54 protein-coding genes (1 of these 54 running past the window's edge) are annotated in these 57671 nt (G+C 43.8%); 21 read left to right on the top strand and 33 right to left on the bottom strand.

Annotated features, from left to right (window positions below; translation table 11 throughout):
- From E7588_00270 to E7588_00185, 18 genes are all read right to left on the bottom strand, one after another.
- On the bottom strand, nt 1-553 hold the 5' portion of the coding sequence (locus E7588_00270; protein ID MBE6687695.1) for an HD domain-containing protein. It extends 89 nt beyond the left edge of the window; only the first 553 of its 642 coding nucleotides appear in the window; its start codon is at nt 551-553; its stop codon lies off the left edge, out of view.
- 4 nt (nt 554-557) lie between these two features.
- On the bottom strand, nt 558-1178 hold the full coding sequence (nadD, locus tag E7588_00265) for a nicotinate (nicotinamide) nucleotide adenylyltransferase (protein ID MBE6687694.1): 621 nt from the start codon (nt 1176-1178) through the stop codon (nt 558-560).
- Between the two features lie 18 nt (nt 1179-1196).
- Nucleotides 1197-1484: a ribosome assembly RNA-binding protein YhbY gene (gene yhbY / locus E7588_00260; GenBank protein ID MBE6687693.1), complete on the bottom strand. Its 288-nt coding sequence runs from the start codon at nt 1482-1484 to the stop codon at nt 1197-1199.
- Entirely contained in the window at nt 1478-2086 is a 609-nt protein-coding gene (locus E7588_00255) for an XTP/dITP diphosphatase (GenBank protein MBE6687692.1), read from the bottom strand. Before E7588_00255 ends, yhbY begins: the two co-directional genes overlap by 7 nt.
- Before the next feature lie 6 nt (nt 2087-2092).
- Nucleotides 2093-3010 carry a signal recognition particle-docking protein FtsY gene (ftsY, locus tag E7588_00250; protein ID MBE6687691.1) on the bottom strand — a complete coding sequence of 306 codons (918 nt, stop codon included), beginning with the start codon at nt 3008-3010 and terminating at the stop codon, nt 2093-2095.
- Nucleotides 3010-6594: a chromosome segregation protein SMC gene (smc, locus tag E7588_00245; protein ID MBE6687690.1), complete on the bottom strand. Its 3585-nt coding sequence runs from the start codon at nt 6592-6594 to the stop codon at nt 3010-3012. Before smc ends, ftsY begins: the two co-directional genes overlap by 1 nt.
- 15 nt (nt 6595-6609) lie before the next feature.
- Nucleotides 6610-7701: a radical SAM protein gene (locus E7588_00240; protein MBE6687689.1), complete on the bottom strand. Its 1092-nt coding sequence runs from the start codon at nt 7699-7701 to the stop codon at nt 6610-6612.
- A complete protein-coding gene (rnc, locus tag E7588_00235) occupies nt 7604-8332 on the bottom strand; it encodes a ribonuclease III (protein ID MBE6687688.1) in 729 nt (242 codons plus the stop codon). The genes E7588_00240 and rnc overlap by 98 nt, the downstream gene beginning before the upstream one ends.
- A 17-nt stretch (nt 8333-8349) precedes the next feature.
- A complete protein-coding gene (gene plsX / locus E7588_00230; GenBank protein ID MBE6687687.1) occupies nt 8350-9339 on the bottom strand; it encodes a phosphate acyltransferase PlsX in 990 nt (329 codons plus the stop codon).
- Entirely contained in the window at nt 9323-10633 is a 1311-nt protein-coding gene (locus E7588_00225; GenBank protein MBE6687686.1) for a methylenetetrahydrofolate--tRNA-(uracil(54)-C(5))-methyltransferase (FADH(2)-oxidizing) TrmFO, read from the bottom strand. The genes plsX and E7588_00225 overlap by 17 nt, the downstream gene beginning before the upstream one ends.
- 7 nt (nt 10634-10640) lie before the next feature.
- On the bottom strand, nt 10641-12902 hold the full coding sequence (gene topA / locus E7588_00220; GenBank protein ID MBE6687685.1) for a type I DNA topoisomerase: 2262 nt from the start codon (nt 12900-12902) through the stop codon (nt 10641-10643).
- 14 nt (nt 12903-12916) lie between these two features.
- Entirely contained in the window at nt 12917-13990 is a 1074-nt protein-coding gene (gene dprA / locus E7588_00215; protein ID MBE6687684.1) for a DNA-protecting protein DprA, read from the bottom strand.
- 157 nt (nt 13991-14147) lie between these two features.
- On the bottom strand, nt 14148-14963 hold the full coding sequence (locus E7588_00210) for an RNA methyltransferase (GenBank protein ID MBE6687683.1): 816 nt from the start codon (nt 14961-14963) through the stop codon (nt 14148-14150).
- On the bottom strand, nt 14963-15616 hold the full coding sequence (locus E7588_00205) for a TrkA family potassium uptake protein (GenBank protein ID MBE6687682.1): 654 nt from the start codon (nt 15614-15616) through the stop codon (nt 14963-14965). Before E7588_00205 ends, E7588_00210 begins: the two co-directional genes overlap by 1 nt.
- Before the next feature lie 11 nt (nt 15617-15627).
- Nucleotides 15628-16986, bottom strand: a complete 1359-nt coding sequence (locus E7588_00200) for a Trk family potassium uptake protein (protein MBE6687681.1) — start codon at nt 16984-16986, stop codon at nt 15628-15630.
- A gap of 135 nt (nt 16987-17121) precedes the next feature.
- Entirely contained in the window at nt 17122-17475 is a 354-nt protein-coding gene (rplT, locus tag E7588_00195; protein ID MBE6687680.1) for a 50S ribosomal protein L20, read from the bottom strand.
- A 39-nt stretch (nt 17476-17514) separates the two neighbouring features.
- Nucleotides 17515-17715: a 50S ribosomal protein L35 gene (gene rpmI / locus E7588_00190; GenBank protein ID MBE6687679.1), complete on the bottom strand. Its 201-nt coding sequence runs from the start codon at nt 17713-17715 to the stop codon at nt 17515-17517.
- A 19-nt stretch (nt 17716-17734) separates the two neighbouring features.
- Nucleotides 17735-18283 carry a translation initiation factor IF-3 gene (locus E7588_00185; protein ID MBE6687678.1) on the bottom strand — a complete coding sequence of 183 codons (549 nt, stop codon included), beginning with the start codon at nt 18281-18283 and terminating at the stop codon, nt 17735-17737.
- 367 nt (nt 18284-18650) lie between these two features.
- Here E7588_00185 and nuoE point away from each other — a divergent pair, with 367 nt between their 5' ends.
- The 8 genes from nuoE to E7588_00145 all read left to right on the top strand — a co-directional run bounded on the left by nuoE (nt 18651) and on the right by E7588_00145 (nt 28101).
- On the top strand, nt 18651-19160 hold the full coding sequence (nuoE, locus tag E7588_00180; protein MBE6687677.1) for an NADH-quinone oxidoreductase subunit NuoE: 510 nt from the start codon (nt 18651-18653) through the stop codon (nt 19158-19160).
- Entirely contained in the window at nt 19157-20908 is a 1752-nt protein-coding gene (locus E7588_00175; protein MBE6687676.1) for an NADH-quinone oxidoreductase subunit NuoF, read from the top strand. Before nuoE ends, E7588_00175 begins: the two co-directional genes overlap by 4 nt.
- A 9-nt stretch (nt 20909-20917) precedes the next feature.
- Nucleotides 20918-22951 carry an FAD-binding protein gene (locus tag E7588_00170; GenBank protein MBE6687675.1) on the top strand — a complete coding sequence of 678 codons (2034 nt, stop codon included), beginning with the start codon at nt 20918-20920 and terminating at the stop codon, nt 22949-22951.
- A 196-nt stretch (nt 22952-23147) separates the two neighbouring features.
- Nucleotides 23148-23435, top strand: a complete 288-nt coding sequence (locus E7588_00165; protein ID MBE6687674.1) for a 30S ribosomal protein S6 — start codon at nt 23148-23150, stop codon at nt 23433-23435.
- Nucleotides 23436-23449: 14 nt separating this feature from the next.
- The gene (locus tag E7588_00160; protein MBE6687673.1) at nt 23450-23893 is read left to right on the top strand and encodes a single-stranded DNA-binding protein; all 444 of its coding nucleotides are present in this window, start codon (nt 23450-23452) and stop codon (nt 23891-23893) included.
- A 30-nt stretch (nt 23894-23923) separates the two neighbouring features.
- Complete coding sequence (gene rpsR, locus E7588_00155) at nt 23924-24169, top strand: 30S ribosomal protein S18 (GenBank protein ID MBE6687672.1); 246 nt, start codon at nt 23924-23926, stop codon at nt 24167-24169.
- Nucleotides 24170-24207: 38 nt separating this feature from the next.
- Nucleotides 24208-24699: a preprotein translocase subunit SecG gene (gene secG, locus E7588_00150; protein ID MBE6687671.1), complete on the top strand. Its 492-nt coding sequence runs from the start codon at nt 24208-24210 to the stop codon at nt 24697-24699.
- A 207-nt stretch (nt 24700-24906) separates the two neighbouring features.
- The gene (locus E7588_00145; GenBank protein ID MBE6687670.1) at nt 24907-28101 is read left to right on the top strand and encodes a hypothetical protein; all 3195 of its coding nucleotides are present in this window, start codon (nt 24907-24909) and stop codon (nt 28099-28101) included.
- Between the two features lie 529 nt (nt 28102-28630).
- On the opposite strand, the gene E7588_00140 is transcribed toward E7588_00145, so the two are convergent.
- From E7588_00140 to E7588_00095, 10 genes are all read right to left on the bottom strand, one after another.
- A complete protein-coding gene (locus E7588_00140) occupies nt 28631-29902 on the bottom strand; it encodes an MFS transporter (GenBank protein MBE6687669.1) in 1272 nt (423 codons plus the stop codon).
- Nucleotides 29903-29908: 6 nt separating this feature from the next.
- Nucleotides 29909-30550, bottom strand: a complete 642-nt coding sequence (locus tag E7588_00135; protein MBE6687668.1) for a histidine phosphatase family protein — start codon at nt 30548-30550, stop codon at nt 29909-29911.
- Nucleotides 30547-31803 carry a glutamate-5-semialdehyde dehydrogenase gene (locus E7588_00130; GenBank protein MBE6687667.1) on the bottom strand — a complete coding sequence of 419 codons (1257 nt, stop codon included), beginning with the start codon at nt 31801-31803 and terminating at the stop codon, nt 30547-30549. Before E7588_00130 ends, E7588_00135 begins: the two co-directional genes overlap by 4 nt.
- A 9-nt stretch (nt 31804-31812) precedes the next feature.
- Nucleotides 31813-32658, bottom strand: a complete 846-nt coding sequence (locus E7588_00125; GenBank protein ID MBE6687666.1) for a hypothetical protein — start codon at nt 32656-32658, stop codon at nt 31813-31815.
- A gap of 11 nt (nt 32659-32669) precedes the next feature.
- Nucleotides 32670-33089 (bottom strand): hypothetical protein, encoded by a 420-nt coding sequence (locus tag E7588_00120; protein MBE6687665.1) that lies wholly within the window; start codon nt 33087-33089, stop codon nt 32670-32672.
- Between the two features lie 58 nt (nt 33090-33147).
- Nucleotides 33148-34419, bottom strand: coding sequence for a serine--tRNA ligase (serS, locus tag E7588_00115; GenBank protein ID MBE6687664.1), 1272 nt, complete (start codon nt 34417-34419; stop codon nt 33148-33150).
- Between the two features lie 21 nt (nt 34420-34440).
- Nucleotides 34441-35331, bottom strand: a complete 891-nt coding sequence (locus E7588_00110; GenBank protein MBE6687663.1) for a ParB/RepB/Spo0J family partition protein — start codon at nt 35329-35331, stop codon at nt 34441-34443.
- 38 nt (nt 35332-35369) lie between these two features.
- The gene (locus E7588_00105; protein MBE6687662.1) at nt 35370-36152 is read right to left on the bottom strand and encodes a ParA family protein; all 783 of its coding nucleotides are present in this window, start codon (nt 36150-36152) and stop codon (nt 35370-35372) included.
- A gap of 119 nt (nt 36153-36271) precedes the next feature.
- Nucleotides 36272-37222 carry a ParB/RepB/Spo0J family partition protein gene (locus E7588_00100; protein ID MBE6687661.1) on the bottom strand — a complete coding sequence of 317 codons (951 nt, stop codon included), beginning with the start codon at nt 37220-37222 and terminating at the stop codon, nt 36272-36274.
- Nucleotides 37223-37338: 116 nt separating this feature from the next.
- Entirely contained in the window at nt 37339-37593 is a 255-nt protein-coding gene (locus E7588_00095) for an AbrB family transcriptional regulator (protein ID MBE6687660.1), read from the bottom strand.
- Between the two features lie 181 nt (nt 37594-37774).
- Here E7588_00095 and E7588_00090 point away from each other — a divergent pair, with 181 nt between their 5' ends.
- Nucleotides 37775-38353 carry a hypothetical protein gene (locus E7588_00090; GenBank protein MBE6687659.1) on the top strand — a complete coding sequence of 193 codons (579 nt, stop codon included), beginning with the start codon at nt 37775-37777 and terminating at the stop codon, nt 38351-38353.
- Nucleotides 38353-38874: a spore maturation protein gene (locus tag E7588_00085; GenBank protein MBE6687658.1), complete on the top strand. Its 522-nt coding sequence runs from the start codon at nt 38353-38355 to the stop codon at nt 38872-38874. The genes E7588_00090 and E7588_00085 overlap by 1 nt, the downstream gene beginning before the upstream one ends.
- 214 nt (nt 38875-39088) lie before the next feature.
- Here the strand turns inward: E7588_00085 and E7588_00080 are convergent, their stop codons facing one another.
- Both E7588_00080 and E7588_00075 read right to left on the bottom strand, forming a co-directional pair.
- A complete protein-coding gene (locus E7588_00080; protein ID MBE6687657.1) occupies nt 39089-39376 on the bottom strand; it encodes a DUF1294 domain-containing protein in 288 nt (95 codons plus the stop codon).
- A 29-nt stretch (nt 39377-39405) separates the two neighbouring features.
- The gene (locus E7588_00075; GenBank protein MBE6687656.1) at nt 39406-41274 is read right to left on the bottom strand and encodes a hypothetical protein; all 1869 of its coding nucleotides are present in this window, start codon (nt 41272-41274) and stop codon (nt 39406-39408) included.
- Here E7588_00075 and E7588_00070 point away from each other — a divergent pair.
- The 8 genes from E7588_00070 (at nt 41218) to E7588_00035 (ending at nt 49864) form a co-directional block, all read left to right on the top strand.
- On the top strand, nt 41218-41799 hold the full coding sequence (locus E7588_00070; protein MBE6687655.1) for a hypothetical protein: 582 nt from the start codon (nt 41218-41220) through the stop codon (nt 41797-41799). The two genes, E7588_00075 and E7588_00070, sit on opposite strands and share 57 nt — an antisense overlap.
- A 75-nt stretch (nt 41800-41874) precedes the next feature.
- Nucleotides 41875-43131, top strand: a complete 1257-nt coding sequence (locus E7588_00065) for an L-sorbose 1-phosphate reductase (GenBank protein ID MBE6687654.1) — start codon at nt 41875-41877, stop codon at nt 43129-43131.
- A gap of 63 nt (nt 43132-43194) precedes the next feature.
- Nucleotides 43195-45147, top strand: a complete 1953-nt coding sequence (locus tag E7588_00060; protein MBE6687653.1) for an SDR family NAD(P)-dependent oxidoreductase — start codon at nt 43195-43197, stop codon at nt 45145-45147.
- A 99-nt stretch (nt 45148-45246) separates the two neighbouring features.
- A complete protein-coding gene (locus tag E7588_00055; GenBank protein ID MBE6687652.1) occupies nt 45247-46524 on the top strand; it encodes a PHP domain-containing protein in 1278 nt (425 codons plus the stop codon).
- A complete protein-coding gene (locus E7588_00050; GenBank protein MBE6687651.1) occupies nt 46524-47366 on the top strand; it encodes a pyridoxamine kinase in 843 nt (280 codons plus the stop codon). The genes E7588_00055 and E7588_00050 overlap by 1 nt, the downstream gene beginning before the upstream one ends.
- A 2-nt stretch (nt 47367-47368) precedes the next feature.
- A complete protein-coding gene (locus E7588_00045; protein MBE6687650.1) occupies nt 47369-47872 on the top strand; it encodes a TIGR04002 family protein in 504 nt (167 codons plus the stop codon).
- A 9-nt stretch (nt 47873-47881) separates the two neighbouring features.
- A complete protein-coding gene (locus E7588_00040) occupies nt 47882-49270 on the top strand; it encodes a sulfatase (GenBank protein MBE6687649.1) in 1389 nt (462 codons plus the stop codon).
- Between the two features lie 12 nt (nt 49271-49282).
- Nucleotides 49283-49864: a histidine phosphatase family protein gene (locus tag E7588_00035; protein ID MBE6687648.1), complete on the top strand. Its 582-nt coding sequence runs from the start codon at nt 49283-49285 to the stop codon at nt 49862-49864.
- A 43-nt stretch (nt 49865-49907) separates the two neighbouring features.
- On the opposite strand, the gene E7588_00030 is transcribed toward E7588_00035, so the two are convergent.
- The gene (locus tag E7588_00030) at nt 49908-50795 is read right to left on the bottom strand and encodes a helix-turn-helix transcriptional regulator (protein ID MBE6687647.1); all 888 of its coding nucleotides are present in this window, start codon (nt 50793-50795) and stop codon (nt 49908-49910) included.
- Nucleotides 50796-50927: 132 nt separating this feature from the next.
- On the opposite strand from E7588_00030, the gene E7588_00025 reads away from it, so the two are divergent.
- The gene (locus E7588_00025) at nt 50928-52244 is read left to right on the top strand and encodes a hypothetical protein (protein MBE6687646.1); all 1317 of its coding nucleotides are present in this window, start codon (nt 50928-50930) and stop codon (nt 52242-52244) included.
- Nucleotides 52245-52284: 40 nt separating this feature from the next.
- Here the strand turns inward: E7588_00025 and E7588_00020 are convergent, their stop codons facing one another.
- Nucleotides 52285-54966 carry a hypothetical protein gene (locus E7588_00020; protein MBE6687645.1) on the bottom strand — a complete coding sequence of 894 codons (2682 nt, stop codon included), beginning with the start codon at nt 54964-54966 and terminating at the stop codon, nt 52285-52287.
- Nucleotides 54967-55131: 165 nt separating this feature from the next.
- Here E7588_00020 and E7588_00015 point away from each other — a divergent pair, with 165 nt between their 5' ends.
- Together E7588_00015 and E7588_00010 are read left to right on the top strand one after the other, a co-directional pair.
- A complete protein-coding gene (locus E7588_00015; protein MBE6687644.1) occupies nt 55132-55707 on the top strand; it encodes a hydrolase in 576 nt (191 codons plus the stop codon).
- A 12-nt stretch (nt 55708-55719) separates the two neighbouring features.
- Nucleotides 55720-56280, top strand: coding sequence for a DUF4358 domain-containing protein (locus tag E7588_00010; GenBank protein MBE6687643.1), 561 nt, complete (start codon nt 55720-55722; stop codon nt 56278-56280).
- A 56-nt stretch (nt 56281-56336) separates the two neighbouring features.
- On the opposite strand, the gene E7588_00005 is transcribed toward E7588_00010, so the two are convergent.
- Nucleotides 56337-57539 carry a hypothetical protein gene (locus tag E7588_00005; GenBank protein MBE6687642.1) on the bottom strand — a complete coding sequence of 401 codons (1203 nt, stop codon included), beginning with the start codon at nt 57537-57539 and terminating at the stop codon, nt 56337-56339.
- Between the last annotated feature and the right edge of the window lie 132 nt (nt 57540-57671).

Here is a 57671-nt window from a genome sequence, read left to right as displayed (position 1 = left end):
AATTCTTTTCAGCAAGGTATTTTATTGTCTGGCTCAACGACAAAAGTACAACTCTGTCAAGTGCCACATATCTACTTTTTATATCATCCACACAAGCCACTTCGTTGTAAAATTGCTCGCGCGCCATGCGACATGCGCTTTCCTCGCGGGTCTTCTCAATATAATCCGCAATGAAAATTATTTTTTCAAACAAATTCATTTCCTGGTGACCCGTGGTGTGGCGACGGATAGCGGAACATATATTGGACTTCATTCCGTATTCATTCTTTGCAACCGCAGCAGCCGTTATGGCATGTATGGTTTTTGGAGACAGACGCTGCTCATCCGAAAGTATTATATCGTATTTATCACATAATTTCAACTGTTCTTGATAATTCTTCTCTTTTGTTATGTCATGAAGAAGTGCGGCATAGCTCAGATCTTCATAATATTCAGTACAATCAAGAACTTTACACAAAGCCTGAGCCTCCTCCTCAACCGCAAAAACGTGACGCACACGCTCCGGAGAAAGTTCTGCTTTTATCCGTTCTCTGATTTTGCCTGCTAAAAACATCTTTTTATCCTTTCAAGTAAAGCTTTTCTTTTTGTAAGTACAAAAGTACATCCTCCGGCAGATTTTCGTTCAAAAAAAGCTTGTCATTTTCTTTGACGGCTCTGCGCAGTTGAGTGGAGGATATTTCGTAAAACGGTCCGTCGATAAAAACTATTTCAGCATTATATTCTTTTCGGTATTGCTCCGCCTTTTGTTCAAGCAATACCCGGTCGTCAAAACGCGGCATAACATACAGCCTGCACAGACGGAACAATTCCTCAGCCTTGTGCCAGGTATCAAAGCTCATAAGCATATCGCTTCCAACGTACAACGCGATATCACACTCGGGGTATTTGCCGAGTATTTCCTGCACGGTGTACAGTGTATAGCTTTTTCCGCCGCGTGTTATTTCGCAATCGGAAATTTCGACACAGCCGTAAACACCGCTGAACGCAAGTCGCGCCATTTCAAGTCGCTTATCGGCTCCCACCTCGTCCAGCACTTTATGCGGTGGCATAAATGAAGGAATTACCATAAGAACATCCGGCTGTGCAGCATCGCAAAAGCTTTTCGCCGCGCGTACATGTCCCAGATGCGGCGGATTAAAGCTGCCGCCGAAAATCCCCACACAAAATCTTTTCTTCATAATCCACCATAAACGCAATTAAATCTCTATTTTCGGTTTTTCTTTATTTTGACGGTAAAGGACAAATTTTGTTCCTATTACCTGCACCACCTCAGCGCCAACAAGAGGAGCTATTTCTTCTGCCGCCTCCCGTGCGCTGTACATGGATGCTTCCAGTATTCTAAGCTTTATAAGCTCGCGTGCCGTAAGGGCATCGTCCACCTGCTTTATAAAATTATCACATACTCCGCCTTTTCCGAGCTGGAAAATTGTATCCATTCCGTTTGCCATACTGCGGAGAGTTGCTCTTTGCTTACTCGTCAGCATTGTTCTTCCGTTTCCTTTTTTATTTTTTGTGTAAACTTATCCATCGCCACAGCTCGATGGCTGATTTTATTCTTCAAATCCGCATCTATCTGTGCAAAGGTCTTTTTATATTCTTCAAGGTAAAATATAGGGTCATATCCAAAACCGTTTTCACCCATGCGCGTATCAATTATTGTACCATGGCACTCGCCGCGGAAAATATGCTGTTTTCCGTTTTTGTCAATGTAAGCAACCACGCACACAAAATACCCGCTTTTATCGGATTTATCGGTAAGCTTTTCAATAAGCTTATCAATATTCTTTTCGTCATTCTTGTCTTCGCCCGCATATCTTGCTGAGTATATACCGGGTTCTCCGTTTAATGCATTGGCACATATTCCGCTGTCGTCCGCAAACACAGGCAGACCGCAGAAATCATATATCGCCTTTGCCTTTATCATGGCATTTTCTTCAAAGGTTGTGCCGTTTTCCTCAACATCACCCTCAAAGCCTATATCATCCAGTGAAAGAAGCTCGGGAGTGTTTTCGGGAATGCTGTCGGCAAATATTTTTCTGAGTTCCTTGATTTTTTTCTGATTTCTTGATGAAATAACCAATTTCATAATTCTCTATTCCTCGTCGTCAAAAAGTGCTTTAACAAAATCTGTGGCAACAAAAGGCTGAAGGTCTTCCATTTTTTCACCTACGCCGATATATTTTACGGGGATATCAAGTTCTTTCTTTATTGAAAAAACAATACCGCCCTTGGCTGTTCCGTCCAGCTTGGTGAGTACAATACCGGTTATATCAGCCGCATTTTTAAATTCCTTAGCCTGATTTACAGCATTCTGACCCGTTGTAGCATCCAGAACTAAAAGTACCTCTCTGGAGCACCCCGGAAGCTCACGATCAATCACGCGATTTATCTTGTTAAGCTCATCCATCAGGTTCTTTTTATTATGCAGACGTCCCGCAGTATCTATAACAAGAACATCCGTACCGTTATGCTTTGCTGAGGAAATTGCATCAAACACCACCGCTGCGGGATCACTGCCCTCACTTTGCTTAACAATGTCCACACCGGCACGGTTTGCCCATACCTCAAGCTGTTCAATAGCTGCCGCGCGGAAGGTATCCGCCGCAGCAAGCTGAACCTTTTTACCGCTTTGCCTGAGGCAATTAGCGATTTTTGCAATTGAAGTAGTCTTACCTACTCCGTTTACACCTATTACGAGAACAGTGGAAGGCTTGGTATCCAGTTTAAGAGAATTATCCTCCGCGCTTATGCTTTCAACGAGTATCTCTTTGAGTGCAGATTTTACCTGCTCGCTGTCTTCCAGTCTTTCGTCCTTGATTTTTTCACGAAGCTTATCAATTATTTCGCTCGCCACACCCACACCGAGATCCGCGAGTATGAGAAGCTCCTCAAGTTCTTCAAGAAAATCCTCGTCTACCTTAACAAAAGCCTTGAAAAGGTTATCCACCTGTTTGACAATGCTTTCCTTTGTTTTGGTAAGTCCCTGCTTTAATTTTTCAAAAAAACCCATTATTCAGCCTTGAATCCTTTCAGTTCGATTTGGTTAAAGTCAATTTTGAGGAAGTCGGTTACACCCTTTTCCTGCATAGTGACACCGTAAAGTATATCTGCGGCTTCCATTGTGCCACGACGGTGAGTGATAACGATAAACTGAGTATTATCAATATATTTTTTCATATATTCGCCAAAACGATACACGTTTGTATCATCCAGTGCCGCCTCGATTTCGTCAAACACGCAGAATGGTGCAGGGGTAACATTGAGTATTGCAAAATACAGCGCTATGGCAACGAATGACTGCTCGCCGCCCGAAAGAAGCGAAAGGCTCTTGATTACCTTTCCCGGCGGCTGAATATTGATATCGATACCGCAATCCAATATATCGCCGTTGTCAACCAGCTTAATTTCGCCGTAACCGCCGCCGAAAAGCTCGGCAAAGGTCTGCTTGAAGTTTTCACGTATCTGTTCAAAGGTACGCATAAACATTTCACGCATAATGGCTTCAATGGAGCTTATAAGCTTTTCAAGCTCCTTCTTGGCGTTGTCTATATCGTCATATTGAGCCTTTACAAAGGCATAATTCTTCTTTTCCTCTTCAAACTGCTCAACAGCTTCCATATTTACCGCACCAAGCTGTTTTATCTGCATCTTCACTTCGCCCAGCGCACGGTTCTTTTCTTTTCTGTCACCTTCTGTCGGATTTTCGGCAACGTACTTTTCCGCATCGGTATATGTGAATTCATACTCCTCCCACAGCATGGAAATAAGATTGTCATTTTCGGCATTATTGGCATCCAGCTTGGATTTAAGGGTTGTGTAAAGACTGAGCACAGATTCCTTTTCTATACTTTGGGATTTTTGAGAAGCACGCAAGTCAAACAGTTCTTTTTGTGCGTTATCTGCCTGCTCCATGAGGCTCTTATGGTCATTCTTTATGACCTCCTCACCCTTTTTAAGCGCTTCCAATGCGGTTTCCAGTTCGGATTTTTCCTTATCTGCATTGCTGATGGCAACTTTTGCGGCTTCCAAACCCTTTTTAGCGCTTTCCAAAGTCTGATTTACATTGTTTATCAGCACAGAAAGAGAAGTGAGCTTATCACGCATACGTGCCGTTTCTCCGTTAAAGGATTCACGCTCGATATAAAATGCAGTTTTATCGTTTTTGTTCTTTTCAAGCTCCGACTGCACTTTATTATACTGCCGGTCAAGCTTTTCATATTCTGATTTTTCGCCGTCGAGAACAGTTTTAAGAGAAGAAATTTTGCCGCGGATATCCGCTATTTCCTCGTCCACGGTCTTTGAACCGCCCGTTATTTCTTTTCTTTCATTTTCCAGCGCCGCAATACTGTCGCGTATATTCTGCTGACGTTCCGTATCAAGCTTCAATTCGTTCTCGATACCCATTATGCGCTCGTTGACAACCGACAATTCGCGTTGAGCCTGGCGAAGATTATTCTCACATGCTTTAACCGCATCTTCCTTTTCGGCATACTGTTTCGATACGTCGTTAAATTGAGCCTCTGTGATCTTAAGCTCTTCGGAAAGCTGAAGTATGTCTCGGTTACGTGACAAAATACCCGATTTTGCAACTGTCTGACCTCCGGTAAAGGAACCTCCGGCATTTATTATCTGACCGTCAAGGGTTACTATCCTCACCCTGAAATCCAATTTTTTTGCAATGGAAGCAGCATTATCGATATTATCCGCAACAATAGTCCTACCCAGAAGGTTTTCGATTACATTTTCATATATTTTGTCATAAGTACAAACACTGCTTGCGGTGCCGATATAACCCGGCATTTTTTCGACACCGTTTACCGGAACAAAGCTTGAACCGCTGACAGTGTTGAGAGGCATAAATGTGGCTCTTCCCGAATTGGTGCGCTTAAGAAAAGCTATTGCCGCCTTGGCAGATTCGTCGTTTTCACACACGATATTCTGCATTTTTCCGCCCAGAACAGTTTCAATGGCAACTACATATTTTTCATCCGAACGGATTATTTTTGAAACAGGATTGTGAATTCCGACCAGGATTTTATCCTGAGCCGCCCTCATAATTTCCTTCACGCTGCCTGCATAGCCCTCCAAAAGCCTCTCCATGCGCTTTAAGGTTTCGTTGCGCTGATTAAGCTCCATAAGCTTCAGGCGTTTATTCTGTTGTAAAGTGCTCAGGTCTTCAAGCTCGCCGCGGAGAGTATCAAGTGCCTGTGTCTCATCATCAACCACTTTTTCAAATTCGGCAGCATTTTCCAAAATTTCTTTTTTGCGTTGCTCTTTTTCTGCATTTTCCGCACTCAGAACATCAAGCTGAACCGAAACCAGCTTGATTTTTTCATCTATCTTGGTTATGCGCTGCTTACGTGCACTTTCAAAGCCCTCGCGGGATTTTATAAGAAGTTCATGAGAGGTGATTTTTTCGTCTGTCTGATCTATTTTTGCCTGCTTTTCCGTTTTCAGACGGGACAATTCTTCAAGCTCTGACGACAATTCTTCACCATGAGCTTCAAGAGCTTTTTCACGCTGTTCAAAGGTCTTTGAGCTTTCGATTTTATCGTTATACTCTTTCAACAAACTCTCGCGCTGAGGTACAAGCTCATCAAGGCTATTCTGCGCGGTGTCGATACTGGCACTCTGCTCATCAAGAGTCTTTGAAAAGTGTTCCGCGTCATTCATATGAACGGAGATTTTCGCACTTATTTCACCTTGTTCGCGTGTTATATCCTTAAGCTTTTCCTGTATTTCTGATGCTTCGGCATTGAGCTTCTGGGTAAGGATATATTTTTTGTCTATTTCATTTTCAGTAACTTCAAGCTTTTCTGTAAGTTTATCAAGAAGTACCTTCTGCGCGTTGCAGTTCTCTTCATTCACTGCGCGTTCCTCGCGCAGTGTCTTTATCCTTTCATACCACAGAGAAATTTCAAGATTCTTCTTTACACCGATATATTCACGGTACTTTGTGGCTTTTTCCGCCTGGCGTTCCAACACAGGCAGGCGCTTTTCGGTTTCCGAAAGAATATCAAATATCCTGAGTTGATTTTCAGAAGTCACCGCCAGCTTTTTGATAGCTTCATTTTTACGGTATTTATATTTTGAAATGCCTGCCGCTTCTTCAAAAATACCGCGGCGTTCATCGCTTTTCTGCGAAATGATTTCGGCAATTCTTCCCTGTCCTATTACCGAATAGCCTTCTTTTCCTATACCGGTGTTGAGGAAAAGCTCCACAATGTCCTTAAGTCGTGTGGACTTTTTATTTATCATATATTCGCTCTCACCCGAGCGATACAGACGTCGCGTGACAAACACAGTGTCCTCATCGCACGCAAGCTTGCGGTCGGTGTTGTCAAGCTCCATGGTTACCTCTGCAAAGCTTGCCTGTCGGCGGGTAGAGGTACCGTTGAAAATAACGTCCTCCATTTTTCCGCCGCGCATTGACTTCGGGGACATTTCGCCCAAAACCCATCTTATGGCATCGGAAATATTGCTCTTTCCGCTTCCGTTGGGACCGACTATCGCGGTTATGCCTTTGTCAAACGCAATTTTCACTTTGTCCGGGAAGGACTTGAAACCTTGTATTTCAAGCTGTTTTAAGTACAACCGCTTTCAACCCTTTCAATTAATTTTGACCTCAAATCCCGAAAGCTCACTGCTTTCGGTTATTGTCATTTTCTTAATGCCGTAATTTTCATACAGCTTTATTTTGTTCTCTTTTTTGTGACCGACGGCACGGGAGGTCATTCCCCGTGCGACGACAATGGAAATTTCATTGGTTAATTCAGCAGTAAGCTTTTCTGTTATCTTGTCGTAAAATATGCGCGACTCCACAAGCTCGCCCAGCGCTTCGTGGTATCCGCCGGAGTAAACGGTATCCTCTTCAAAAAGATTATCCGCCGCACAAAGTCCGCAACGTATTACATCTACACCGTTTTGCATAAACACCTTATATACGTTATATGCCGACTCAACCGACTGCTCTATCGACATGGGTGTATAGACATTATTCTTAGCCATATCGCACAACTCGGTATCATAAAACACTACCGTGGGGTAAATTCGTGCTGCATCAGCGCCCATGCGACATATTTCGGATGCGGTGAAAATCTCTTTTTCGTAAGATGACCCGGGAAGACCTGTCATCATCTGTCCCACAAGCTCAAATCCGTAAGCTTTGATAAGCTCCGCTGCACGGTAGCTTTGCTGTGCGGTGTGACCACGCCTGGAAGCGCGCAGTACCTCGTCATCCATACTCTGAAAGCCTATTTCAATGGTTTTAACATGGTGTTTTTGAAGTATATCCAGTACTTTTTCATCTATAAAATCGGGGCGTGTGGAAAGTCTTACCGAATGCACGGCACCACTTTTCACATAATCGGACGCAATTTTCAGAAGCCTTAGCATTAATTCAGGCTCTATACCCGTAAAGCTTCCGCCAAAATATGCTATCTGAACACTGCATTCCTCGGGAATGGTCCTTAAAGCCCTTTCAATTTCGGGCACTACGGTATCTGCATCAAACTCGGTTTTACCTGATATTTTTCTCTGATTACAAAACACGCAGTCGTTTGGACATCCCACATGCGGGACAAATATCGGTATATTCTTATGCTTAATCATTGGTCGCCTGCCCGAACAGTTCAAGTGCAGCTCTTGCCGCAGACTGCTCTGCCTCGCGTTTGGAAGAACCCTTGCCCTTGCCGATAACATTATTATTCACGCTGACCTCCACCTCAAAAACCTTGTTGTGGTCGGGACCGCTTTCGCCTATCGGACGGTACTCCAGAATGTCGCCTTTATTCTGCTGAACAAACTGTTGAAGAAGTGTCTTATAGTCTCTGAGGTTGCCGTTTGAAATTATACGGTTAACGCTTTTTTTGATATAAGGCAGTAGAAATTCACGTGCCGGCTCGATACCGCCATCCATAAAAACAGCCGCCAAAAAAGCCTCGAACGCATCGGCAAGAATGGATTTGCGCTCTCTGCCGCCCGCGTTTTCCTCGCCTTTTCCCAAAAGCATATATTTTCCGAGCTCAAACTTTTTTGCATATTCAAAACAAGCATCCTCACATACTGCCGCAGAGCGTATTTTGGTAAGGTCGCCCTCCTGGTATCTGCCAATGCCGTTGAAAATATAATCCGATACCACAAAGGACAGCACCGAATCCCCCAAAAACTCCAGACGTTCATTACAAGGGTAATCCTTATGACGGCTCTTTTGCTCATTCGAAAACGATGAGTGAGTCAGCGCCTCATACATATATACGGGATTTTTGAACGTGTACCCTACTGCATTCTGCAATTCCTGTGTTTTTTGTGTAAAGCTTACGGGATATTCCATTTAACTCTTATCTTCCCTTATTTTTTCGCCATAGCGTTTATTATTTCCTGAGTTATGCCTGTTTCGGCAAATATTTTTGCCTGCTTCACGGCGTTTTTGAACGCCTTTGCATTTGATGAGCCGTGAGCCTTTATGACGGGTGCCGACACGCCCAGAAGCGGTGCTCCGCCGTATTCGGTGTGATCCAATTTCTTTTTAAGAGCTTTCACCTGAGGCAGAACCATAAATGCCCCCAGCTTTGTAATAACGCTCTCTTTGAAAATACCCTTGAGAGTACGGGACATATACGAACCGAAGCCCTCGCAAAGCTTAAGTATGATGTTACCCGTAAAACCGTCTGCCACAATAACGTCGCATACACCTGACGGGATATCTCTGCCCTCTATGTTTCCGATGAAATTGATACCCTCAGTTTCCTTGAGCAGTTCATGAGCCTTTACATACGCTTCGGTACCTTTGGTTTCCTCGGTACCATTATTGATAAGCCCTACGCGTGGAGCTTCAAGTCCGAAAATGTTCTTCATGTAGATATATCCCATCACGGCAAACTGCTGAAGATATTCAGGCTGATTGTCCGTATTTGCACCGCTGTCCAAAAGCAGCATGGGATTGTCAAGCGGAATTATTGTTCCGATGGCGGCACGCTTTATGCCTTTAATCTTTTTAAGAATAAGGCTTGCGCCTGTAAGTATCGCACCGGTATTACCGGCGGACACCACCGCATCACCCGCACCGTCGCGAAGCAGAGTAAATGCTTTTGCCATGGAAGATTCTTTTTTACTTTTTATAACACATATAGGGTTATCCTCCATAGTGATAACACCTTCAGAATGACAGATTTCAATGCCGTCGTAGGAAAGGGAATTTTCCGACATTACTCTATTTACGGTATCTGTGTCTCCAACAAGAATAATATTAACCCCCAGCTCGGCATGAGCCTGAACTGCGCCTTTGATTATTTCAACAGGAGCGTTATCTCCGCTCATTGCATCAACAATTATTTTCATCTGCATAGCTCCTTATAATATTCAGTGCCCGTTCGGCAAGATAAGCATTTTTGGCTTTTTTGCCGCCGCGTATTTTGGTTTCCGGCAATGCCATTATACCGAAATTCACGTTCATGGGCTGGAATTCTCTTACACTCTCATCGCAAATGTATTCGGCAAGCGCACCTATTGCAGTCATGTTACCGAACGCTGTCTGAGGCTGTCCGTTTTCGAGGCAAGCGGCATTTATACCCGCCATAAGCCCGGACGAGGCGGATTCGACATATCCTTCCACACCTGTCATCTGACCTGCAAAAAACAGACGTGGGTTATTCTTCAATGAATAGAAATGAGACATAAGCTTTGGTGAATTTATGAATGTATTGCGGTGCATTACTCCGTAACGCAGGAAATTGGCGTTTTCGAGGCCGGGTATCATAGAGAAAACCCTCTTTTGCTCACCAAAGGTCAAATGTGTCTGGAAGCCCACAATATTGTACATTGTCTTTGCTTTATTGTCACATCTGAGCTGCACGGTGGCATATGCTTCTTTTCCGGTTTTGGGATCGATAAGTCCCACCGGCTTCAGCGGTCCGAAGAGAAGAGTTTCTATTCCCCGTTTTGCCATGACCTCAACAGGCATGCATCCCTCGAACACTTTATTGTCAAAATCCTTGAGCTGTGCCGTCTGAGCGTTTATAAGCTCGTTGTAAAAAGCCTCATACTGCTCCTTGGTCATGGGGCAGTTTATATAGTCCGCATCCCCCTTATCGTATCGGGAGGCAAAAAATGCTTTTTCGGTATCGATGCTGGAAAACTCCACTATGGGTGCCGCCGCATCAAAAAAAGAAAGATATTCAAGACCGAGAAGCTGTTTGAGATTATCAAAAAGTGCATCGGATGTCAACGGTCCGGTAGCAACAACGGTAATTTCATCCGAAAACTCGCCAAGGTCGGTTATTTCCCGCTGTTCAACATGTATCAGCGGATGATTCTTAATCTTTTCGGTGATGTACTCTGAAAAAGCTGTTCTGTCCACCGCTAATGCACTGCCTGCCGGGACAATATTGGCATAAGCAGATTCTATTATCAGAGAGCCCAGAAGGCGCATTTCTTCTTTAAGAAGTCCCACTGCATTTTCAAGCTGGTTTGACCTTAGTGAATTTGAACAGACAAGCTCAGCAAATCCTTCACTGTGGTGAGCGGGAGTGAACTTATGCGGCTTCATTTCTATAAGGCGAACCTCGCATCCGCGCTTTGCCGCCTGCCATGCTGCCTCACAGCCCGCAAGACCTGCTCCTATAACATTAATCATAATTTCCTCAGCTGTTAACAGCGGCATCTTCTTTATGTCCGCACTCTGTGTTTATGCAAACAAGTTTGTCGCCGGCTTTATACTTGTGAAGCGCCATAATGCTTCCGCATTCGGGACATTTTTTGTCGGTAGGCATATTCCATGTGGAAAAATCACAATTAGGATAATTGTCACAACCGTAGAATATTTTCTTTTTGCCTCGCTTTTCAACAATGTCACCGCCGCATTTGGGACATTTGACTCCTATTTTTTTCTGAATCTGCTTTGTGTATTTACATTCGGGGTATTTTGCACAGGCATAATATTCGCCGTATGCACCGCTTCTGAGGAATACGTCAGAACCGCATTCGGGGCATTTCATGCCCTCTACCGGCTTTGGAGGCTCCTGAGCAACAATATTGCCCGTTTTGTCAAGCGGCTTGGTGTTACGGCACTGAGGATAGTTGGCACAAGCGGCAAAACGACCGAAGCGACCGCGCTTTATAACCATATCCCCACCGCATTTTTCACATTTGACATCAAGCTTTTCAACCGGAACGTCGATTTCTTCTTTCTGAAGCGTAGATTCTGCTTTTTTCAGAAGTGTGTTGAATTCGCCGTAAAACTCATCAACTATTTTCTTGTAATCCTTCTCACCGTTTTCTATGGCATCCAGGTCATCTTCCATATTTGCGGTGAATTTATAATCCACAACAGTGGCAAAATTATCGCGCATAATATCAGTGGTAACGGTACCCAACGGCTTGGGCTTAAGGAACTTACCCTCACGTTCGGCATATCCTCTGGAAATTATTGTGGAAAGCGTGGGAGAATAAGTGCTGGGACGTCCTATCCCCTTTTCCTCCATCGCCTTTATGAGGGTTGCTTCTGTATACCTCTGAGGTGGTTGAGTAAAGTTCTGTGCCGGCTCAAAGGCTTCCAGTGTTACAGGCTCTCCGTCGGAAAGTGCGGGAATTTTTGATGCTTTTTCCTGCTTTGGCTCATCGTTGTCGGTAGATTCCTTATATATAGTGGTAAAGCCGGCAAATTTCAGTGTGTCTCCCGACGCGCGGAATACATATTCATCCTTGGTATCGGAAACTATATCAACACTGAGTGTGTCATACAGCGCAGGTGACATCTGGCTGGCTATAAAGCGTTCCCAGATAAGCTTATACAGCTTGTACTGCTCATTGGTAAGAAAAGGCTTTATATCGTCGGGGCGGAGATTTACATCTGCCGGACGGATAGCTTCGTGAGCATCCTGAACCTTCTTTTTGCTCTTGTACTCATTGGGAACAGAAGGATAGTAATTCTCACCATAGTTAGAAACTATATAGCTTTTTGCCGCCGCCTGCGCCTCGTCGGAGATGCGCGTGGAGTCGGTTCTCATATAGGTAATAAGACCTTGTTCGCCCTTATTTCCGATAACAATACCTTCGTAAAGTTCCTGGGCAATACGCATAGTGCGTATACTCTGGAAATTAAGACGGCGGTATGCATCCTGCTGAAGCTGTGATGTGATAAACGGTGCGGGAGGATTTTTTGTTTTTTTGCTCTTCTTGATATGATCCACATGGAAAGCCGCACCATCAAGCGCATTCAGAACTTTATCTGCCGCCTGTTTGTCGGCAAGCTCTGTTTTTCCCGCACGGTTGCCGTAAAAATAAGCCTTGAAAGATTTCTGTGAAGACGAAAGGAATTTTGCATCAATGGTCCAATACTCTTCCCTCACGAAAGCGGCTATTTCTTCCTCACGCTCAACAATCATTTTTGTAGCAACGGACTGAACACGTCCTGCAGAAAGCCCGTTTCTGACCTTTTTCCACAAAAGTGGACTGAGTTTATAGCCCACAATTCTGTCCACAATTCGGCGCGCCTGCTGTGAATTTACTTTATCCATGTTTATTGCCTGGGGAGATGCTATTGCAGAACGCACGGCATTTTTTGTAATTTCATTAAAGGTTACTCTGTTGGGCTTTTCGATATCAAGTCCCAGCATCTGCGCAAGATGCCAGGAAATAGCCTCTCCCTCGCGGTCAGGGTCAGTTGCAAGGAAAACCTGCTGAGAGGTCTTTGCTTCCTTTTTCAATTCATTAATCAACGAACCTTTTCCGCGGATATTTATATACTTGGGCTCATAATTATTCTCTATATCTATGCCAAATGTGCTTTTTGGCAGGTCGCGCAAATGTCCTTTGGAGGCAACGACCTTATAGCCGGAGCCGAGATAGTTTTTAATTGTATTTGCTTTAGCGGGAGACTCCACGATTACCAGTGTTTTTTTCATAATGAAATAACGATTTATATCCTTTCAGCTAAGTTTTTTACATATTTTCCGCCTGCGACGGAAATAACCATACCCTTTATTTCAAGAATGGTGAGAGTTCTGAGAAGCTGAGAAACGTCAAATCCGCTTTCAGCCATCTGGTCAATATCCATGGGCTTTATTTCCAACAGCTTCAATACAGCTTTTTCCTGCTCATCAAGTACATCAGTCGTCGGTTGTATGATTTCTGTTTTTCTCTCGGGAACAGGGTCAGAAATGATATTTTCTTTTATTATGACGTCGGATTTCTTTTTAGGCGACGGTTTAAATGGGTTTAGCGGTGAAACGGTTACCACTACCTCATCCGGCAAAAGCTTTTCAAGCTTCGGAAGCTCGCTTATCGGCTTAAGTTGTGGATAACGCTCGCGCAAACGGCATGTTATGTCATCCGAATTGGTAACGCTCACAGCACCCTTGCCCTTGAGATATCCCAATGCGTCACCGCACAAAGCATCATGCATACAGACCGGTATATTATGTTCAAATGCGTGGTCAGCGGTGATTATGGTTCCACTTTTAAGTGTACACTCCGCCACAAAAACCACATCCGAAAGTGCACTTATTATTCTGTTACGCGCGGGGAAGTTCCAGGCAAGCGGTCTTGTACCGGGCGCAAACTCAGTTATTACCAAAGCGTTTTCATACATTCTTAATGTAAGTTCACGGTTTTCGGGAGGATATATCACATCTATACCACATCCGAGAACAGCAACGGTTTTGGATTTATTGTAAAGTGCCGCTTTATGTGCAAAGGAATCTATTCCCCTTGCAAGACCGCTGACAATGGTGAAACCGCTTCGCGAAAGGTCGTAGGAAATACGCTTTGTAATTCGTTCGCCCTGCGCGCTGTATCTTCGCGTACCTACAACACCTACCGACGGTAATTCATCAAGACATCCGAGGTCTCCCTTGCAGTAAAGAACAATCGGACAGTTATCAATTCTTTTAAGTCTTTTCGGATATCTGACATCATTATAGGTAATAACAGTTACACCGTTTTGTTCGGTGTATTTAACAATATCTGTGGCAATATCCAAATTTTTATCCATCAAAGGTTCAGGCTTACGCGTGAGCGATTTATATTCCTCATCTGAGGCCTCAAACGCATTTTGCGGTGAACCGAAATGCTCTATAAGCTTTTTGGGAATATTACTGCTCGAAGAATAACACAGCGAAAGCCAGACCCAGTATACAAGCTCGTTAATGTTAATGCCTCCTCATATGATCCATGAAAACGGCTGCCGCAATTCCTGCGTTAAGCGACTCGGATTTGTCGCTTATAGGTATTATTACCCGACTGTCACAAACAGATAATGCTTCGGCGGTAAGCCCGTTGCCCTCATTACCTATCATGACGGCACGTGGCTGTGAGAAATCGGCTTTATCAATCGAAATGCTGGTTTTATCAAGTGCCGCCGCATATATGGCTGATGTACTTTTACGTGCAAAATTAACAGCCTGAAAAATATCACGGCAAATAACTGTTTTCATTCCGAAAAGTGCCCCCATCGCCGCACGCATGGTTTTGGGATTATACACATCCGCCCCATCTACACACAGCACCGCATCGATACCGAAAGCAAGTGCGGTGCGGATAATTGTTCCAACGTTTCCGGGGTCTTGCACATTCTCTATTATAATGTAGCCATTTGTTGCAGATTTGAATACTTCATTAATTTTATTAAAACTTTCGTTTTCCGATATGTCATCATTGCATCTTATTATATTTTCGCCGTACGGAAATACACCCATTATACCCTGGGGAGATTTTTCTGTGGTTATTTTTTCATATACCTGGCGAGTTAGTGAAAATGTTCGGCAATTATCAAAGCAAACCTCAACTTCTTCCGACGCATCATCGCAAAGAAAAACATATTTTGGGACAAGTCCCGCTTTCACCGCCTCCGAAAAAAGCTTTTTGCCTTCAACTATGAAAAGCGCTTTTTCGTCACGGTATTTTTTCATTTTCAGTTTTGAAATTTCCAAAATTAGCGGATTTTTTCTTGAAGTGATACTCTCCATCAGCCGTTCACCTTATCCAAATCGGAATTCAGTCCCACCATTGCAAGAGTATCATCTGCCTCAAAGGGTGCATCCGGGTCGGGGTTGATTTCTATTTTCCTGTATGGATGATCCTTTATAACGGCAATGATGTTTATTTTGTATTTACGGCGTATATCCAACTCACGCAACGATTTACCAACCCATCTCACAGGCACCTTTGCTTCGACAAGAGAATAATCCTCGCTGAATTCGATGTAATCAAGTACATTGTTTTTATCAAGCTTATACGCCAGCTTTTCGCCCATATCACGTTCGGGGAATACAACGATATCGGCACCGACGCGCTGTAAAACCTTAGCATGATTGTCGCTTACGGCGCGTGCCACCACCTGACTTATCCCCATATCTTCAAGAAGAAGTGTAGTTAGAATACTGCACTCCATATTATTTGAAATTGCCACCACAGCACAGTCGTAATCAGTAATTCCCGCGGTCTCAAGAACTGCGCGGTCAGTGGAATCGCCTATAACGGCATTTGTAACGTAATCGCTTATTTCTTCCACCTTTTCGGCATCTTCGTCGATAACAAGAACCTGATGCTGATTCTGCGCCAGTGTAAGAGCTAAAGTTGTACCAAAATTTCCAAGACCTATTATTGCGAAGGATTTCATATTCTTCTCCTTTAACCTATTATGATGTTTCCGCAGGGATATTTGACGGCTGATTCACGGCGTGCACGGCGCAACGAAGCTGAATAAGTCATCGTCAATATACCAACCCTCCCGCAAAACATGAGAAGCATAAGAATTAACTTTGACACCGTATGCCCGTTTCCCGCGACGCCTATGCTCATGCCGACAGTATTGAGTGCGCTTGCACATTCAAAGAAGGAATCAGTAAAGCTTATGCCATCAATAGAGCAAATTGCGAAAGTTGATAATGTCACCAGAATCAACGCAATTACAGCAACTGACAAAGCAGTGGCTATAACACCTGTGTCGATATTTCTTTTAAAAACCGTAACTTCTTTTTTGCCTCCGGAAATCTGAAAAGCTGTTATAACAAGAAGTGCCACGGTAGCTGTTTTTACGCCGCCTGCCGTAGAACCTGCGGATCCGCCTATAAACATAAGAATCGAGCTGAACATTTTTGTTATATCGGAAAGTGCGGTAAGTTCAACAGTATTAAATCCCGCCGTTCTTGTAGACACCGATTGAAAAAAGGATGCAAGCACTCTGTCTGTCATATCGGAAAAATCGGGATTTCCGGATTCTGCAAAAAACGTAAATACAGCGCCAGAAAATACAAGCACAAAAGACGTAATCAGCACCAGCTTGGTATAGCAGCTCAGTCCCTTGGCACGGCTGTATGAAAGGACATCCTCCCACACAATAAATCCGATTCCTCCGATTATTACAAGAAGCATTATTGTTATGTTGACAGTAGGATCATCGGTAAAAGCCGTAAGACTTGAGAATTTTCCACTGAAATTCCCCATAAGATCGAAGCCTGCGTTACAGAACGCAGATACGGAATGGAAAATACCGAAATATATTCCCTTTGCCGCTCCGAAAATCGGGATAAATCTTGCACTGAGTATCACGGCACCAACGAATTCAAACACGAACGTTCCGCCCACAATACGCAAAGCAATTTTACGAAATCCGCCATAGGAATCAAAGCCCAGCGATTGAGCCATTATTATGCTTTCTCTCGGAGTAACGCGACGCTTTATAAGCATAGACAGTATCAGCAAAACGGACATAAAGCCCAAGCCGCCTGTCTGTATCATTATCAATATTATTATCTGACCGAAAAGGCTCCAGTATGTAGCGGTATCCACCATCACAAGACCTGTTACACAGCTTGCACTCACAGAAGTAAAGCATGCAGTGAGAGGATCGGTCCATTGCCCGGTACTTGATGAAACCGGAAGCATAAGAAGAAGTGTGCCCACTGCGACCAAAGCAAGAAAACCAAAAAGTATTATTTGTGTGGGCATGAGCTTTATACGGATATTAGGTGTGTTTTTATTATTCATAACAATATTATGTATTTACTTTCGGAATATAACATTACGGACAACCGATAAAGGTTGTCCCGATTATATTTATCTCTAATTACGGCAATAGGCTGCAACGGGGAATTTCTTCCCTGTTACAGCCAATTATAATTCTTATAATGCAGCCTTTGCCTGCTCAACGAGCTTTGCAAATGCCTCTTTGTCGCTTACTGCGAGTTCAGCCAGCATCTTTCTGTTGAGGTCGATGCCCGCCTTCTTCAGACCGCACATAAAGCGGGAATAGTTGATACCGTTAACCTTAGCCTGAGCGGAAATACGGGTAATCCAAAGAGAACGGAAGTCTCTCTTCTTCATCTTTCTGCCGGTGAAAGCATAGTTACCGCTCTTCATTACGGCCTGTTTAGCCATCTTGAAGTGTTTGCTCTTTGCACCCCAGTAGCCCTTAGCCAGCTTTAATACTTTTTTTCTTCTTTTGCGCGTCATCATAGCGCCTTTAACTCTTGCCATTTATAATTCCTCCTAAATTCGTAAAACGTAAGTTAAATATTAACCGTTGTAAGGAACGATTCTCTTGATGATTGGTGCAAAGGACTCGCTGATGTAAGCTGCCTTTCTGAGCATTCTCTTACGCTTGGTGGTCTTCTGACCCAGCTTATGTCTTCTTCCCTGATGATTCATCTTTACAAGACCGCTCTTGGTCACTGTAAATCTCTTGGCAGACGCCTTGTGTGTCTTGAATTTTCCCATTTTATTATCTCTCCTTTTATTAATTTGCTTTGTTATTTGCGGGTGCCTTGGGAACAATGAACATTGTCATATATCTTCCCTCAACAGATGGCTTCTTATCTACCGCGCCAAACTCTTCACAAGCCTGTGCCACCTGCTCCATAAGCTCATAACCCATGCTCTGGCGGTTCATTTCACGACCGGAAAAGGTAATGGTTATCTTCACCTTGTTTCCGCTCTGCAGAAATCTGTGGGCGTGGTTAATCTTGGTTTCAAAATCATGCTTATCAATACGGCAGGAAAACTTGATTTCTTTGATTTCGACAACCGTTTGTTTCTTGCGTGATTCCTTTTCTTTCTTTTCGCGCTCGAAACGATACTTGCCGTAGTCCATTATGCGGCATACCGGAGGCTTTGCACCGGGTGCCATTTCAACAAGGTCAAGACCCTTGTTATATGCAAGGCTGAGTGCTTCGGAAAAATTAAAAATTCCCATCTGTTCTCCGTCCGTGCCTACCAAACGAACCTGAGCGGCTTTTATCTCTTCGTTGATAAGAAGTTCTTTCGTGCTGATACTAAGCACCTCCAAAAAATAAAAAATACCGCGAGAATCACCCACGGCAACAGACACAGACCCGCCAAAAAGCAGTCCGAAGCTATTGACCGCTGCTGTATCTGAGTACGCAGGGTGGGAGTAATCCTCTTCTTTGTTTCGTTATTATAACACAGATATCAAATTTTGTCAATAGTTTTTTGCAATTTTTTGTTTTTTTCATTTTTTGCAAGCAACTTCAATGCAATATGATAATTTTTCTGTAATTTTTACAGTTTTTTTGTTTTTTTAGGCTTTTCAACAAAATGGCATGTTATCTTGAAATTACTATTGATTTATGCGTGATTTTATAGTATAATTATGTGGTGTTAAATTAAATGCAACATAGAAAGAGGAACAGAAAATGTGCAACTGTAACTGTAACTGCAACAAAAGCGATCTGTCGCTGATGGATAACGTTCTTGCAGAATATGCAGATATAAGCGGAAGTCTTATCACTATTCTGCAGAAAGCGCAAGATATTTACGGATATCTTCCGACAGATGTGATTTATCATATTGCCGAAAGAACCGGCAGCACTCCGGCAAAAGTAATGGGGGTGGCAACATTTTACACCCAGTTCCGCATGAAGCCGGTAGGAAAATATCTTATCATGCTGTGCCAGGGAACAGCATGCCATGTGAACGGCTCCGAAAGGATACTTTCGGCAATAACCGAAGAATTAGGTATAGGTGACGGTGACACAACAGATGACGGACTTTTCACATTGAAAAATGTGGCTTGTCTGGGATGCTGCAGTCTCTCGCCCGTTATGATGATAAATGAAGAGACATACGGTTCTCTTACTCCCGAAAAAACCGTAAGCATACTGCGTGCTCTTCGTGAACAGACGCAAAAGGGGGATGAACAATGAAAAGAGTAGTAGTCGGTCAGGGCAGCTGCGGAATTGCCGCAGGTGCAGGCAAGGTCTACAATGCGATAAAAAAACATCTTGATACTTCAAAAGCCGTTCTCGGAATCACAGGATGTATCGGTATGTGCTACCTTGAGCCGATTGTAGACATATACGAAGATGACACCCTTATAACACGGCTTGTAAAAGTGTCGGAAAGCGATGCCGCTGACATAGCGAATGCAATTCAAACTGATGATTTTTCAATTACAGAAAAATTGAAAATATCCGATGAAGACAAATCATTTCTTGACAAACAAACACGTATTGCTCTGCGCAACTGTGGTGTAATAGACCCAACGAACATAGATGAGTACATAGCCGCAGACGGTTATTCGGCACTCAGAAAAGCGCTTACACAAATGACACCCGAAGAGGTAATAGAAGAAATAAAAGTATCGGGGCTTGCAGGGCGAGGAGGTGCGGGCTTCCCCACCTGGTTCAAGTGGAACGCTGCAAGAGCTTCCCAATCCGAGCCAAAGTATTTGATATGTAATGCAGACGAGGGCGACCCGGGTGCATTTATGGACCGAGCTGTAATTGAAAGTGACCCGCACAATCTTATTGAAGGTATGATGATAGCAGCATACGCGATAGGTGCACAGCATGCGGTTGTATATGTGCGTGCGGAATATCCGCTTGCCATTATCAGACTCGAAAATGCCATAAAGCAGGCACGTGAAAAAGGTATGTTGGGCGACAATATCATGGGTACGGGCTTTTCCTGCGATATGCGTATAAAAGCAGGTGCAGGTGCATTTGTGTGCGGTGAAGAAACCGCTCTTATCGAATCGTTGGAGGGAAACAGAGGTATGCCCAGACTTAAACCTCCCTTCCCCGCGCAGTGCGGATATAACAATCAGCCTTCCAATATTAATAACGTAGAAACTTTTGCAAATGTGGCATGGATACTTCTCAACGGCGGGCAAAAGTTCTCCGCGATGGGTACCGAAAACAGCAAGGGTACAAAGGTTTTTGCTCTTACAGGCAAAATCAAGCGCGGCGGTCTGGTTGAAGTTCCCATGGGAATGACGCTGAACGATGTTATTTTCGGCATCGGAGGCGGCATTAAAAATGACAAAAAATGCAAAGCCGTACAGATGGGAGGTCCCTCCGGCGGATGTATCCCGATCGATAAATTCGACACCGTAATCGATTACAAAGCTCTGGCGGCGACAGGTGCTATCATGGGCTCGGGCGGCATGGTTGTAATGGATGAATCCACATGTATGGTAGGTATGGCCAAATTCTTTTTAGACTTTACTGCCAAAGAATCCTGCGGCAAATGCGTACACTGCCGTATAGGCACAAAACGCATGCTGGAAATACTCACCCGCATTGTGGACGGCAACGGCAAAGAGGGAGACACCGAGCTTCTTGAAGAGCTTTGCCACGGTATTAAAGACGGAGCGCTGTGCGGTCTTGGACAAACTGCACCCAACCCCGTGCTTACAACTATTAAATATTTCAAGAATGAATATGATGCGCACATCAATAACAAAAAATGTCCCGCAAAGGAATGTACAGCTCTTCTTTCATACACCATCGCTCCGGAGAAGTGTCGCGGATGTACACTTTGTGCGAAAAAATGTCCCGTTTCAGCCATCTCCGGAGAAAAGGGAAAGGCATTCAGCATAGACGGAGAAAAATGCATAAAATGCGGACAATGCATCACACTGTGTAAATTCGGTGCAATATCTGCAGATTGAGGTTTTGAAATGAGTACAATAAACATAACAATAGACGGAAAGAAGGTCTCCGGGAACAGTGGAGACACCATACTTAAAATTGCTTTTGCCAACAAAATAGAAATACCCACCCTGTGCTATCACGAAAAAGTCAAGCTTTACGGTGCGTGCGGTGTATGCGTTGTTGAAGCCGAAGGAATGCCCAAGCTTCTCCGCGCCTGTGCCACAGTTGCAAGCGACGGCATGGTAATACATACGGACAGTCCGCGTGTAAAGCAGGCACGAAAAATAGCACTGGAGCTTCTCATGTCTGACCACAAGGGCGACTGCGTCGGTCCATGCAAGCTTAATTGCCCCGCAGGAACCTCCTGTCAGGAATATGTGAAGCAAATAGCTCTCGGAAATGAAAAAGAAGCGGTAAAAATAATAAAGGAAAAGCTTCCTCTCCCCTCTTCCATCGGCAGAATATGCCCCCATCCGTGCGAAACAGCCTGCCGCAGAAAAATGGTTGAGGAACCCATTTCCATTGCGCATCTTAAGTATTATGCTTCGGATGCAGATTTATTTTCGAATGACAAATATATGCCCGAAGTATCACCCGACACAGGAAAAAAGGTCGCAATAATAGGCGGAGGTCCGGGCGGTCTTACGGCGGCGTATTTCCTGCGCAAAGCAGGTCACGAGGTAACGGTGTATGACGCCATGCCTAAAATGGGCGGTATGCTTCGTTACGGTATTCCCGAGTACCGTCTCCCCAAAGCGATTCTTGATGCAGAAATCGAATCCATTGCTAAGATGGGTGTAAAAATGTTGTGTGACTGCAAAATAGGCAAGGATATTTCATTCGAGGAAATAAAAGCCTCAAACGATGCCACAGTCATAGCTATCGGTGCCTGGAAATCCTCAAAAGTCGGATGCGACGGAGAAAATACCGACGGAGTGTTCGGCGGTATAGATTTCTTACGTGAGGTAGCTCTCGGCAACAAACCCGATATAGGTAAAAATGTTGTTGTTGTAGGCGGCGGAAACACTGCCATGGACGCATGCAGAACAGCAGTACGACTTGGCGCTGAAAACGTCTATGTCATTTACAGAAGAACCCGCAACGAAATGCCCGCCGAAGAAATAGAGTACATTGAAGCGTGCGAGGAAGGTGTAAACTTCAAATTCCTGTGCAACCCTGCCGAAATAATTAGCGAAAACGGAAAGGTAAGTGCCGTAAAGCTTCAGATAATGGAATTGGGTGAACCGGATGCCAGCGGCAGACGCAGTCCCGTTCCGGTTGAAGGAAAATTTGAAATCCTGCAAGCCGACAGTGTTATAGCCGCTATCGGTCAGAAGGTCAACGTAAACGGATTTGACGGTATTGAGCTTAATCAGCGCGGTATAATTTCTGCAGATACAGCCACTTTCCGCACATCATGTGACGGTGTATTTGCTATCGGTGATGCTACAAACCGCGGTGCGGACATCGCTATCAGTGCGATAGGCGAAGCAAACAAAGCAGCAGAGGTCATAAACAGCTATCTTAACGGAAATCAAGTGCCTTACAAAGCTCCCTATCTTTCAAAAACGGAGCCTGCTCCCGACTTCTTTGCAGACCGTCAAAAAATGCCCCGTGTTAAAATGCCTCATCGTCCGGCAGAGGAAAGAAAGCATGACTTCAAAGAAGTTAATCTTGGGCTCACTCGCGAAGCGGCAATGAAAGAAGCATCAAGATGCCTTGAATGCGGATGTCACGACTACGCTGACTGCCGACTCATAAAATACGCCAACATGGTTGAAGGAATAGACCCGGGACGTTTATGCGGTGAACTTCACAGCAGTTTCAAGGAAACGCGTCTTGCTTCCATCGAACGCGACCAGGGCAAGTGTATTCTTTGCAATCTGTGTGTACGTATATGCGAAGAGGATGTCAAAAAAGGTATTCTGGGACTTGTGGACCGCGGATTTAAAACGGTTATTAAGCCCGAATTCAGGGACGACAGTGTTACGGCATTCTGCAGAGATTGTCAAAAGTGCGCCAAGGTATGTCCTACCGGTGCTCTGAAAATAATTAAATAGTTTTATGTATGCAGAGGCGTTTTTAACCGTCTCTGCATATATTTATAAAATGTAAATTTTTTCAAAAAAGGTATTGACAAAATTAAGTGAATATTGTATAATTACTTGTATTGCGGACATATCCGTCCGTATTCCTTGCCTTTCGCATAAGCGTCAGGCCTTTAGTCTATAAGGAGGTGTAAAAGAAGTGGAAAAGATTACTTCTAAGTACGAAACCATTTTCGTTGTCAGCGCAGAGCTTGAAGAAGAAGCGGTTAACACCTTGATCACAAAGTTCAAGGATATGATCAGCGCTAACGGAACAGTTGAAAAGGTGGAAGATTGGGGCAAGAGAAAGCTTGCATACCCCATCGATGACGTAACCGACGGTTACTACACACTTGTTAACTATTCCGCAGCTCACGATTTCCCCGCTGAGCTCGAAAGAGTCTTCAACATCACTGACGGAATTCTTCGTTCCCTTACCGTTAAAGTTGAAGAATAAGGAGGAAAAAAACAATGGCAGCTTTCAATAAGGTTATCTTGATTGGAAATCTTGTTGCAGACCCGGAACTCAAACAGACTCAGACGGGTATTGCCGTTACTTCCTTCACCATTGCCGTCGGTCGCAAGTTTTCCCGCGATTCTTCTCAGCAGCAGACCGATTTCATCAACATTGTTTGCTGGAGAAACACGGCTGAATTTGTGACAAAGTATTTTTCAAAAGGCAAGAGCATTCTTGTTTGCGGATCGCTCCAAACCAGAAATTGGACCGATCAGCAGGGTCAGAAGCATTACATCACCGAGGTTGTAGCTGATGAGGTTTCCTTTGTGGAACGCAAATCCGACAACGCTCCCGGAGCTTCCGCTCCCATGATGAATGCCGAGCCTGCACCTTACAGCAATGCTTCGAAAGATACTGATTTTGAAGAAATGGCTACCGATGAGGATTTGCCGTTCTGAAACGAAAATTTTTAAAGGAGGTTTTTCGTCATGGATAAGGATATGCAGAAAAATTTTAAGAACACCAAGAAGAGAAAAAAATTCTGTGCTTTCTGCGCAGACAAAATTGAGCATATAGACTACAAAGACGTTCCCCGTCTTCGCAAGTTTGTTTCGGAGCGTTCTAAGATTCTTCCCCGCAGAATTACCGGTACTTGCGCTAAGCACCAGAGACAGCTTACAACAGCTATCAAGCGTGCTCGTCATATCGCTATTCTCCCCTATATCAGCGACTAAGCCGATATAGCGTGTAAAATATTTTAGGAGGAATTCAAATGACAATCGTTCTTTGCGTACTTTTGTTATTGATGGCTGTATTTCTGACCGTTGCAGTTCTTATGCAGCACGGTAAGAGCCACAATCTCTCCGGAACTATTGCCGGCGGCGCTGAGACTTTCTTTGGCAAGACCAAAGGTCGTTCTCTTGACGCTATGCTCTCCAAGCTTACTACTATCGTTGCTATAATCTTTGTTATTCTGGTTGTTGTTGTATATGTACTGCAGCCCAACGAAATGGAATACATCGAGATTGACGGCAATGATATTGAAAACAGTGTAGTTGCTGATGATACTGCAACTGAAAACACCGAAGGCGATGCTATTGAAAACGGTGATGCTGTTGTCGAAGACAATGGCGAAGCAGCTGTTGAGAACAACGATGCAGCAGAAGTCACCGATGATACAGTTGCCGAAGGCACTGTTGAAGGCACCGAGCCTGTAACCGAGGGCGAAGCTGATACTCAGGAACAGACTCCCGTAGCTGAATAATAACAAAAGTTTTCACAAAAACCGTTTGTCTGCTTTTGCAGACAAACGGTTTTTATTTGTAAACGCACTTGTACAAAAGCGGTTTTTGCGGTTTGTGTATTTAAGTTACGTTTCAAAAATTCCATAAAAGCGCTTTTATTCCATTTACAATGTGTATATTTTCCACTATACTTGACTCACATTCATATAATATTAAGGAGGAAAAATATGAAAAAAATCCTTATGTTTCTGGCACTTATTTTAGTACTTGTCACAGCTGCTTTTGCCGCAAAGCCAATAGTCTTCACATTTAACACCCAGGAGGACATCAAAACAAACATCACAAACAAAGGTTCTCTCACTGTCGCTCTTGAAGACGGAGTTACAAAGCTCACCAACAAAAGCAATGACCCGTACTTTTTTTTACCGGTAATCAACCTTGATATTGACACCTCGGTATATAAATACATTAAAGTCCGTTTCAAGACCGCTGGCGTTGACGGACGTATAACCGCGCAAATTTTCACCCAAACCGACTCAAGCGGTGAATTGGGTGCCCCCGGAAGTTACACAGAATTGAACTGTGCCGTAAATGCTGATGAATTCACCGAAGCAACATTGGATCTTTCAAAGCTTTCTCTTTACAGCGGTACGCTCAAGCAACTCAGATATGACCCTACTGTTTCCAGGGAAACAACCGATATTTACCTTGACTACATTGCCCTGTTCGACAATGAATATGCGATGATGATGTATCCCGTTGAAGTCACAGAACAAGACATAATCGAGCACGAAAAACAGCTCGAAGAGGCAAAGAATAAAATTCTCAGAACCGAAAAACCGGAAAATATCATATATTCTTTCCGTAGTCTTACAGACTTCAGAAATTATCTCACCAATTCGTATCAAGTAAAAACCGATTTTGACAGCGGTTATCTACGTTTGATAAACAGCGGAAATGACCCGCATATCACACGTACCCTGCCCGAGGAAGAATATTTCTATGCCGATGACCTGAGTGTCTTGAAAATACGCTTCAAAACGGAAGAAAACCTTGGCACAAATCAATCTGCACAAATATTCTTCAGCACCAAAAATGCGCAGATGGGTGATAATGGTACCTACCATCAGGTAGATTTTGTTGCAGACGGTCAGTGGCAGGATCTGATCATCGACATGAAGAAAGATATTTCTTCTTCCGCTTGGAATGGAATCATAACCGGCATACGTTATGACCCACATATCAATTCGGAAAAGATTGCTATCATTCTTGACTACGTGGCACTTTTCCCGAACGTAGAAGCCGCAAAAGCTTATTCTGCAGGTAGCATACTCCCTCCGGAAGGTCATGACACCGTAACCGTAAATTACGGAACACAGAAAATAATTCTCCCTGCCGGAACGGTAAAAGCAGGTGAAGAAATCGAACAGTATTCCATTTCCAATACAACTGCGGAGAATCCCGATAAGATAATAGGTGGTCCGGTTGTAAAGTACACCGATGCACAAGGAAACGAAAATGTTGTGGCGCTTTCACATTCCAATGCAGGCAGAACAATATATGTTGCAAACCGTGCAGGAACCTATGGACTTAAATACAACAGCAAAAAGTATGATGATATTGCGGGACATTGGGGCTACGCAACAATAATGTACGCTTCAAACCGCAATCTTTTCGGTGGTACAAGTCCTACCGAGTTCAGTCCCGACATTGCTATGACCCGCGGTATGTTCATAACAGTGCTGGGAAGAATGCAAAATGTTGACACCGCGCTATATCAAGGGGAAACAGGCTTTGGCGATGTTAATGTTTCAGAGTACTATGCGCCTTATATAAAATGGGCATGCACCTCCGGTATAGCAAGCGGAATTTCCAAAAGCTTGTTTTTCCCGGATGAGCCTATAACGAGAAGCGATATGGCTCTTTACATTTCAAAATACATCAGCATATACGGCTACACCTTCAAAGAAGCTCCCGCTCAAGAATTCACCGACATAGCCTCTCTCGACGAAGCTGTAAAATCAGCGATTTCCTCGGTTCAATCAGTTGGGATCATAAACGGCAAAGGCAACGGAATATTTGACCCCTACGGCAGCTCCACACGTGCAGAGGTTGCAACCGTAATGGCACGTCTTATAAAATCCATACTTGGTCTGGAGCTCGATTTCTTTGAAACAAGCGAAAGTTCAATGGAATTCAAACCGCTTTCAAAGGACAGACTTATTCTCGGTGCATACATCCCCCATCCCGAGGATCTCAATCTTTTTGATGAAAGCCAGGTAAGGGCAATGCACGAGGCAGGCATCAATTTTGCCATACTTCAGCCGCCTCATCTGAGCAACATTTCAAAACAGAACGGCTTTGAATGGTACGAAAGATACGGAATCGAATTTGTATACAGCGATTGGAACGCAATGACGGCAGAGCGCATATTCGACCCATCAAAAGCAAATTACATAGAGGCTTACGCAGATATAATTCCTTATGCAGGTCTCTCCATGGTAGACGAACCCGGATACAATCTCTTCCCCGCCATAGGACAGGGAGTAAAAGAATTCAACGCACTTTACCCGGACAAAATCGCTTACGTCAATCTTCTTCCTCTTTATTCAAGCAACGCACAGCTGGCAGAGGGGGCAGGCGCGGCAGCCATTGAATACTACGAAAGCCAAAAAGATGTCTACTCAAAATACCTTTCCGAATATATTGCAAATGTACCCACGAATTACATTTGCGCCGACATTTACCCCTGCTACACTGCAAAGAAAACATACAAGGAATATGTAAAAGCGATTGAAGCTGTAGCGCGCGCCTGCCGTGAAAGCGGACGTGATTTCTGGGTTGTAAACCAGTGCTGTTACTGGGGAAGCAATCACCGCGCAACAGATGTTGAAGATATTTACTGGCAGGGATATACCGTAATGTCATTTGGTGCCAAAGCCATTATGTACTATGTATACGCAAGCTACAAGGGACATTACGAAACCCCTATTGATGCAAACGGTGAAAAGGCCCCTGCATACTACGCTTTACAGCAGTTCCATAACGAAATCAAGCGTTTTGAGGATGTATACCTCAATTACAGCAATATCGGTGCATTCAACCATAACTATTCTGCCGAGACTTGTCCCTGGCTGGAAATTGACCAACCCTGCAAATTTGATACCATAACCGAAATCAAGTGTGACAAACCTCTGCTTATCGGATGCTTTGAGTCAAAAACCGATGCATCTACCGCATTTACCCTGGTGAATCACAACGACCTTTCGGCACCGGCATCAGCAGAAATCGGATTCAAGGTAGCTTCGGGCACAGTAACAGCTTATATCAACGGCTATCCAACAATCCTAGTTCCGGACGAAAACGGATACTTTAATGTAACGCTTGAAAACGGAAAAGGTGTTTTTGTAACAGTAAAATAACGGCATAAAGCAACACAGGAAATTTTTATTGCCTGGTTCAGTCTGTCGAGAAAGCCGCGCTACCGCGACGAAAATTATTTATTTCAAAAAAGGCACAAGCAAAGCAAAAAACAATTTAACAGCAGGTGATACATCGAATATCGCCTGCTGTTTGTCGCTTTTCGCCGCTTCAAGTCCTTCAGTACTTTCGTACAGCTACAGACTTGAATCGGCAAAATATCATCGCCTTTTCGAAAGACTGTCAGTCTGTCGAGAAAGCCGCGCTACCGCGACGAAAATTACTTATTTCAAAAAAGACAGAAGCAAAGCAAAAAACAATTTAACAGCAGGCGATACATCGAATATCACCTGCTGTTTGTCGCTTTTTGCCGCTTCAAGTCCTTCAGTACTTTCGTACAGCTACAGACTTGAATCGGCAAAATATCATCGCCTTTTCGAAAGACTGTCATCGTATCGACACGTTATTTACACAACGCTATACACATGAAATAAAACTGCATGTGCTGTTTTTTGTTTTTGGTTTTGCATTTTATTCAAATTTATGTCTGTTATGTGCGTAGGTACTTCTGCCCACAAAACAAAGAAGTGTGCCCATTGCCGCCACAGCAAGCCATGTCATAATAATTATATTCCATGAAACGTCATATTCCTGCATAAGACCTATAAGATATGCCGCAACAGCCGCTGCCGCATAGGAGCAGGAATTAAAAAAGCCCGTGAGTGATGATGTTCTGCCGGTTGAAGCAAAACCCAGCGGTATAAATGTAAGGAACATTGTGTTGACACCCAACATACAAGCGGTGGTAATTGCTATGAGAAGAACTGCAAGTATAACGTTATATTTACCTATCAGAAGCAAAAGCCCTACTGTAACCGTACTTACTGCAAACAGAACACCACATGTGGTTATTTCGTTTCCGGTTATTCTTCTGTTTATAAAATTGGCAACAAAGGCACCACTCAGGTTTACTATGGGCAATACCGTAGTGATAAGTGCCGCATCTGATGCCGAAACTCCGAAGAAATCGTAGATATACGTAGATGTCCAGGCATCTACCGCGTCTTTTATTATGCCATTGAACATTATTCCGAAAACGACACACAAAACTCCGCCGCCCCAGATTATCTGCCACAACGAATATTTTTTTTGCACGGGTTCGGATTCAATCTCGGATGTATTATCAACAGGTTTGTTATTATTCCCGGTCATCCAATTTATGTATTTCTTTATTGCAGTTATTCCGAAAAGCCAAATGAACGCCATGGTTATCAGTATTCCCGAACAGATAAAGAACACAAGTCGCCAGTTATTGCCTGACCATTTCAATGTTAAAGATGTAATAACAGTTGAAACAATAGCGCCCACCGGAATAGTGGCACTTATCCATACGGAAGCACCCCGACGGCGGTCATCATTAAGCCAGATAGCATAAGCACGCAAAAGGGGCGACCACAGCATGGAATTAAAAAATCCGTTAAAGCACCAGAACACCGCAAACAGTGCATTCACTGTATTGAGTCCCATTGCAAGATTGGCAATTCCCGCGCCGATAAGACCCGTGAACAACATATATTTCGGCGACACTTTATCACCCACAAGGCCATTCACGAACTGACCGATAGCGTAACAAATAAGGTATCCCGTCAGCGCCGCGCCAAGGACGGATTCGGAATATCCGTTTTCAATCATAGCGGGCATACATGCCTGAAAGTTTTTTCTTCCGATATAACAGACCATGTAAACGCTCCAACACAGTACAATAAGCGCCGAAGCATTGCGATTCATTCTTTTTTCGTTCATAATGTATCAAAAACCTTTCGTCATTTCTGTTATAAGTCCGTCCAGGTGACTGTTTTCACCATAGCTTACAATATCCCACTTCCCGTCATCATAGGTAACCGTGGTTACAGAGGCATTGAGAACATAGTCCGTTCCGTTTATGCTTTCAATGGGCAAGTCTTCAAACGACGCTTTGAGTGTCATTATAGGTGTGGCATGAGTGGAAACCATTATACTCTTACCAATATTATTTTGCACAATATCGGTGACTGCTTCAAAAATCCTTTTTTGCAATTCTCTCACGCTTTCACCGCCGGTACAGCGAGAATTGGCTTTATCATAACGCCATATGCCGTATTCCTCGGGATACTCAGCGATAAGCTCGTCAATGTTCCGGTTTTCCCATTTGCCTGCATATATCTCACGAAGACGGCGGTCTCCGATAATTTCAAGCCCTTTTGACAACGCGACAGGCTTTACGGTATCGATCGCACGCATAAGGTCGCTGGAATAAATCACATCAACCTTTTTATTTTCAAAATACACGGCAACACGCTTTGCCTGCTCGTGGCCTGTTTCGGTAAGCGGACCGTTATGGTGACCATAAAATGTTTTTGTAAGATTACCGAGGCTGTTTCCGTGGCGAATTATATACAAAACTGTTTTCATCTTATCTGACCGTTTCCGGATATAATGTATTTTACGGTTGTAAGCTCCTTGAGTGCCATCGGGCCACGTGCATGAAGCTTTTGAGTGGAAATACCAATTTCGGCACCAAAACCAAATTCCTCGCCATCGGTAAAACGCGTGCTGGCATTGGTATAAACTGCCGCTGCATCCACCTCGGAGGAAAATTTAGTTGAATTTTCAAGGCTTTTTGTTATTATCGCCTCGCTGTGACCGGTATTGTGTTTATTTATGTGGCTGATTGCTTCATCAATGCTTTCAACCGTTTTAACAGAAATTATATAGTCATTATATTCTGTATAAAAATCCTCATCGCTCGCTTCTTTCACATCAAAGCCGTTGAGATATTGTGCGCACTCCCCGCTCGCTCTCACCTCTACACCGTTGGCAATGAGTTTTTCGGTTATGACAGGGAGGAAATCCTTTGCAACAGCACTGTGTACCAACAAATTCTCTGCCGCATTGCATACCGACGGACGCTGTACCTTAGCATTGATGATAATATCACATGCCATATCAAAATCAGCGCTTTCGTCAACGTAAATATGGCAATTACCCGCACCTGTTTCAATAACTGGTACAGTAGAATTCTCGCACACGGCTTTTATAAGCCCTGCACTTCCGCGTGGGATAATAACGTCCACATAGCCGTGAAGCTTCATAAGTGCGTTAGTGTAGTCGCGTGAGGTGCTTTCAATCAGGTTTACACACCCTTTGGGAAAGCCACAAGAAGCAAGCGCTTCGTTTATAACTTTCACAAGCGCTATATTTGAATATATAGCCTCCTTGCCACCGCGAAGTATTACAGCGTTGGAGGATTTAAGACAAAGTGACGCCGCATCCACCGTAACATTTGGGCGTGATTCGTAAATTATGCCTATAACGCCCAGCGGAACGGAAGTTTTGGTTATAACCAACCCGTTGGGGCGTGTAAAGCCCTCCGAGATTCCTGTGGGATCAGGAAGTGCAACCACTTTCCTGACAGAAGCGGCTATCGCTTCAATGCTCTTGCGCGTAAGGGTAAGACGGTCTATCATGCTTTCCTTGATACCGTTATCCCTTGCGGCACAAATATCCTTGGCATTTTCGCCAAGGATATAGTCGGTGTTTTGTGTAAGTGCTTCTGCAATATGTTCCAGTGCTTTATTCTTTTGGTCGGTGCCCGCACGATTGAGAAAACGCGAAGCCTCACCGGCGGTCCGAGCCATAACAACAAGTTCGTCTCTTATTTCCATTTTTCCACCTTACTGTGGCTGTTCCTCGGTAACTTCAATAGCATTATCCTTAAAATAGCCTTCATATTCTCTGCCGCTTGCCCAGATATACTTACCTTTTCCGTTTAGCTTGTTATCCGAGAATTCTCCTTCATAGCGGTCTCCGCTTGCCCAGGTGTATACGCCGGTGCCGGTACGCTTGTCATCCACAAAATCGCCCTCGTATTTGTCGCCGTTGGCAAAATGATAAACGCCCTTTCCGCTCTTTACGTTATTGACAAAGGTTCCTGTATAAACAGCACCGTCGCTCCAGGTATAGGTTCCCTCGCCATCCTTCATATTGTTCTTAAAAGTACCGGTATAGCTGGAGGTTCCGCTTTCGTCGGTCCAGGTATAAGTTCCTTGTCCGTTGCGTTCTCCGTTGAGAAATTCGCCCTCATATTTATCGCCGTTCTTGTAGGTTAATACGCCTGCGCCGGTCATTTGGTCGTTAAAGAAATCGCCATCATATACGTTCCCGTCGGCATAGGTCATAACACCTTTCCCGTGACGCATGAGGTTTTTAATTTCGCCCGAATACTTATCCCCGTTTTCATAAACGATGGCATTATCTTCCAGTTTCAATTCGGATTTTGTGCCATCGGTGTAATAAACCGTGCCCTTTGTGGGAATATCCTGTTTTACTATACCCAGGAACTTGGTTCCGTTATCGCAGGTTATATAACGGTATCCCACAGAAAAATACACGAACAGAAGGGTAAATATAACCGCAAACAGTGCAAGCATCATGACAACAAACATTGGGTTAAGCTTTTTCTTTTTACTTTTTCTGCGAACTGCCTTCGGAGGTGTTCTGCGTGGTTGATTATTATTCATATTAAGTCTCCTTAAAAAATACTATCAGCCAATGAAATTATCACAGGCACAGTCAGTGTCAGAAGATACGCCGCCGCTATAACAAGAAATGACAACAATACAGTGAGAACAAACGATACGCCCTTTGAAGAAAACATTTTGCGTGCCTTTGTGAGCTTCTCATCGGGGATATAATACGCCGCGCCGTCCTGCGTTTTTGATACAACGCCATAAAGAGACTGAGAACCTTTTCCAAGGGCCATTTTAACCATTTTTTCCAAAGGAAGATTCAAGTCGGAAATCCCAACCGCATTATCGGGTGAAAAAGCCTCTTTATCCAGAAGTGCACGTACAAATCTGCCCAAGATGACCTTGTTATAGTAAATGTAAAAATTGCACAGACATATTCCTGCCGCCAGCGACCATATGACTACGTTGAGATAATTATTCATATTATCACCATTTAGTGCATTGCCGAATGTGCCACAGACACATTCGGCTAAAGCTTGATTATTTTATTACTTCGCAACCCATGTATTTCACAAGAGCCTGGGGAACGGTAACGCTTCCGTCCTCGTTCTGATAGTTCTCCAGAATTGCCGCAACGGTACGTCCTATTGCGAGTCCGGAGCCGTTGAGGGTATGTACATATTTTGCCTTATCCTTGGGATCGTTCTTAAATTTGATATCAGCACGTCTTGCCTGATAATCCTCAAAGTCCGAGCAGGAAGATATCTCAACATACCTTCCGTATGAGGGCATATAAACCTCTATATCATAAGTTTTGGCAGAAGAGAAGCCCATATCACCTGTGCAAAGAAGAACAACTCTGTAAGGAAGCCCCAACAAGTCCAGTTTGGATGCCGCATCGTTCGTCAGAGATTCAAGCTCGTCGTAGGAGGTGTCGGGATTGGAGAACTTAACAAGCTCAACCTTATTGAACTGATGCTGTCTTATAAGACCGCGTGTATCGCGTCCCGCGCTTCCCGCCTCTGCTCTGAAGCAAGCAGAGTAAGCACAGTACTTGATGGGAAGTCTTGCACCGTCAAGTATTTCCTTTTTATGCATGTTGGTTACAGGCACCTCGGCAGTAGGAATGAGGAAGTAGTCATCGTTTGCAACCTTGAAAGCATCCTCTTCGAACTTGGGGAGCTGACCCGTTCCGCGCATAGAATCGCGATTTACCATGTAGGGAGGGAACACCTCGGTGTAACCCGACTCGGTGTGATTGTCAAGATAGAAATTGATAACCGCGCGTTCAAGTCTTGCACCAAGGCCCTTGTAGAAATGGAAGCGTGCACCTGTTACCTTTGCGGCACTATCGGGATCAAGTATACCCAAATCCTTACCAATATCCCAATGAGCCTTTGGCTCAAAGCCGAATTCTCTGGGGGTTCCGCTTCTTCTGATTTCAACATTATCCTTATCATCCGCTCCCACGGGAACACTGGGATGGGGAACGTTTGGAATATTGAGAAGAATAGTCTCTATCTGAGTGTCAATTTCGTTTACACGCTCATCATCTTTTTTAATGGTGGCGGCAATTTCCTTCATTTCGGCAAAAATGGGTGCAACGTCCTTGCCTTCCTTTTTCATCTGGGGAATCTGCTTATTGATGGCGTTCTGATTTGCCTTTTTGGTTTCAACATCTGCGATAAGTGCACGTCTTTCGGCATCCAGCGTCATAAGAGCATCAATGTCAGCATCGTAGCTCTTCTGACGGTCAGCAAGTCTCTTTTTATAATATTCGGGGTTTTCCTTGATAAGTTTTATATCAAGCATTTATATTACTTCCTTTCGGTTTTAATTTTCGTTTAATACTGTTTTTATATCATTTCTGCACAAAAGCGACAAAATTTCTTCCAAATCGTCATTATCAAAATATTCCAGTACCAGTGAACCGCTTTCCTTACCGGAATTATATTTGATATTTACCCTTCTGCCAAGCTCAGAGGAAAGCTTTCTTTCGGTCTCTTTCATATAAGCATCCTTTGAAAGCTCCTGCTGGCTCTTTTGAGCCTTGGGTGAATTAATCTGTTTCACAAGCGATTCCACCGAGCGAACCGACATTGCTTTTTCGGTAATCATTTTGCAAATATCGGGAATTCTTTCAGCATCCTTCAATCCAAGGAGAGCTCTGGCATGCCCGGCGGAAATTCTTTTTTCCTTAAGAAGTGTCAGCGCTTCCGCCGGAAGATTGAGAAGTCGGAGAGCGTTTGTTATAACCGTTCTGGACTTGCCTACTTTTTTTGCGGCTTCCTCCTGAGTGATGTTAAAATCGGTAATAAGCCTGTGATATCCGTTAGCCTCATCAACGGGATTGAGGTCCTCACGCTGAAGATTTTCAATAAGCGCGATTTCCGCCGCTTCCATATCTTCAATATCGCGTATTATTACGGGGACTTCATCCAGTCCCGCAAGCTTCGAAGCACGCCAACGGCGCTCGCCTGCGATTATTTTGTAGTTACCGTTTGCAAGAGGGCGTACTACAATAGGCTGAATAACGCCGTGAAGCGCTATGGACTGTGCCAATTCATCAAGAAGTGCCGCATCAAAGCTCTTACGATGCTGGTCTTTATCCGGCTCTATACATGATATACGCAGGGTTGTTATTTCATTGGGGTTTTGTGTTGTTATTTCATTTTCGGCAAAAAGCGCATTAAGACCTTTGCCGAGTCCGGTGGGTCTTGACATAATACTTATCCTTTTTTCACGCTCAGGTGAAAGCTCCTTTAATTGTTTGAGGCTTCTGCCGGGCTTTTGGAAATGATTTCTTTTGCAATTTCCAGATAAGCAAGACTGCCTTTTGAATATTTATCATAATAGATTATCGGCATACCGTGGCTGGGTGCTTCGCTCAGACGCACATTACGCGGAACGGCATTTTTGTACACCTTGTCGGGAAAATATTTCTTTATTTCCTCCATAACCTGAATAGACAGATTCAATCTGCCGTCGTACATCGTGAGTATTACTCCGTCCAAAGTAAGCTGAGGGTTATAAAGCCTTTTGACCTGCTTTATGGTAAAAACAAGCTGTGAAAGTCCTTCAAGTGCGTAGTACTCGCACTGCATGGGAACAATCACTCTGTCTGATGCGGCAAGAGCATTCAGTGTAAGCATGCCGAGTGACGGCGGGCAATCGATGATTATGTAGTCATATTTATCGTAAATCTGCCAAAGGCTTTTACGAAGTATGCATTCACGGTTTTCACGTTCTGCCAGCTCGATTTCTGCGCCTGCAAGATTTATATTTGATGGCACTACATCAAGATTTTTATACTTTGTATGAATAACCGCATCATTCATGTCAGCCGATCCGCTGAGCACATCGTATATGGAAAACGCAGCATCTTTTTTGTTGACACCCACTCCGCTGGTGGCATTTCCCTGAGGGTCAATATCGCAAAGTAAAGTTCTCTTTCCAAAAAAGCCGAGACCGGCGGAAATATTTACAGCCGAAGTGGTTTTGCCCACGCCGCCTTTCTGATTTATCAAAGCAATTATAACAGCCATTTCCGCTTCACCTCCGCGTTTTTTCAGGCGAAAAACAGCTTTCGTCAAGCCGTATCTCCGCAGATAAGTATATTATATCAAAAACAGTATTAAAAGTCAATAAGCTGACATATAATTAATTAAAAGTTTTCCTTGTCTTTTTTCTTTTTTCCAGACACATTTATGGTGTATGATATATTTTCGTCATCCATAACCTTTTCACAGTGTATGTCCACACCTGCATTTTTTACCAGCTCCACCGCATGGTCAATGGAATTGACAAACAGACGTATGTCGCCCAGAACAAACCTACGCACGGGATGCGGTTTTATATTGTGCCGAGGCGGTTGCTTGGGAGCAGGTCGGTTCATGAATTCATCTATAAACTGTCTGCACCCCGCCGACGGTACACCCTTATCGGCAATAAGCCGCATAAGGTGGAGACGCACATGGGAATTATCGATTTTCAAAAGAGGTTCTATATGCTCCCTTGTAAGAGAGGATCGGCATATTATATCCTTTTCCTCTGCGGAAAGTCTCAAGGTTTCCATCATAAATGACATTTCGTTCCGGTACACCGAAAGATTTTCACAAGCCTGACTTCTTGACAAATCAAATCGTCTTACAAGAGTCTGGGCACATTGAGCCTTTTCGACAAGATTTAGCGGTTCCCGCAGTGTATTTTCGGCGTAAGCCAGTTCAAATGCGGTTTTTCTGCTGATATTTTCCATGATTATACATGGAATTTCGTCAAGGTCAACAAGCTGTGCGGCACGCATACGCCGTTCGCCGAATATAATTTCATATTTACCTGCGGTACATCTTCTCACTCCGATCGGCTCTATGATACCGTATCTTCGTATGCTGTCGGCGAGACGTATTATACTCTCGCCGTCATAATTCTTGCGAGCCTGAAAAGGGCACGGTAAAATAAGCTCGGCGGGAATGTATCTCACGTTCTGCCGTGGGGCATAACGGTCAATGCTCTGCGTCCTGGTGCGTCCGGGGAAAAAAATCAGTTTATTCATATTCAACCCTCCAAAATTTATTACAGTGTAATTGTATAATATTGCACTGCAAAAAGCATGCATTTTCCGCCGTCGTAATAAATACGGTTTTGGCACCGCGGCTCATTTTCAGATATTTATGGTCGAAATAAAAAAGCGAAGTACCGATTTCACGATACTTCGCCTTGTTACGACAATACTTAATGATTTTTCCCTGCGTTTCTGATGGTGTTTATGCAGTTCATGCAAATCGGCTTGCCCTGAAATTCCTTAAGGTTTTCGGTAGCTCGGCAGAATATACAGGATGGGGTTTTTTTGCGGATGGTGATAACGTCGTTTTCACACGAAATCTCAAGATTGTCAAAGTCACCTATATCAAGACGGTTTCGGATTTCTTTTGGGATAACAACACGTCCAAGTGTATCAATGGTACGAACGGAAATAGTCTCTTTCATTACAAATTCACACTCCTGTCAGGATAGATTATTGTACAACATGTATTATCGGGGACATCATAACAAAATTCGACATAAAAATCAAGTTTTTCTACATAAATTAACAAATTTAAAAACATTTTTTTGCATTTTCCAGTAATTGTTAAATGAAAATTCATATTATTTTACGAGGGATTTTTTTATGATCGGCAAAGCATATTCTGCCATAATTATTGCGGCTGTTATTTTTTCGGCACTTAACGGAAAACTGGGAGAACTGAGCGGCGAATGTATAAAAGGGGCGGTGAATGCCGTAAAATTCATGCTCGAATTGGGGGCTATGACAGGGTTCTGGTGCGGTATTATGAATGTGTTTGAAAAATGCGGATTGCTTGACATTTTCGCACGCATAATACGTCCTGTTCTGAAAGTATTTTTCCCGGATGCTTCAAAGAAAAATGCTGCCATGCAGGAAATATCCGTAAATGTATGTGCCAATTTTCTGGGGCTGGGAAACGCCGCCACGCCTGCAGGAATAACTGCTATGAAAAAAATGAAGGAGGCGGGTGTACACACCAATGACATGGTGATGCTGAGTGTACTGAACACAGCTTCGCTTCAATTGATTCCGACAACGCTCATTTCGCTGCGTACGATGGCTAACTCACAAAATGCGTATGAAATTATGCCGCCCGTATGGATATGCTCCGCAGCAACGGTTGCATTTGCCCTGGCAATCACAAAAGGGCTTTCCGCATTTTCTAAAGAAGGTAAACGGTAATGGAAAAAATAAGTGTATTTGCCATTCCCGCCATAATGACAGCATTTGCTTTTACTGTGATATTTTCAAGAAACGATATGCATACGGCATTTACAAGCGGTGTGATAAGAGGCTTTAAAACCGCTTTTGAGCTTACCCCCGTCATGATAATACTTATGTCATCTATTTATATGCTGAACATAAGCGGATTTACCGACACGCTCGGCGGAATACTGACACCCGTTCTCGGCAAAATCGGCATACCGTCAGAAATAGTTCCACTCATTCTTCTGAGGCCTGTTTCGGGGAGCGGTGCAACCGCAATGGTAAACGATATTTTAATTAAATACGGGGCTGATTCTTTCGCAGGAAGATGCGCTTGCGTGCTTGCCGGATGTACTGACACGATACTATACACGGTTTCGGTATATTTCGGCGCGGTGAATATAAAAAACACGCGCCACGCCCTGCCTGCGGCATTTGCCACCCAGATATTTGCCGTAATCATATCCTGTCTTGCTGTGCGGATATTCTTTAGCTGACAAAACAATACCGCCACGAACTATTCGAGGCGGTATTGTCCAAAGGAGAAAAATTGTATCTCTCAATCACCTGTCTGACGGCAGATGACAGGAGTAATCAAAAAATTTTATCCCAACAACTATTCACAGTATATACCATTTTGAGCAAATTGTCAATATTTTTTAAAAAGTTTTTTCATTTTTTGTCAATCTTGTCGCTTTTCCACAATTCAAATCACGCAAAATATACATATGCAACAACAAGCCCAATGTGAAAAAATACCATGAGAGGAAGCAAAATCATAAACTTTGCATGTTTTGTTTTATGGCGTATCATCTGCATAACGCAATACATCGGAAGAGCTCCGCCGATAAGTCCCGTAAGCAAAAGATTTTTTTCGCTTATCCTGCTCCAGCCTGCCTTTGCAGCAAGCTTATCATACACGGTAATAACGGCAGAAACAACCCAGACAACCGCCAAATACAACAATATCATTTTCATATGTACACCAAATCCTTTCATTCAGATTTTAGCATACAACACGAATTTTGTCAAGCCGGCAGTATTCTCCACGCCAGCGCATATGTTTCATCACGGGCATCCCGGTTTTGTGAATTTACTGCTTTAAGTATATGTTCTCCCGACACACCGGAAGTGTACTCAATCACTTTGACATTTTCACGTATTGAATCAGAGAATGCGGCGCGTGTACCTCCCGGTGTATGTAGTTCAAGAGTGATGTTGCCCGTAAAGCCACTTGAAATATCCTGTGGGGATTTAAAGTAGCAAAGCACAGCACGCACCGTCTGCCCTTTTCTCAGCATAATCGATGTATTTTCGCTTTTTCCCAAAGACAGTGTTCCGCTTTTGAATTCCGTACTTTCAAGTGATGAAACGGAATCCAAAAGTCCTGCACCGCTTTTAACGCGAAGTCTGTCAAATTCCGCAACCGGAGGGTCGTCACGTGAATCTATCGCACGTGGATTTGCACCGCATAAAAGCACCGCTTTTATGATAAGAGGCGAAAATGCCGCCCGGGGGTATTTTTCAACAATCTGCGCTGCAACTCCGGTTACATACGGGGCGGCGAAGCTGGTACCGTACAGATTGAATTCTATTTTTCCGACGCTGTTTATGTAATGTACGTAAGTTCCGGGAGCAGATATATCAGGCTTGTTCGGAAGATACTCTGCCTGAATGTATGCAGAGCAGTCGTCCTGCGCTTTGCAAAACATTTGATACGGTGGCATTTCTGCAGTTTCGCGAGAATCTTTTGTTTGCGCATTCCCCACCGTGATACCGTTACATGCCGTTGCCGGGCTTGAAACGAAGCTTGCATTGCCCGCAGAGGTCACAAAACAAAACCCCACATTATAAATGAGTGTGTCTATCTGGAAATCAAAGTCACTGTATTCGCCATCCGGGAACGCTTCGCCGGCGCTGTAATTAATGATTGATGCTCCGTTATCAACACATTTTTCTATCGCCTCATACATTCCGATTTTATCAAAAGACGGAGCAAAATACACTGTACTCAACGGTGCGACACCGCGATACTCAACCACGTCAAAGCTAACGCTTTTTCCAACTATTATACTTGTAACAACAGTGGAATGTACCGCCTCTTCTGTTGCCGACGCCCCCTCAAGGTACACAATCCGTCCCTGTTCTTCAAGTCCGGTAAGCTGAAGCGCCTGTGGAATAAATGTAAGATTTTGGGCTGAAACTACCCCTATACCAACGCCGTTCCCCAGATACGGAGGAAAGGATACTGAGTGCGAGCCTGTTATATTGTCAGATTTTATCTGACGTGAAATAATATCGCTCTGGTGATTGACGATCGGTACATCCTCATATAGCGTAACGCTTTGAACACAAGCATCTTTCCTCACGGCGATCGCTTCGCGTTCGGTAAGTTCTGCTATCATATAGTGTGAATATCCGCTTGAATGTATGGGGTGAATACCGTGACGGGCTGCAAATTCCGTGTTAATCCGGGTATAATGTTTTTTCATGGCATAACGCTTATTTCTGATATTTTCCAATGCCTCGGGCGAAGTGTCCGCATGCACAGAAATGTAATCAAATCGGGCATTATCATGCAAACGAAGCGAATATTTATTTTTAGATTCAGGCATAGTTTTTCTCCTTTTGATAATTTTAAAAATTATATTGAAAAAGCAGGAAAATTGTAGTATAATGTCAAAGGTGATTTTATGAACGAAAGATTTGAAAAGGCACGCGGGCAAGTGGTTTTCGCCATGAAGGAATATGCCGGCTTCGGAACCTACGGCGAAAAGAGCATACACGCGGTACTGAAGCGTTATATCGAGCCCGATACCGACTTTCACGAAGTGGGTGTTATGGGAAGTATAGCAGATATCTGCCGCGATGGTAAAATTTTTGAAATACAGACTCATTCTCTGTACAGGCTGAAAACAAAGCTGGAAAAATTTCTGCCTTACTACAAGGTATGCGTAGTATTTCCCGTTGTTGCACAAAAAACGGTTTACAAGCTTAACCCCGATAGCCTTGAGGTGTCGGGAAAGAGAAAATCTCCAAAAAAAGGCTCTGTCTACGATTTTCTTCCCGAGGTATACGGTCTTCGTCAGTTAATTGATAACGAAAATCTTTCATTTTGCATAATGGTAATAAACGCTTCGGAATACCGTGTTCCATCCGCAAAAGGAGCCGGACACCGCGGGGTAAAATTTGATATGGTGCCGGATGAGCTTATATGTGAAATAAGTCTTAACTCCGCGAAGGATTTCGTAAAGCTTCTCCCCCTTGATCTGCCGGAAAAATTCGGTTCCCTTGAATACGCCAAATCAACGCATATACATCGAAGTGATGCCGCAATTTCTCTTAACATTCTCGCAAAATGCGGAATAATTGAAAAAATAGACAAAAAAGGCAATGCTTTTGTTTACAGAATTATAGAATAAAGGTATTGATATTTTTAAAAAAAGATATTATAATATATAATGTATAAATAAATATTTTGAAAGGAATTTAAAACTATGAAAACTAAAGCAGTAAGACTCCATGGTCAGAACGACCTGAGATTAAGCGAATTTGAGCTTCCCGCAATAAAGGATGATGAGATACTTGCTCACATTATCTCCGACAGTATCTGCATGTCTTCCTACAAAGCGGCAATCCAGGGCTCCAACCACAAGAGAGTTCCCGAAGGTCTGGCTGAAAAGCCCATCATCATCGGTCATGAATTCTGCGGTGAAATTGTCGAAGTAGGTAAAAAATGGGCTGACCAGTATAAGCCCGGTGATAAATTCGTTATCCAGCCCGCGCTGGACGGCAGACTTACAACTCCCGGTTATTCTTTTGAATATATCGGCGGTGCCTCAACTTATGTTGTTATCCCCAGTGTTGTAATGGAATGCGACAGCCTTCTCAAGTATGATGGCGATGCATACTTCTACGGTTCTCTCGCAGAGCCTATGTCCTGCATCGTTGGCGGTTTCCACGTAAACTATCACACCAAGAGCGGAAGTTATGTTCATGAAATGGGTATCGTTGAAGGCGGTAACATGGCAATTCTTGCCGGTGCAGGTCCTATGGGTCTGGGCGCTATCGACTACGCTATCCACTGCGACAGAAAGCCTTCTCTTGTTGTTGTTACTGACATTAACGACGAACGTCTTGCAAGAGCGGCTGAAATTCTCTCTCCCGAAATTGCCGCAAAAGAAGGTGTAACTCTCAAATATATCAATACAGCAAACATGGCTGACCCCACTGCTGAGCTTATGGCGCTCACCAACGGTAGCGGTTACAACGATGTCTATGTTTACGCCCCTGTTAAGCCTGTTGTTGAAATGGGCGATGCTCTTCTTGCCAAAGACGGCTGTCTCAACTTCTTTGCAGGTCCTACCGATCCCAAATTCAATGCAAGCTTCAACTTTTACAACGTACACTATGCCGCAACCCATATCGCAGGTAACTCCGGCGGTAACACAGACGACCTTATCGAATCCATCAAGATGATGGAAGAAGGAAAGATTGACCCCTCTGCAATGGTTACTCACATCGGCGGTCTTAATGCAGTTGCGGAGACCACCCTCAATCTGCCCAAGATTCCCGGCGGTAAAAAGCTTATTTACACCAACATCGACCTTGAGCTTACTGCTATTGATGATTTTGAAAAGCTTGGCGAAAAGGATCCCATGTTCGCAGAGCTTGCACGCATAACCAAGGCTAACAGAGGCCTGTGGTGCGCAGAGGCTGAAAAATATCTTCTTGCAAACGCAAAGGCTATATAATTACAATATTTGAAGAAAGGATGTATACCGCTTGAGTTTTCTCAAGCGGTACAACCATTTACTATGAGTGTACAACTTCTTGCACAAATGTCCAACAAATACGGCAAAAATCCCGAATTCGTTCTTGCAGGCGGCGGTAACACCTCCTTTAAGGACGCAGAATATCTTTACATCAAAGGCTCGGGCACCTCTCTTGCAACCATTAAGCCCGAGGAATTCGTTATAATGCGCAGAGCTGAGCTCAACAAAATGTGGAGTGCTTCCTATTCCGAAAACAATGCACAACGCGAAAGTGAAGTTCTCAGCGACATGATGGACGCACGTGCCAAAGGTCAGACCGGTCGTCCAAGTGTTGAAACACTTCTCCATGAGCTTTTTGACAAAGCTTATGTCCTCCATCTGCATCCCGCGCTGGTAAACGCAGCTACCTGTGCGAAAAATGGCGAAAAGGCGATTATGGAGCTGTTCCCCGATGCACTGTGGATTCCTGCCGAAAAGCCCGGTTTCATACTTGCAAAAACCTGCAAGAAATACTTTGACGAGTACATTGCAAAATTCGGCAAGGCTCCCGTTCTTCTGTTCCTGCAGAATCACGGCGTATTCTTTGCCGCCGACGAGCTTGGCGAGCTGGACGCACTGGTTGACAAGGTTATGAACGGTATCGCTTCCAAGGTTGAACGTTATGCTGACCTCACCCCCTGCGAAGCAGACCGCGAAAAGGTGATGGCTGTTGCCCCCGCACTGCGTATGATTTACCGCAAGCTGTCGGGCAGTGATACCGCTATTGTCAAGTTCACCTGCAACAACGAAATAAAGAGCATCTGTGCGGACGAAAAGGCTTTTGCAGATTTCTCCTACGCTTTCTCCCCCGACCATGTTGTTTACTGCAAGGCTCAGCCTTTGTTCCTCAAAAATACTGACAATCTTGAAGCAGACATGGCGGCGTTCAAGGAATCCAAGAAGTTCCTGCCCAAAATTGTTTTTGTTGAGAACGTTGGTATGTTCGCTTGCGGTGCTACCGTAAAGGAAGCTGCTACCGCTACCGAAGTATTCATGGATGAAATTAAAATACATGCAATGTGTCAGAGCTTCGGCGGTCTTCTCCCCATGAGCGAGGAGCTGGTTGACTTCATCGTTAACTGGGAGGTTGAAAGCTACCGCAGCAAGACCAGCCTTGGCGGTGGCAACGCAAAGAGACTTAACGAAAAAATCGTTATCGTTACCGGAAGTGCTCAGGGCTTCGGCGAAGGAATTGCACGTGAGCTTGCAAAAGAAGGCGCAAACCTTGTCATCGCAGATATGAACGATGCAGGTGCGGCTAAGGTTGCAGACGACATTCAGGCATCCTGCGGAAAAGGCAAAGCATTTGCTACCAAGGCAAATGTTACCGATGAGGTTTCCGTTGCAGACATGGTTTATCAGACAGTATGCAACTACGGCGGTCTTGACATATTCGTAAACAACGCAGGTATCGTACGTGCAGGCAGTCTTGAAGAAATGAACAAGTCCAACTTCGAGCTTGTAACTGCTGTTAACTACACTGCTTATTTCCTGTGCACTCAGGCAGCTACCGCTGTTATGAAAGCTCAGTTCAAGGCTGACCCGACATACATGGCAGATGTTATTGAAATCAACTCCAAATCCGGTCTTGAGGGAAGCAACAAAAACTTTGCATATGCCGGAAGCAAATTCGGCGGTATCGGTCTTACTCAGAGCTTTGCACTTGAGCTTGCTCCCTACAACATAAAAGTGAACGCAATATGCCCCGGCAACTTCCTCAACGGTCCTCTGTGGATGGATCCCGAAAAGGGTCTGTTTGTTCAGTACCTCAAAGCAGGCAAAGTACCCGGTGCAAAAACGGTTGAAGATGTCAAGAAGTTCTATGAGTCCAAGGTTCCGCTCAACCGCGGATGTGAAACCATCGACGTTGCACGCGCTATTCTCTATGTTGCCGAGCAGACCTACGAAACCGGTCAGGCTATCCCCGTAACCGGCGGTCAGGTAATGCTTTCTTAACCTTATAACAACAAACGACGATTATCAGTTGACACGGTACGTGTCAACTGATAATCATTGAATTTTAACCTTAAATTTCATTAAAAGGAGTTATCCTGAATGGAAAAACTTATTGCAAAACTCAACGCAAACACCGCTGACGAGCGTCTTGCGGCTCTGCGCGAAATAAAAGCACTGTACGACAACGGCACTCTTACTATGCCCGTACCTTGCTCCAATGTAAACAACCACATTCACACGATTTATTCCTTCTCCCCCTATTCCCCGACCGCCGCGCTTTACTACGCATGGCTCAACGGACTTTCCACCGCAGGTATCATGGATCATGACTCCATTGCCGGTGCAAAGGAGTTTATCGAAGCAGGAAAAATAATGAACATGGCTGTAACGGTGGGCATTGAATGCCGTGTAAAATTTGACAAAACAGCTGTAAACGGCAGACGTATCAACAACCCCGATCAAAGCTCCGTTGCATACGTAGCTCTCCACGGTGTTCCCCACAATAACATAGACCGCGTAAACGATTTCTTTGCTCCTTACCGCGCAAAGAGAAACGAGCGCAACAAAAAGATGTGTGAAAATATCAACAATATCATGGCGAAGTATGATATTGCCATCAATTTTGACAAGGACGTTCTTCCTCTTTCCATGTATCATGAGGGCGGCTCTGTTACCGAACGTCACATCTGCTATGCGCTTGTTAAGCAGATTGTTAAACGCTTCCCCACTCCCGAGGGTGTTATAAGCTTCTTCAAAGACGACATGGGCATAGCTCTTTCCGCAAAGCTCGAAGGAATCCTTTCAGAAGCAAAGCCCGAGTTTTACGAATATGATATTTTAGGTGTCATCAAGGGCAACTTGGTTGAAAAGTTCTATATTGATGCAGACGAAGAATGTCCTGATGTAACAGAATATATTGCACTCGCCGAGGAAGTTGGTGCAGTAAGCGCGTACGCATATCTTGGTGACGTAGGCGATTCCGTTACCGGCGACAAGAAGGCACAGAAGTTTGAAGACGATTACCTCGACCAGCTGGCTGACATTCTCAAGGAGCTTCGTTTCAACTCCATCACCTACATGCCTACCAGAAACACCAAGCCTCAGCTTGAAAGACTTATGACGCTGTGCGACAAACACGGTTTTTATCAGATTTGCGGTGAAGATATAAACTCTCCCCGTCAGAAATTTATCTGTGAAGCGCTCAATGACCCCATGTTTGAGCATCTCAAGGACGCCGCATGGGCACTTATCGGACATGAAAAGCTGGCAACAGAGGATTTCTCAAAGCGTTTCTTCGCACCTGAGGTAGTAAAGGAATATCCTCTCGCGCAGCGAATAAAGATTTACAGCGACATAGCAAAAAAGGATTTTGAATAATGAAAAAGGATAACGCGCCGCCTGCTAAAGTTGCGGCAATACACGATATTTCCGGTTTCGGCAGATGTGCGCTGACGGTTGTTATACCGACCTTATCTGCGATGGGTGTACAGGTGTGTCCTGTCCCCACCGCAGTTCTTTCCACCCATACCGGAGGATATGAGGGTTATACTTTTCTCGACCTTACCGACGAAATATCCCCTTATGCTTCCCACTGGAAAAAAATCAATCTGAGTTTTGATGCTATTTACAGCGGTTTTCTTGCCAACGCAACACAAATCAAGCAGGTTTCGGATTTTATAGATACATTCGGAAAGAATTCCCTTGTGGTGGTAGACCCTGTAATGGGTGACGACGGTAAAATTTACAAGACCTATTGCAGTGAGCTTTGTGACGGCATGAAAAGTCTTGTCAAAAAAGCAAATCTTATAACACCGAATATAACCGAAGCGGCTTACCTTACACAAACACCCTATAAGCCGGATTTTTCAAAATCGGAAGCCTATGAAATGCTCGACAAGCTTTCGAATTTCGGATGCGAAAAAATCGTTATAACGGGAATACATAACGAAAACAGTATAATGACCGTATATTCCGACAACGGACAAAAGGGTGTATTCTCCTGCAAAATGGTAAATAAAAATTACCCCGGCACAGGCGACATTTTCACTTCCTGCTTAACAGGCAAAATGCTGGACGGTGAAAATTTTGCACAAGCGGTAAAGTTTTCTTCGGAATTTGTTTCCATGCTGATAGAAAAATCCTCTCATTACGACTATCCGGAACGGGAAGGCGTTTTATTGGAAAAGTATCTTTATTTTTTATTGAAAGGCAGTGATTGAAAATGAAAATGAAAATAAATAAAATAAAACTGATTACATATTCTGCACTTTTTGCGGCGGCAATTTACGTAATGACAATGGTATCAATTCCCCTCCCCATGGGATATGTGCATGTGGGAGACGCACTCATTATGCTGTGTGCCTGCCTTTTACCAACTCCTTACGCTGTCATCGCTTCAGCCATTGGTGGTTCACTTGCCGACCTCACACTGGCTTACACTGCTTATATCCCTTTCACTTTCATCATAAAAGGCTTAATTGCACTATGCTTCTGTTCCAAGAGTGAAAAAATAATCTGCCGAAGAAGCCTTACGGCTTTTGTGCCCGTATTGTTACTCACACCCGGCGGATATTACTTAGCCGAATGCATTCTCACCGGAAGCTTTATCGCGCCCGTTGCAACACTTTTCCCCAATCTTATGCAGGCAGTTGCAAGCATTGTGCTTTTCTGCGTTGCCGGAATAGCACTTGATAAATTCAATATTAAAAAGCATCTTCATATATGAGGAATCTTTATGAACAGACCCAACATTTTATTCATTATGCTGGATCAGCAGCGTCTGGACTGTATAGGTGCATCGGGAGCGCGTCCCGTCAAAACTCCTAATATAGACAAGCTTGCTGAAAACGGTGTTTTTTTTGAAAAAGCACTCACACCTATTCCCGTATGCGCTCCTACGCGCCAGAGCCTTATTTCCGGCAGACGCCCGGAAAGTTTCGGCGGTATCTGGAATGACGGAATAGTTTTTCCCGTCAAAGCATTATCCCCCGAAGAATACTCCTTTCCGCGTGAGTTGAGCGACAGCGGATACAAAACTGCCTTTTTGGGGAAATGGGATGTAAATAAAAAATCTCCGCCAACCGAATTCGGATTTTCCGAATATGTGCCGGACAGCGAGATAACAAGTGAAATCGCAAAAAAATATCCTGATATAGAATATAAAAACGGTTTTTTCGGCGAGCCCTGTCCCGTACCGTTGGAGGATTGTCACACCCATAGAATGGCCGATCGCGCCGCGCAAATGATACACGATTTTTCAAATGGCAATACACCTTGGTACATTCAGATTGAATACACCGAGCCACATCTTCCCGTGAGACCTTCCGCTCCATATGACACAATGTACAAGCCGGAGGATATTGAACCATGGGGAAGCTTTGGCGATACATACGAAAACAAGCCCTACATTCAGCGTCAGCAACTCATAAACTGGCATCTTGAGGACAGAACGTGGGACGAATGGTCAAAGACAGTTGCTCTTTACTACGGACTTATCTCCCAAGTAGATGATGCCATAGGAAGAATTGTCAGCGCGGTTGATAGTGCCGGGGTGCGCAATAACACAGTTATAATAGTTACAAGTGACCACGGCGATATGTGCGGAGCTCACAGAATGATTGACAAGCACTACAATATGTACGACGATATATGCCGTATACCGCTGATTTTCAATTATCCCTCAAAGGTTTCACCTTGCAAATACAATGGTTATGTTCATCACACGCTGGACATGGTACCTACCATACTTGAACTTGCGGGAATCGATTTGAAAACTGACAGTGAAAAACGAAATCTGCACGGTCAATCACTCAAAGACGAGCTTTTCAGCGGACACCATAATTACCGCGATTTCGGTGTTTCCACTTACAACGGTCAGCAATTCGGGTTGTACTGCGAACGCATGATACGTACAGACAAGTACAAATATGTATGGAACCCTACCGATATTGATGAGTGTTACGATTTGGAAAACGACCCGTATGAGTTGAAAAACATTATTTATGACATTGATCGCGATATTCTCGCAGACCTCAGACTCAAGCTGTACAACGAACTCAAACGGTGTGGTGACAAACTGGTCAACTGGACTACGGCACAGCTTTTGGAAAACAACAAAATTTGAGGTTAAAGTATTATGAAGCTTTATCTTATACGTCATGGAGAAAGTGTAAACAATCTTGAAATGCGCCACTCGGGGCACAGCTTGACTCCCCTTACCGAAAAAGGAATAACCGATGCCAAAAAGGCAGGAAAGCTTTTAAATGGTATAAATTTTGACAAGGTATTTTCCAGTGATCTCCCCAGAGCATCCGCAACCTGTGAATACGCCTTGCCCGGTGCAGAATATGAAAAACTTAAGCTGATACGCGAGGTAAATGTTGGAACGCTTTCCGACCGCCTTGTGAGTGAATGTACCGAGCAGTACGGTGAGGAATACAAAAAACTGCGCGCCACATGCGATTTCACCCGTTGGAACGGCGAGAATTTTGAAATGACCTGTGCAAGAGCAAAAAAATTCTTAACAATGTTGGAAGGCTGCGATTACGAAAATGTCGCCGCATTTTCCCACGGCACATTTATTGAGTATATTTTATGTACCGTTCTTGGTTATGATGCTGCAAGAAATGCCATTTTATATAACGGCGGAATATGCGTCTTTGAGTACAAGGATGCAAAATGGTCGCTGATACGCTGGAATTATACAGGTGAAATATAGTAAACGTAAAGCCGTAAAACTCAAATGAGTTTTACGGCTTTTTTTATTTTGATGTATGCAGCATTTTATACTTCTTAAAGGTCATTCCGTAGTATTTTTTGAACACCGTACTTATGTAGTTTTCATCCGGCATTCCGATATACTCTCCCGCTTGTTTGAGTGTGTAATCAAAACGGAAAATAAGCTCTACCATATAATTAAGCTTCATTTTTATGATATATTCAGAAATAGGCATACCCTTATACAGTGTAAAAATAGTGGTAAGATAATTTTTATTGATACCTATGTGCTCTGCGAGCTCGCTCATACTAACGCGACGGGACATGTTCTCCGCTATATACTCCTCTGCCATGTGACAATAACGAACACAAGAGGGCGAAATGCCTTCACCGTTATAGTTTTTATCTTTATTCTCGGTATATTTCTTTATCTCCGCAAAAAGATGGGAAAAATCACACAGCTCGTCAAAATAGTTCTTTTGAGTAAGAAAAGTTTTGTCAGCTGCTATTTTTCTGATAGTATGAGCAATGTTTTCACTCTTTTTGGAACCCTTTATAAGATACGGTAGTGTTATTATACTATCGTTTGTTTCGGTGCCGGGCATAACAAAGTGACTGTCTATCAGATATTCAGTAGATGTGTGTTTGTGCTGACCCGGATTTTTCCCATGTACGCTGAACATATGCTCCGGCGGAAAAACGAATATGTCTCCCTCACCAACAGTAAAGCTTTCGCCTGTCTGTACATTTGTAACAACCAACGGATTGAGCTCCACAATACCCACCTCCAGTATTCCGGCATAAGGTGTAGTGGCTTGACGATACTGAGCAAATCCGCAGGTAGAAACCTGATAGTTATAATTATTCGCAGTATGCGCGTGAGCGTATGCAATAGAATAGAATTTCAAAAATTCCAATGTTACACCGTTCATTTATGATACCCGCCTTAAAAGTATTTTTTATAAATATATTATACTATGTTTTTCTGAAAATTTAAAGTCTTTTTTGAATATTTGGGATAAATTGAGCAAAACTATTTCTACAACATTTTTACGGAGGTTACCATGAAACATTTAAAAAGCACCTTTCTTTTCATAATCGTTGCCGCACTGCTGTCCATCACCGTGTTTGCATACAGCGGCGAGCTGTCCCCGGCTATTGATATTATCAAAAGCAAAAGCAAATTCATAAAATCAGGAACTACGCAAAGCGACGTTATCTTTTCCGTCAGCGACTTTGACGATGCTTTCGGTATAAAGGTGAAAAGCATCACCATACGCACGCTCCCGCCTGTAAAGGACGGTATTCTCAAGCTTGATGGTCAGGCGGTGGTAAGTAACCAGGAAATCCCCAGAAAGAGAATAGGCACCTTAAAATTTGTCCCGAATGCAAAAAGCGTGGCTCAGACAAGCTTTATTGTTTACCACTCAGCCGACAGTGCCACACAGCTTAAATGTACCATAAGCCTTGCAGAGGGAATAAACTTTACCCCATCGGCGTCTGAAGCATCTTTCTCTACACAGCGTAATATTACACTGTGCAAGTCACTATCAGCTTTTGATCCCGAGGACGATGAACTCACCTATGAAATAGTAACCGCACCTCAAAACGGTATTCTGACACTGACATGCAATACCGGAGGAAGCTTCAATTATACTCCTAAGGAAAATTTTTGCGGAAATGACAGCTTTGAATATCGCGTTGTGGACGAACACGGAAATGCCTCTGAAAAAGAAAAGGTAAAAATCAAGGTAATAAAACCTCTGTCTGACATATATTTTACAGACATGGTGGGACATTGGGCACATAATGCTGCTATAAAGACAGCCGCAAAGGGTTATATGCCCGTTGTTTATGACGAAAACGGATATGCGGTTTTTCAGCCGGATCAGGTTGTAACCCGCGAGGAATTTCTCGTGAGTGCAATGAAGGCAGTGGGATACAAAATTGACAAGGATATAATCTCCACCGTTTTCACCGATAATAATTATATAGCGTCGGAAGCAAGAAGCTATGTATCGGCGGCATACCGCGACGGTATAATATCCGGTTACGCCTCACCGACAGGCATGGTTTTTGACCCGGATGGAAAGATAACACGTGCGCAGGCAGCTGTGATAGTATCCAAACTTGCCGATGTTCCTCATGCAGATTCAAAAGAGGTTTTTGCTGACGCCCAAACTATCCCGACCTGGGCATATGATGCCATGAGTTCGCTTGTTTCCTGCGGTATAATGAACGGCATGGGTGACGGTACCATGAACGCCTCTGCCACTCTTACCAAGGCACAGTGTGCCGAGCTTTTATGCTCCGTTGAAGAATATCACAACGAACAAAAGAAAAAGAACGGTTTCTTATCCGGACTTTTCGGAAAGAACTAATAACAAGGCAGTCAGTTCTATAAGCACTGACTGCCTCATTTTATCTTTCAATCCACACATAGGTGGACGGTATAATGCAGTATTTTCCAAGGTATACCGTTTGATCTTCTCTCTGTCTCCAGCGGTCTCCCCTGTCCGTTTGAAAGGCCATTTTCATAGGTCTGTCACTTTTATAAAATTTTGACTTATCAAGATGTATTTCAAGATGTGTGCCTCCGAAATCTGCATCTGCGGGAAGTTTTACGGTGCTGTATTTATCCATTTCCGCACGGCACTCATCCATGAACATCGAAAAATACATCCACACACTCATGGGAATGCTTTTTGCGCCGTTGGGATTTACATGCATGGGCACATCCGGCGAAAACAGCCTGAATTCAGGGGAAATTATAAGTGTCTCGTTGTGCTTTGATCTGAATTCCACTATCAATTCGTTTTCGTTTTCTTCAATCTTGACCTGGGCATCGCCCGACGCAAAGCTACTCCAACCACTTCCGATTTTATAGTGGTCAATACCCTCTTCTATTCCATCGTAATACTCCAGTGGGGAAAGATTATTTTTTATTCTTTCGCGCACTTCTTTAAATTCGGTAGCAAGAAGTGTTTCCAGCCAATCGGCACGATCATCCAGCTTTTCGGGGAAATAACGGAACCCCTCAGCCTCGGAATGATAGCCCAGACGTCCGTCCCCGGAGCTGAGCTTACTGAGTCTGCGGCTGATTTTGATTTCATTTTTAACGATTTCTTCCATGCGGTCGAGTATATCATTGGGGTCTCCCTCACCCGTACCCAGCTTATCACGAAGCAAATAAAACTCCAGTATTTCCGCACCGCTTTCAAACTGGCAGTCCAGTGCATCCGAAACGGATTTCTGTTCAAACTCGTCGTAAGCCCCATCCGTTAGCGCCTGCATAAGCTTATTACCCTTTTTCCAGCTTTCACTCATGCGCTTCGACAGTATCATTGCCTCCTCAAGCGTGTGCCCGCGCAAAGTGCATTCGTATATACGGTCACCATCCATTGGGTCGCCGTATATCCAACTTCGCGACAGCGGGAAGTTTTTGGGCTTAAGCTGCAACAACCACACCGGACCGTCGTGCATAGGGCCGTAGTAGCTGAACATAATTGTGGTAGGATAATTGATATATCCTTTTTCAAAGAAATTCCATGCCTCAGCTACTTCCTTTACTCTGCTTTCACCCCAATAAATGCCTGCGATATATTCAATGAACGCCTGTTTATCGCAGAAATCGTTCCAGAAAGCCAATTCTCCCGCAACTTTATTCATCATAGAAGGGTAATTACCGAAATACCAGCACTGCATTACACCGCTGACACCAAGCTCATACATAGCCTTATATTTATCGTACAGGATTCCGGGCACGGGAACATACGGAACGCTGGCAACCTCGTGTGAACAGCACGCCTGTATCTTCGCTAAGCAACGTTTGCCGTATTTCTGTGCCGCGCGTGCGGTAACCTTGAACATTTCAGAAGGGCCCACATACGACAACCAGTAATCCATCGCCATTCTGCCCTTACCAAGCTGTTCATTTACACCGTTATCTTCAAGGTTCTGCACAAGACACACATCAGAAGGTGCAAGCTTTACATATTCCTCGATATCTTCATAATCCCATCCGCGGTGGGCATACGTCCAGGACAAAAACTCCGCCTCGGGTTTAGAATTACGTATACCCTCGCGCAGTGCATCTACCGCCTGCGCAAGTATTTCACCGGCACGTTTATCGCGACAGTTGGGACAAGCATTCATATGTTGTTTGATATATTGATAACCCGATGTACAGTTGGTAGTGCGCTCCCCGTTTGTAATGGAAATATATCCGCCCAAATCAGGGCAAAGCTCGAACATTGTTCGTGTAGCTTCCTCACAATAAGCCTTTCCGCGCTCGGATGCCGTGCAGAAGGTGTAACCGTCATACGCCCGATTTCCGCGAATATCACTGTATTTTTCAAACAGCTCCCCTCTTGTGGGGACGGGTTCGATAGCAAAAACAAACACCTTTATGCCGTATCTGCGGCACTTGGCAATTGTTCGGTTGAGCTTATCTATACGGCGCTTATAGTCTTTGCCATACTCCGTAATTATTTTGGACGGCAAAAGATCGGCAAAACGTGTGTATATCCAGACACCATTGGAACCATCATGTGCAAGACGGTTAAGGTACTCATCGGGATAGTAGTCTATATCATCCGCCAATTCCTCGCCGTTTTTGGGCGGACGGTTGGTTGGTGAGAAAAAGCAACGGGTTATCCGGGAGGTAAGCCAGGGCGTTCTGACGATTTCACCCTCCGGCAAAAATGCTCCCTCGCGGCGGCGCATTTCGTCCTCGAGATATATAACACCGCGTCGGATTCCCTCTGTGTCTGCCGCTATAACCACAGTTTTTTCGGAATCGGTTACAATTTTATATTCTTCATAAACGGAAGTCAGACCCTTACGGGTTATAATTGGATATTTATCCCCCTCAATTTCGTAAACCTTACAAAAATTACGAAAATCATCGTAACAGGTTTCGAGAAGCTCGTCCTCAAATTCCGTCACAAGGTAAATACCGTTTACGCATACCTCACCGTTTTTTATTGTACGTTTATTGAAGTATTCAGGCTTTTGATTATGCATCGGTTTTTTTAATTCGTCGATAAAAAGCTTGGGGGGTTGTTTTGCAAGAAACGGATCGACCGTAATTTTTCGTTTCATAATACCTCTCCTCAATACTGTTTGCTTAAGTTTATCACTTTTAATTTTAAAAGTCAATATTTTGTGCAAATTCTCATGTTTTTTTGTCAAAATCAAAACTGCATGTTGAAAAAAAATCCCTTTTGTGTTATACTATTTAACAAACGCATAACAAGGAGAAATTTTATGAGTGCAAAGGATAATTTTCTGGACATATACACTTCAACGATAGCACGCGACGGTGCTGACAAAATGCTGGAATATCTTGAATCAAGCGACTTTTTCACCGCACCCGCAAGCACGCGCTTTCACGGAAGTCACCCCGGCGGACTTGTGGAGCACTGTGTTAATGTTTACGAAGCTCTCTCCGACTATGTAAACCGTCCGCGCGCTAAAGAAGTATACGGTATGAATTTTTCGGATGAAACGATAGCAATAGTCGCGCTTTTGCACGATGTATGCAAAATCGGTTGCTACAAGCCCTCTACACGAAATGTCAAGAAAAACGGCAAATGGGAGGAGGTTCCCTACTACGAATTTGACGATCCCATGCCGTATGGTCACGGTGAAAAATCCGTGTACATAATCAATGGCTATATGCGCCTCAAGCGTGAAGAGGCGTTTGCGATACGCTATCACATGGGGTTTGCAGGTATCGAAGACAAGAATACCATAGGAAATGTATTTGAAAAATTTCCGTTGGCATATGCCATGTTTGTTGCGGATATGGAAGCCACATATTACCTTGAAGAAAAAAATTAAGGAGATATACTTATGAAAAAAATCACATTTGTTTTACTCGCATTTTTATTGTTTTTAACACTTGTTTCCTGCACACAGACCACTCCGCCGGAGGTGATTGACAACAATACTGAGCAGACCGAAAATGTTGTCAAGAACCCAACCTGTGAAGAAATCGTTCTTTCCGTTGCTGATGCCCTTTCTCTTGTTGCCTCGGATTTTGATTACTACAACTTTACCGAAGAGGACAAAAAATTGGACGACATGGTAATCTCGTATTTCTATGGCGATATGGAAAGCATGGAGGATCCTGATTTTTCCAATGCGGTTGACTACTATATAATGGTTCCCGTAACAACGGTTGCAACCGAAGTAGGTGTTTTCAAGCTTGATGATCCGTCAGCCGCCGAAAAGATGATCGGGTATTTTTCCAACCGCGCCTACGCAAGAGAAACCACCTTTGCTCCTTATAACGAAGCGGAATCTCTGAAAGCCAAAAATGCTCTTACAGGCTCGTACGGCAACTATGTGTGGTACATTATGACCGACAACAATCTTGAGGCAGAAGCCAAAGTTCTGGAAGCGATAAAATAAAAAATATCAAAAAAGCACTTGAATCATATTGCGATTCAAGTGCTTTTTATTTGTGTTTAGCGTAATGCAGTTCCGTTCCAAACGGGTATTTCCTGCAGATTTACGGGATCAATGCATTTAAACTGACCTGATACTGCATATGGGTGCAATTCGTAGAAGAACAGATATCCGTTTTGTACAATGAGCTGGTACAAGTTGTCACCGGTGTAAATATGACGTTTTTCTCCTCCATTGAGGTTATACTCGTAAACTACATGCTGTGTTTCCTTTTGGAAGGAATTTTGGAAGGAAGATTCTGACAGTTCTGCAACCGTATAGTAAACATAACCATCAGAAATATTGATGGCACGGAAGCTCTCGTTCTCTTCAAGCTCAAAAACCGTACGTATTTCCACGCCGTCAGCATCACTGCTCATAAGCTTTCTGCCGTTATTATAATAAATGCGTCCGCCGTAGAAGTTCACAAAATCGTGTGAATAATTATCCAGAACTAAAGTATCTTGCTTGGTTTGCAGGTCAATACGGCGTAATTCATAGTCATTGTGAATGAAATAGAAAAGATAGTTGTCCACAACTCCCAGCATATAGGAAGAAAAGTCATTTTCGCCGTCCTTGAGCACCTCAAATTCCGTCTGGTCGGTCTTCATGCGGTAAATGCTTCCGTTACATTCAAAGTAGAGTTTGTCATCCACAAGCTGAAGGAAATCGATAAAATAGCCAAAATCGGGTGTCAGATTATCGTGAAGATTCTTTGATTCAAGGGTATCAAGGTCAAGCTCGACAAGGTGGCGTCCGCCGCCTCCACCGGTGGTAAAGTACAGCTTATTATCGTATATACACATATTGCGTGCAGCAAAATAAGGAGCATAAATTTCCTCGCTTACATATTCTTCGTGTCCGTCAACACCCGGCAACCAAGCACGGTAGACGCGGTGTTCACCACCCATATATTCATCATCCGGTACCTCAATGAATGTATCGTAGATATAAAAATCATCTGCATAAAGCACTGTCGCACCATTCAAATTATTATTAATGGTGTTGGCATAGCTTTTTTTCTGTGTCAACTCAATCGGAGGTTCATCGTCCTCATGCTTTTCGTTATCCTCTGCCGGCAAAATATCGGTTTCGTGAGAAGCATCGGGAAGATCATTTTCGACAGGTACTGTAACATCAGGAGTTACGGGCTTATCCTCCGCACAGGATACCACACAAAAAATCATCAAAGCGGTGAGAACAAATAAAAATGTCTTTTTCATAATATCAACTCCTCGTATAATAAATGTAGTAGTTTTTAGAGTTCCTCTCCAAGAACTATGGTATAATTGTTTAGATGCTGTGGATTGGTTAACAACTCCTACCACTCGATGGTTTTGAGAAGGCTCCAACCA

Source organism: Oscillospiraceae bacterium (assembly GCA_015065085.1).
Taxonomy (GTDB): Bacteria; Bacillota; Clostridia; order Oscillospirales; family SIG627; genus SIG627.
Note: the sequence above shows the minus strand (reverse complement) of the source record. Positions and strands in the feature narration are given on the sequence as shown.

Coding starts and splice junctions, on each gene's coding strand:
- E7588_00010 (MBE6687643.1), top strand. CDS start 55,720: ATGAAAAAAATCACATTTGTTTTACTCGCATTTTTATTGTTTTTAACA.
- E7588_00210 (MBE6687683.1), bottom strand. CDS start 14,963: ATGGAGAGTATCACTTCAAGAAAAAATCCGCTAATTTTGGAAATTTCA.
- E7588_00225 (MBE6687686.1), bottom strand. CDS start 10,633: ATGATTAATGTTATAGGAGCAGGTCTTGCGGGCTGTGAGGCAGCATGG.
- E7588_00075 (MBE6687656.1), bottom strand. CDS start 41,274: ATGAGTCTGTATTTCAAAAATTTTACCATCGCGGCAGATATCTGCTAT.
- E7588_00240 (MBE6687689.1), bottom strand. CDS start 7,701: ATGTTATCGGCAAGGGCAAGGGTTCTTCCAAACGCGAGGCAGAGCAGT.
- E7588_00160 (MBE6687673.1), top strand. CDS start 23,450: ATGGCAGCTTTCAATAAGGTTATCTTGATTGGAAATCTTGTTGCAGAC.
- E7588_00040 (MBE6687649.1), top strand. CDS start 47,882: ATGAACAGACCCAACATTTTATTCATTATGCTGGATCAGCAGCGTCTG.
- E7588_00015 (MBE6687644.1), top strand. CDS start 55,132: ATGAGTGCAAAGGATAATTTTCTGGACATATACACTTCAACGATAGCA.
- E7588_00100 (MBE6687661.1), bottom strand. CDS start 37,222: ATGCATGCTTTTTGCAGTGCAATATTATACAATTACACTGTAATAAAT.
- nuoE (MBE6687677.1), top strand. CDS start 18,651: ATGTGCAACTGTAACTGTAACTGCAACAAAAGCGATCTGTCGCTGATG.
- yhbY (MBE6687693.1), bottom strand. CDS start 1,484: ATGCTGACGAGTAAGCAAAGAGCAACTCTCCGCAGTATGGCAAACGGA.
- E7588_00070 (MBE6687655.1), top strand. CDS start 41,218: ATGGGAAGTATAGCAGATATCTGCCGCGATGGTAAAATTTTTGAAATA.
- E7588_00095 (MBE6687660.1), bottom strand. CDS start 37,593: ATGAAAGAGACTATTTCCGTTCGTACCATTGATACACTTGGACGTGTT.
- E7588_00025 (MBE6687646.1), top strand. CDS start 50,928: ATGAAACATTTAAAAAGCACCTTTCTTTTCATAATCGTTGCCGCACTG.
- E7588_00005 (MBE6687642.1), bottom strand. CDS start 57,539: ATGAAAAAGACATTTTTATTTGTTCTCACCGCTTTGATGATTTTTTGT.
- E7588_00050 (MBE6687651.1), top strand. CDS start 46,524: ATGAAAAAGGATAACGCGCCGCCTGCTAAAGTTGCGGCAATACACGAT.
- E7588_00145 (MBE6687670.1), top strand. CDS start 24,907: ATGAAAAAAATCCTTATGTTTCTGGCACTTATTTTAGTACTTGTCACA.
- E7588_00120 (MBE6687665.1), bottom strand. CDS start 33,089: ATGAATAATTATCTCAACGTAGTCATATGGTCGCTGGCGGCAGGAATA.
- E7588_00080 (MBE6687657.1), bottom strand. CDS start 39,376: ATGAAAGGATTTGGTGTACATATGAAAATGATATTGTTGTATTTGGCG.
- E7588_00200 (MBE6687681.1), bottom strand. CDS start 16,986: ATGAATAATAAAAACACACCTAATATCCGTATAAAGCTCATGCCCACA.
- E7588_00110 (MBE6687663.1), bottom strand. CDS start 35,331: ATGTCAAGACCCACCGGACTCGGCAAAGGTCTTAATGCGCTTTTTGCC.
- dprA (MBE6687684.1), bottom strand. CDS start 13,990: ATGGATAAAAATTTGGATATTGCCACAGATATTGTTAAATACACCGAA.
- E7588_00205 (MBE6687682.1), bottom strand. CDS start 15,616: ATGAAATCCTTCGCAATAATAGGTCTTGGAAATTTTGGTACAACTTTA.
- E7588_00125 (MBE6687666.1), bottom strand. CDS start 32,658: ATGAATAATAATCAACCACGCAGAACACCTCCGAAGGCAGTTCGCAGA.
- E7588_00175 (MBE6687676.1), top strand. CDS start 19,157: ATGAAAAGAGTAGTAGTCGGTCAGGGCAGCTGCGGAATTGCCGCAGGT.
- topA (MBE6687685.1), bottom strand. CDS start 12,902: ATGAAAAAAACACTGGTAATCGTGGAGTCTCCCGCTAAAGCAAATACA.
- E7588_00030 (MBE6687647.1), bottom strand. CDS start 50,795: ATGAACGGTGTAACATTGGAATTTTTGAAATTCTATTCTATTGCATAC.
- E7588_00060 (MBE6687653.1), top strand. CDS start 43,195: ATGAGTGTACAACTTCTTGCACAAATGTCCAACAAATACGGCAAAAAT.
- rpmI (MBE6687679.1), bottom strand. CDS start 17,715: ATGGGAAAATTCAAGACACACAAGGCGTCTGCCAAGAGATTTACAGTG.
- rplT (MBE6687680.1), bottom strand. CDS start 17,475: ATGGCAAGAGTTAAAGGCGCTATGATGACGCGCAAAAGAAGAAAAAAA.
- E7588_00255 (MBE6687692.1), bottom strand. CDS start 2,086: ATGAAATTGGTTATTTCATCAAGAAATCAGAAAAAAATCAAGGAACTC.
- secG (MBE6687671.1), top strand. CDS start 24,208: ATGACAATCGTTCTTTGCGTACTTTTGTTATTGATGGCTGTATTTCTG.
- E7588_00045 (MBE6687650.1), top strand. CDS start 47,369: ATGAAAATGAAAATAAATAAAATAAAACTGATTACATATTCTGCACTT.
- E7588_00065 (MBE6687654.1), top strand. CDS start 41,875: ATGAAAACTAAAGCAGTAAGACTCCATGGTCAGAACGACCTGAGATTA.
- E7588_00130 (MBE6687667.1), bottom strand. CDS start 31,803: ATGGAAATAAGAGACGAACTTGTTGTTATGGCTCGGACCGCCGGTGAG.
- E7588_00020 (MBE6687645.1), bottom strand. CDS start 54,966: ATGAAACGAAAAATTACGGTCGATCCGTTTCTTGCAAAACAACCCCCC.
- plsX (MBE6687687.1), bottom strand. CDS start 9,339: ATGAAAATAATTGTTGATGCAATGAGCGGAGATAACGCTCCTGTTGAA.
- E7588_00140 (MBE6687669.1), bottom strand. CDS start 29,902: ATGAACGAAAAAAGAATGAATCGCAATGCTTCGGCGCTTATTGTACTG.
- E7588_00055 (MBE6687652.1), top strand. CDS start 45,247: ATGGAAAAACTTATTGCAAAACTCAACGCAAACACCGCTGACGAGCGT.
- rpsR (MBE6687672.1), top strand. CDS start 23,924: ATGGATAAGGATATGCAGAAAAATTTTAAGAACACCAAGAAGAGAAAA.
- ftsY (MBE6687691.1), bottom strand. CDS start 3,010: ATGGGTTTTTTTGAAAAATTAAAGCAGGGACTTACCAAAACAAAGGAA.
- E7588_00090 (MBE6687659.1), top strand. CDS start 37,775: ATGATCGGCAAAGCATATTCTGCCATAATTATTGCGGCTGTTATTTTT.
- rnc (MBE6687688.1), bottom strand. CDS start 8,332: ATGGAATATCCCGTAAGCTTTACACAAAAAACACAGGAATTGCAGAAT.
- serS (MBE6687664.1), bottom strand. CDS start 34,419: ATGCTTGATATAAAACTTATCAAGGAAAACCCCGAATATTATAAAAAG.
- E7588_00135 (MBE6687668.1), bottom strand. CDS start 30,550: ATGAAAACAGTTTTGTATATAATTCGCCACGGAAACAGCCTCGGTAAT.
- E7588_00105 (MBE6687662.1), bottom strand. CDS start 36,152: ATGGCTGTTATAATTGCTTTGATAAATCAGAAAGGCGGCGTGGGCAAA.
- E7588_00035 (MBE6687648.1), top strand. CDS start 49,283: ATGAAGCTTTATCTTATACGTCATGGAGAAAGTGTAAACAATCTTGAA.
- E7588_00170 (MBE6687675.1), top strand. CDS start 20,918: ATGAGTACAATAAACATAACAATAGACGGAAAGAAGGTCTCCGGGAAC.
- E7588_00085 (MBE6687658.1), top strand. CDS start 38,353: ATGGAAAAAATAAGTGTATTTGCCATTCCCGCCATAATGACAGCATTT.
- nadD (MBE6687694.1), bottom strand. CDS start 1,178: ATGAAGAAAAGATTTTGTGTGGGGATTTTCGGCGGCAGCTTTAATCCG.